This is a genomic window from Verrucomicrobiia bacterium (assembly GCA_035629175.1).
GTDB lineage: Bacteria > Verrucomicrobiota > Verrucomicrobiia > Limisphaerales > DASXHY01 > DASXHY01.
Window position 1 is genome coordinate 1 of record DASPIL010000029.1, and the last position, 57671, is coordinate 57671.

The following is a 57671-nucleotide window of genomic DNA, read 5'->3' on the forward strand; positions in this document are numbered from 1 at the left end:
CAACTTCGTTTCTTGCAGCGTCAGTTCGAGAGACTTTGATTTCTTGTTCTTCATCCCCACCGTAAATAGCGATGTGGCTAAATTTGTACATTTTATTCTTCAACAATTCCTCCTTTTTCTCACCCACTTTTAATCCCACCCCGTGCGCTACGATTGCACTTTTACGCCTTGTTAAGCGGCCTGAACAGTGTAAAGTGCATGCGATTTGACGAAGCCGTTCCGGGCTGCTTTTGCAGAGTCCCTTCTGGTTCGGCTGAATCACCCATGACATATCCCCGAAAAGCGAATCCACGCCTCGAGCAGCGCCTGCGCGAAATGGACCGGATCAACAGTGCGCAAACGCTGATTGAGCGGTTCCCCCAACTAAAATCCCTGAACGTCGTCCTCGGCTATTTTGACGAGCAACGAATGTCGCATGCTGGTGAACTGCGTTACAGGGCCAATGTGCAACACGCCAAATGCGTGCTGACTTTCAGTTGCCCCAACACAAGTTGCACGGGCGGCGGCTTCGACCTGAGCGAGGTGCTCGTCGCAGCCGTGGCCAAAAAATCCAAAACGGCGCAGGGTGAATTGCGATGCCAGGGAACGCGGACAACCGCCAACAAATTTGAGAGTCCCTGCAAGCACCTGCTTCACTACAAGCTCAGCCTTGCGTATTCGCCATCCAAGGGAAAGGGCGCAAGGGCCGCCAAAGCAGCGCCAAAAGCAAAAGTCGAAGCAGGAAAATCCGCGGCGGCATAACGCGAGGACGAGTCAGGCACCCCGTCGATCCATCCCGCTCAAGGGGCTTGCGGCGGGTGAAGTATTCTCCGCACCCGCTGGAATCGTTTTAGCCGCAGACACTCACCGAGTCATTCGTCCCCCTCGGGCTCTTCGTCATTTTCGGGCGGCGGCGGCATTGAAGCGTCGCGGGCCGGCGGCTTCGCACGTTTGTTCCGGGGCAGCGGACTGAGCAATACCGTCAGGTCTCTTTCGCCCATCATTTTAGGAGGCGTATCGGGGAGCGCGTAGGCGGCAAGGTCCTTCACAAACCGGTTTACCAGCGCAAATCCCAGGTCCTTGTGGGCGTTCTGCCGCCCGCGAAAGCGCATCTTGATTCGCACCTTCATGTCGTCGCAGAGAAATTCAATCGCATGCTGGAGCTTGACGCCAAGGTCGTGCGAATCAATGGCAGGGGAAATCTGAAGCTCCTTCATCCGGCCGCCAGTCTGTTTGGACTCCTTGTTCCGTTTCGATTCCTCGTACTGAAACTTTCCATATTCCACAATCCGGCAGACGGGCGGATTGGCCGTTGGCGCGATCTCGATGAGGTCGAGCCCCTTGGAGCGCGCGAGCTGCAGCGCGTCGTTGAGAGTCATGACTCCGAGCTGCTGTTTCTGGTCGTCGATGACGCGGACTTCTCGCGCGCGGATTTTTCCGTTACGCCTGTGCAGGGGTTCGCGCGAATGAAATGATCGTGGAGAGAACGGACGGCTCAATGAATTCCTTTGGTTGGGGTTGGGCTGTACAGAGAAGCGCCGAAGCGGCGGAATCTGCCTTCATTGTTTGCAACGAAGGCGGGCCGTGCTCCGGCAGAAAAGAATGGGGCCCGGCAGAGCCGGGCCCCGATGCAGAGTGTCTTATTAATAACGGGAACGTGAGCCGGAACCGCCGCCACCGCCGAACGAGCGGCGTCCGCCGCCGTTGGAGGATTCTTCACGGGGACGTGCTTCATTGACCGTTAACGCACGGCCGTCGAGCGACTTGCCATTCATTTCAGCAATCGCGGCTTCCGCTTCCTGAGGTGAGCTCATAGTGACGAATGCAAAACCGCGAGGGCGGCCGCTGACGCGGTCGGTCATCAGGTTGGCTTCGGTGACCGTTCCAAACGCGGCAAAAGCGTCCTGCAGGTCGTTTTCAGTGGTGTTGAAGGAAAGATTTCCAACAAACAATTTGGTACTCATGTGATGTTTCGCTGTCCTGATAGTTGTTTTCCAGACTGTACCCCGTTTGCCGGGTTTAAAATCATCACTGAACCAAGTTCACCTGAGGATTCCCCATATCTCGAAGCTTCAAGCATTCGAACAGATGCGGCACTATCCACCCTTTCACCGGAATAGCAACTGTTATTTGATGTATCGAAAACGCAGCGCAGGTCGCCGCACCTGCCTGGTGCATCGCCGCGCTTCCAAGCCGGCTGGCCGTGAATCGCGCCGAGGGAAAGGAAACCTCTCCAACTTCCCCAGCCGCTGCTACGAAGGACGGGCCATATAGCAGACTCGGAGGTCTGGGCTGCGATACGGGTCTGCGCCGCGGGCAAAGGCTGGGCAGCCCTCGGCGGAAAAACTAGGGCATTGCCTACTCGAAAGACGCCTATAGGCACCTACGATTCGGAGGTGTGAACATTGAGCCACAACCGCCAGCACCTCGTTCCGGTGTTTATCTTTCCATTGGCATCATCGCCTGGAACGAGGAGAAAGCCATCCGCACGCTGCTCAATTCCGTCTTTCAGCAAAGCCTCCTGTCGGAACTTGCCCGCCGAAATCTCTGTTGCGAAATCATCGTCGTCGCCAACGCTTGCACGGACCGCACGGTGAGCGTCGCCGACGAAATCCTGTCGCGACAAATGCGGGAGGATCTGGATGGGCGCGCTTTGATCGGCCGCGTCACGCATCTCGCCGAACGGGGCAAGATCAACGCCTGGAACCAGTTCGTGCACCAATTATCCGAACGCGAGGCCAAGTTCCTCGTCCTCATGGATGCCGATATCGTCCTGCACAATCGCGACGCGCTCTGGAACCTCGTGCAGACATTGGAGGCCAGTCCTGAGGCGCGCGTGGCCGTGGATGTTCCGCGCAAGGATCTCGAATTCAAACGCCGCAAAACCATTCGCGATCGGATGTCGCTCGCTGTTTCGAGGCTCACGCAGTCATCGACAGCCCAGCTCTGTGCGCAGTTGTACTGCATCCGCGCTGAGACGGCCCGCAACATCTACCTGCCGCGCGACCTGAGCGCGTGCGACGACGGTTTTATCAAGTCGCTCGTGTGCACCGATTTTCTGGCGCACGGCGTGTGGCCGATGCGCATCGAGGTCGCGCGCAACGCGTCACACACATTCGAGGCATACACATCGTTGAAGAGCGTTTTCAAGAACCAGAAACGGCAGGCGATCGGGCAGACCATCGTTCACCTGTTGATTGATGATTACATCAAGCACATGCCGGCGTGGGAGCGGGCGCGGCTGGCGGAAACGCTGCGACGCAAGGATGAGGAAAACCCGGACTGGCTGAAACGGCTGGTGCGCGAGCACCTCCGACGCAAGCGGTTCTTCTGGCGCCTTTACCCTGGGCTGGTGAGTTACCGTTTCCGCAACCTGCGCAAGCTCTCCTGGCGGCATCGGCTGTTCTGTCTTCCGGCGGTTCTTGGCGGAACGGTGCTTTCGCTCGCCGCAAGTCTTGCCGCGTACCGCTTCCTCAAGGCCGGTTTCACGGAATATTGGCCGCGCGCTGACCGTGGCGCAGGGCCGATCGATCTCGCGGGGCACGCCATGTCGCCCCTGTCACGCGCCAAAACGCGTTGAGCCTGGACTTCTGACGTTCTCATGGAAACGAAGCAACTGATCGCAGCCGCATACCTCGTCATCGCCGCCATGGGCGGAATCACGGTGACCTGCCTTTCCAAGCGCGCGCGCGACGGGTTCTTCTTTCTGCTCGTGACAATGGCCGCGCTCACGGAGCGCTGGGATGTAAATTTTGTGAGCCGCGAATGGTATCGGGGCACCACGATGGGGTTCGAATTCTCGCTTGTCGACGTCATCGCGCTGAGCCTGCTCGTCAGCGCCATTCTGGTTCCTCGCGCGGGCGAGAAACGGTTCTATTGGCCGCCTGCGCTCGGATGGATGCTGTTATTCTTCTTCTTCGCGGTGCTCTGCGTTGCGGTCGCGACGCCAAAGTTGTTCGGCTATTTCGCTCTCGTAAAGATGCTGCGCGGCCTCATTGTATTTTTAGCGGTTGCGCTGTATGTGCGCGGCGAGCGCGAACTGCGAATATTCTTGTGGGCGCTTGGCGCGATTGTGTGTTTCGAGGCGCTGCAAGCCATAGAACAGCGCTATCGCTACGGCATTCATCGCGTCTTTGGCGATCTCAACGCTCCCAACAGCCTTTCGATGTACATGTGCACGACTGCGCCCCTGTTTGTGGCGGCGTTCAACTCCAGGCTGCCACGCTCGTTGAAAGTGATGAGCGCGGCGACCATCGCGCTGGCCGGTGTCGCAGTGCTGCTGACGATTTCGCGTACAGGCATCGTGACCATTGGGTTGATCATGCTGGGAACGGTGGCCCTCACCATGGACCTGAAATTCACCGGCCGAAAGGTGCTCATCGCAACGGCATGCTGCCTGGCAGTTGCAGGAGCATTGGCGAAATCCTGGGAATCACTCACGTCGCGTTTCAAGGAGGCGACGCTGGAGGAGGAGTATGAGAACAAGCGCTCGCAAGGGCGCGGATACTACATTCGTCTTGCGGCGGCGATGGCCGACGAACAATGGCTCGGGGTCGGTCCGAACAACTGGTCGTTCTGGGTCAGCAACAAATACGGCCCGCGCATGGGATTCAAATTCGCGCCGTATCCCAGCGAGCACAAGGAGCCGCGCTTCGAAGTGTCGGCAGACGCGAACGTGGATGATCCACAGGCGGCGCCTGCCCACAGCCTGCTTGCGCTGACGGCGGGCGAGATGGGATTGGGAGGGTTGGTGTTAATGCTTCTGTTGTGGATGCGATGGGGACTCATGGGGCTGAGTTTCCTCCTGCCGCGAAATCCCGATCCGATGCGAACGATCGGAATCGGCATCTTCTTCGGACTCGTTGGAAATTTCCTTCAAGGCCTGACTGAATGGGTGTGGCATCAGACCGCCATTTTCTTCACGTTCAACATTCTCCTCGGGGTGCTCTCCAGCCTGTATTACCTGAAGCGAAAGGCAAGGCGAGAAGCCCGCCGCGCGCAACAATTGGAGGACGAATGGGAGGACGAAGCCGAACCTGGCCAGGAATGCGTTCAGGAGGAGGAAGCTCAATATGCGCGTACTGCATCTGCTTAGGAAATACGACCCCGATCAATGGGGCGGCACCGAGACGGCCATTCAACGATTGTTCCACGGCCTTCGCGAGCATGGAGTCGAATCCGTGGTCTTCTGTCCCGCGCTGGATCATGAGCCGGCACACGATCCATTGCAGGCTGAAGGTTGCCGCATCGAACGCTTTCGCGCGTTTGTGCCCATCCTTGGAATTTCCGAGCAACGCAAACGCCAGTTGATCTCGGTTGGCGGAAACCTGATGTCCTTCGACCTGTTCTCCGCATTGAAACGCGAACCCGGCGTCTCAGTGATGCACACGCACACACTGGGACGAATGGGTGCCATTGCCAAAACGGTTGCGCGCAGGCGTGGAATTCCCTTCGTTGTAACAATCCACGGGGGCGTCCTCGACCTTCCCGCGCACATCAAATCCGATTTCAACAAGCGCGTAGGCGGATTTGAATGGGGGCGCTTCTTTGGCCTGCTGTTCCAATCGCACCGGCTCTTTCCCGAAGCCGATGCAATCATCACGTGCAATGGAAACGAAGCGCGTCTTCTGCGCGAAAAGTATCCGGGAAAGCGCGTCGTGGTGCAGCCGCATGGGGTTCCGATTGAAATCTACCAGCAGGATCATCGGGAGGCCGCGCTCAAGGCGTTCCCGCAAATTCGCGGACGCGAAGTGCTGCTGTGCGTGGGGAGAATCGATTCCATCAAGAACCAGCAATGGCTCGTGAATCAGGCGCCACGCTTCCTCAGGAAGCATCGCAACGCGCTGCTGGTGCTCGCGGGCGCATGCACGGACGAAGTGTATGGGAAGGAGCTGAAGCGCTCGATTGAGCAATTCGGTCTGGGCGACCGCATCCTGTTGACCGGCGGCCTGCCTCCATGCGACCCGCGCCTGCTCGGCCTCTTGCAGCAGGCGGAAGTGTTGATCGTGCCGTCGCAGTCGGAAACGTTTGGCCTTGTGATTCTTGAAGCGTGGGCAACGGGCACAATGGTCCTTTCGACCCCAACGTCAGGAGCGACGACCCTGATACGTCACGGCGAGAATGGATGGTTGTTCCATCTCGACAAGCCCGAGGGTTTTCATGAAGCGCTGGATCACGCGCTCATCAATACCGACCTGGCGCGGCGGGTGGTTCGGCGCGGCTGCGACGACGTCAACCTGAACTACAACGTCACTGCCCTAGCAGGCCGTATGCAGCAGCTTTACCAGGAATTGATCGAGGAAAAAAATGCGTTACGTCATTCTTCGCGACGACGATACCAGCGCGCTGACGCCCGTTGATTGCCTGGAGCGGCTGTATCGGCCGTTCCTCGATCGCGGCCTGCCTGTAAATCTCGCCACGATCCCAAACGTGGCGACGAACACGCGTCTTCCTGACGGACGCCTTGAAGGTTTTCTCGTTGCGCGGAACGGCACAACGCAGGAGACGGTCCCGCTGGCTGAGAATGCGGAGCTCATTGCCTATCTCAAGTCCAACATGGGATACGAAGTGGTTCAGCACGGCTATCGCCATGATTACTTTGAATTCGATCGGCTGGGCACCGACGACGTCGTGCGGCGGCTGGAGCAGGGGATTCGCTGCCTGAACGACGCTGGCTTTGAACAGGCGAAAACATTTGTCGCGCCCTACGATAAATTTTCGCGCGACAGCCTGCGTGAAGTGGCGCGGCGCTTTCCCGTCCTCTCAACAGGATGGTTTGAACTGCGGCGGCTTCCGCGCACCTGGTGGCCGCAATACCTGATCAAAAAGGCGACGGGCTCCCCGCATTGGAAGGTTCGCAACACAGCGCTGCTGTCTCATCCCGGCTGCCTGTTGTCGTATCAGCGCGACTTCAAGAACATGCTGGCGTCAGTGGCTGAAGCCGTTGAAAGCCGCCGCCTGACAGTGCTCGTCACGCATTGGTGGGAATATTTCCGCGACGGCAAACCCGATTACGAATTCATCAGCTTCCTGCATCAAACCGCGGAGTATCTTGCTTCGAAGCCCGACATTCGCGTGATCCGGTTTTCCGAGCTGGCGCGCGGAAACGTGGCGTTGAATTGAACCGCGCGGACTTCGGCCTACGCCAAAAGTTCCTGGATTTCATCCCAGCTCAACGAAGCTGAAAACTCATCCTCGCCACCCAGCGTTGCTTTGATCACTTCGCGCTTTCGGTTTTGCAAATGAACAATTTTTTCCTCGACCGTGTCGCGTGCGATCAGCTTGTAACTCGTCACCACCCGCGTCTGGCCAATGCGATGCGCGCGATCTGTCGCCTGGTCCTCGACCGCCGGATTCCACCACGGGTCGAAGTGAATCACCGTGTCCGCGCCCGTCAGGTTCAAGCCGACGCCGCCGGCCTTGAGGCTGATGAGAAACACCGGGATTTTTGAATCCTTTTGAAAACGATCCACGACAGCGCCCCGATCGATCGTTGAGCCATCGAGATAACAGAACTCAACCCCTTCCTCAGCAAGCCGCTCCTTCAGCAACGCTAGCATGCTGACGAACTGGCTGAACACGAGAACACGGTGACCGCCATCGACAACTTCCTGCAGCAGTTCGCTGAACAGCTCCAGCTTGCCTGACGCGTTCTTCGGATCGACGTCTTCGAGCTTGAGCAAACGCAGATCGCAGCAAACCTGGCGCAGGCGGAGCAGTGCGTTCAGGACGATCATGCGGCTGCGAGCAACGCCATCCTTGCCGGCCGCGTCGAGAACCTCGCGCCGCGTGGAGTCGAGCAACTGCTGGTACACGGCCCGTTGATCGCGGGTGAGTTCGCAAAACGAAACTTGTTCGAGCTTGGCCGGGAGTTCGGCGACAACATCCTTCTTGAGACGGCGCAACAGGAATGGCCGCAACCTTCGGCCAAGCCGCGCCTGCGCTTCCGCACTTTTTTCACGCGCAATGGGAACTTCGTAGCGATCACGAAAATCGCGCGCTGTCCCAAGATAGCCAGGCATGAGGAAGTCGAAGATCGACCAAAGATCCGCCACTGAATTTTCAAGGGGCGTTCCCGTGAGAACCAGCCGATGTTGCGAGCGCACCGCTTTCACAGCCTGCGCGTTCTGTGTCTCCCGATTCTTGATGTGTTGCGCTTCATCGAGAACAACAGTGTCGAATTCCAATTCGCGGTAGCGTTCGGCGTCGCGTCGAATCAACGCGTAACTCGTGATGACGATGTCATGCTGCGCGGCGTGCGCGAAATGGCGATGGCGGTCAGGCCCGTGCAGCGCGAGCACCTTGAGATCGGGTGTGAAGCGTGCGGCCTCGGCCAGCCAGTTGAACACAAGGCTGGTGGGACACACGATCAGGTGCGGACGTCTGGCTTCCGCGGCGTTCGCAATGTTCAACGTCCTAAGAAAAGCGAGCGCTTGAAGCGTTTTGCCGAGCCCCATTTCATCCGCCAGAATCCCGCCAAATCCGTTCTCACGCAGGAAGTGCAACCAGGCCACCCCGTGTTTCTGGTAAGGACGGAGAATGTCCTCGAGGGTGCCGAGCGGAGGACACTCCAGCTTCGCGTCCCCCGACTGCTTTGCAGCGCGGTCGCGCCATCCCGCGGGCGCCTGGAACTTCCAATCGGCGTGCTGGCGCAGGGTCGATTCCAAGAACCCTGCCTGCGTGTTGTTGATGCGATACCCCTGGGCGTGCTGCTGCGGCGCGCAATCCAGCAGCACCTCCTGCAATTCCTCCACGGCTCCCGTGTCGATCACCGCCATCTTTCCGTTCTTCAAGCGCGTGTGGCTCTGGCCCGACAGCAGCAGGCGTTGCACATCCGCGGCAGAAAAGCGTTCGCCGCCGCTCGATTCGAAGACCACGCCGAGATCGAACCATTGAACTCCCGACGACGTGACTTGAAACTGCGGTTCAATGCGTTCGATGTTCTGCTGCGTGCTGCGTTCAAGGCGTTCTTCGAGCGTCACGGTCCATTCCTTTTGCAGTCGCGGATATTCCCTTGCAAAAAAATTCAAAACAGCGTTCTGCCCGTTCAGCTGCATCCGGCCCTGGGTGTCGGGCGCTGAAAAACCGTGCCGCTGCAAACGCCCGATGGCTGCGCGTTCTCCCGAAACATCGCGCGTCCAGTAACGCGTGGGGGATTCCGGGTCGGGCATCCAGACACCTTCATCGCCGGCGGTCACGCCGAGTGTCATGATCCGTGATCCGTATCGGCATTGCAGCAACGCGCTGAGTTGCGCAAGACCGCCCTTCAGCTCGAGCAGGAAGCGCGGCGGATGCGGTTCGAGTGCAAAATCCTCGAGCTTGAAATTGGCTGCGGCCCCGGCCTTTTCCAGTTGCGGCCAATGCTGGTTGAGAAATTGCGGGATCTGCGCGCGCGAGATACGAACAGGCTGGGTGAGCGCCTTTTGGAGAAGCGGAGGAAGCATCAGTGGCTGAAAGGTTCCACGGTTCCATACCCAGCTGCCAACGCTCACAAATGCGTTGCCGCTGCCCAACGGCGCGATCTCAATCTCACCATTCGCCTCGAGAGTTGCCTTGAACGGGAAAGCCACGGGTTTGTTGATGATCCTGACAGGCGTAGCCTTGCCTAACGTGATGTTCGGATGATCGAGCATCGCAGGCAGGATCGATGCAAAATGGTCGGTTCCAACCTGCAAGAATCCCGGCGCTTCGCCGTTTGTGAGTTGCTCCAGCGCTCCGAGCAACCCGGCGTCCTTTTCGCCGAAGGCGTAACCATTCGACTTCGGCAACGCATTCAAAGGCACGCGGCGTCCATTCCAGCGTGCTTCAACAGACAGCATGATTTTGCCACGCTCGAGTGCCTGTTCCAGGTTGGGCGGCAGAACGACAAATAATTCGACAGAGTCACCATCGGCATCGCGCCGCAAGGCAGGGGGGCGTGATGCGGCGGATGGAGTGGCAGCCGGCGATGGCCGCGTGCCACTGTTTTGCTTTGGGGCCGCGGGCGCGGGCTGGTCGCCGCGGATAAAATGCAAGCCGACGGCGACGCTGTGGGCGCAGATTTTTCCCCATTCGCGCGAATCGCGGCACGTGCAAAGGTTTTCGATGTCGACGGAGTTCTTAATGACCATCGAGGCCCGAAACGAATTGCCGCTGCTTTGGACGACGCCGCGCAGCAGGGGAGGAGCCCAGAATGAACTCAGCACCTGGCCCTGCTCGAGGTACGCGCGTGCTTGTTTCATTGCCTCCCAACCCGCCGCCTGGCTCAGGAGCGCTTCAGTCAAATCCACGGACATCGGCGTAATATGGGGGCTGTCGGCGTGGGGATCAAAATAATCTCAATGTGCCCCTTGCAGACCTGTTTGCATGGGGTATTCTACCCAGAATTTTGAACTCAAAGACCAGGATTTTCAGTTGAACAGCAGAGACTTTTCCCGACGCCGTTTCCTTTCCGTCAGTTCGCTCAGTTTGTGCGGAGTGTGGGCTGGAGCTTCAGACATTCTCCCCGCGCGCCTGCTTCGTGGATTTATCGAGGAGATGCAGCGAACGCTCGCCAATCCCAAAGGAACTCCGCGTCCCGACTTGTGGAACCCCAACACAATCACCGCGGCGTGGCTGGGTCACGCGAGTGTCTTGATCAATTTCTACGGCGTCACCATTCTCACCGATCCCGTCCTCTTTAACCGCATTGGCGCCGATACTCCGTTTGGAACCGTCGGCCCGAAGCGCCTCATCCAACCTGCTCTGACGGCGAAGCAGTTGCCGCATGTTGATGTTGTCCTGTTGTCCCACGCGCATATGGATCACCTCGATCCCGCCACGCTGCGCTGCCTGCCGTCGACCACGAAAGCGGTGACGGGCCATTCCACTGCCGATTTGTTGCGGGACATGAAGTTCAAGCAGCCAACGGAACTTTCCTGGGGACAGAAAACACGTGTGACGACCGCGAATGGCGACGTGGAGATTGAGGCGTTTGAAGTGAATCATTGGGGATCGCGCTGGAAGTATGACAAGGCCCGCGGCTACAACGGCTACATCATTTCACGCGAGGGAAAGAAGATCATTTTCGGCGGTGACACGGCATGGTGCGATTCGTTCGCGTCGTTAAGGAGCAAGGGTCCGTTCGAATGCGCGATCATGCCGATCGGTGCTTACGATCCATGGATTTTTGCGCATTGCTCGCCCGAGCAGGCGGTCAAGATGGCGGATCAGGCGGGAGCAAATTATTTCCTGCCGATGCATTTCAACACGTTTGCGTTCGGGCGTGAAGGAACTGTTGAACCGATCGAACGCATGCAGGCCGCGATTTCCGCTGATCGGATCGGCTGGCAGACTGTGGGTGAGACCTTTGCCCTGGACGGCAATCGTCGAGCGGCGACGTTAGCCGCAGCTTGATTCCAATCTCCCTCCTTAGCTGTTCCCTTCTCCCCTCGCCTGCGACGCAGGAGCGGGAGAGGGGCTGGGGAGAGGGTGCACTGATCCAGTCCCACGCAGCTCGAGTCTGTTGAGCCGCACGCCTCCTCTCCCCAACCCTCTCCTCCACTCCGAGTGGAAGAGAGGGAGCATTGCCTTTCCAACAACCTCGCACGACCAAAAAACCTTCTCCCCCCGCCTGCGACGCACTGAGCTTTACCCATTTCTTTTTTGCTGCAGGACGAAGGTGTAGTGCGGACAGGTGGGAGGAACGGGGAGCATCGGTCATGGGGAAGACCAGGAGCAGCCGCACGCTTGCGGAATGCTCATCATCGGACCGGCAAAAAAGTCTCTCCCGATGCTCTGCAGTCGCCGTTGCAGCCGCTGATCGCCCAATGCTTGGCACTCAAATTCCTCCTCGGCCCAGTCGGCCGGCGGCGCCTTGGGCTCCACCTGCGGCGCAGGCTTGCTAGCTAAACGCCGCCTCGCCGGCTCCGCGCACAGTCTCTGGCGGAAATCCTTTTCCAGGGGATATACAAACGTGGCGTTTTGGGAAACGGACGAAAAGAAGGTGGAATACTTTAATGATGGCGCCAGTTATCCGCGCGAAGCAGTGAGCGCCCGGCACGAACAAGGCGCAATTAACGCCGCGTTCCACAGTTCGGTCAGCTTTACGCGAATCGATTACTGGTATTTGGCCGTGGCGGAGACCAATCGGAATCGGCTCTGGTGTTACGCGGGAAGTCCGGATGGTCGCTGACCTTAATGGATGTGTTGCTTGGGAGACTCTTGAAAGAGCAGCAGCTCCGATCCGCATAGGACTGTTTTTGTCTCACCCATGAGCTACGATGTCAGGATGAGTTCCAGCCAGCTCTGGTTGTTTCCGCATCCGCGCCCCCTGGTCGAGCGGTTTGGCAAAGATTTTTTTTGCCAGATTCCCCGCTCGCCAGGCGTTTACTTTTTCTGCGGCCCGGGCGAAGGGGTGTTGTATGTGGGCAAGGCCAGAAACCTTCGCAAGCGCCTGGGCACGTACCGTGTCGCCAATCCCGAACGCCTGCCCCGCCGCATCATTCGCCTGCTGCATCGCGTGACGCGCATCGAATGGGACGAATGCCCCTCGGAATTCGCCGCCAGTTGCCGCGAGGAATTGTTGATCGCAGTGCTTCAGCCGCGGTTCAACAAGGCTGGAGTGGTCTGGCCAAGCAAATCTCCCTCCTCTCCCCAGCCCTCTCCTCCGCTGGGAGCGGAAGAGAGGGGGAAATGGCGGGATACCGCCCTGTGAATAACTCCGGGGTGAAACCCATTGCCTGAGCCCTTTCCCCGATTACATTGATCATCCGCATGTCCACTGCCCGTGTCATCCAGTTGCGCCAGCTTCTCAGAGAGAAGATTCCTCAAGCGCGCCTCGGCCTGGATGAACTCACCGCCCGCCCCCTGAATTCCTGGGCGACTGGCATTGCCCAATTGGATGATTCCCTGCATGGCGGCCTTCCCCGCGGCGCGCTCACGGAAATCATCGCTCCCCAGCGCAGTTCCGGCAGCGCCCTGTTGCGCAATGCCCTCGTCGCTCGCGCCGCTGCCGAGCGGCAGATCGTGGCGTATATCGACGGCCACGATTCGCTCGACGTCACTGCGCTCGAACCTGCAGTTGTGGAACGTCTGCTGTGGGTGCGATGCCGCACGGCGGAGGAGGCATTGAAAGCGGGCGACCTGATCCTGCGCGATCGCAATGTCCCGCTCGTGATCCTCGATTTGGTTTCGAACCCCACCATGGAACTGCGGCGCATCGGGGCCACCACGTGGTTTCGATTTCAGCGGATTCTCGAAATGGGCTCGACGGTTTGCGTGGTGCTGACTCCAGAGCCGCGGGTGAGCCCGGCCCAGGCGCGCATTACCATTCGCCCCCAACGACGCAATCTCGCCGCTCTTGATCGCGAATCCGTGGAACTCATTTCTGAATTGAAATTGGAAGTTTCCGACGCGCGCCGGCTTCAGGAAACGAACGAGCAACTGCAAAGCCTCGCGTGAACCTTGGACACTTTCGCGGCCATTTTCGTCCCTGACTTCGCCCTGCAAGCCGTATTGCGGCAGGAAGCGGAGTCGTGTTCAAAGTCCATCGCGCTCGTCGATCCAAGCCTGCCCAAGCCAAACATCATCCAGCTCACCAGCCCCGCGCGCGCGCAGGGTGTGATCGAAGGATTAACCGCCAGCCAGGCAATGGCGCGCAGCGCTGAACTGCGGATCCTGTCGCGTTCGCTGGCGCAGGAACAGGCGGCGATGGATATCCTGCTTCAAACGGCCTATGCCTTTTCGCCCAGCATCGAAAACAGCGCTCCTGGCGTCTGCACTCTGGAATTGAAGGGGCTTGGATTAGACGGCGAAAGCGCACTTCAGGATTGGGCTGCGCAGATTGTGGCCGCGCTCGAAACGCTGAGTTTGCGCGTTCGCATTGGCGTGGCGTCGACGCCATCGCTCGCGTTGCTTGCCGCCAAGGCCGCGCGCCCGACGTTGATTGTTCGCGATGTGGATGCGTTTGTATCCGCGCTGCCTGTCGACGTGCTGGAACCTTCGCCGTCCATTCTCGATATTTTGGAGCGATGGGGTGTTCAGACCATTGGCGAATTGCTCAACCTCGGCCGAACTGAACTCGCGGATCGTCTGGGTCCTGAAATCGTGTCATTGCTGCGCCGCCTCTCGCCGCACGCCAGCCGCCCCCTCAAGCTCGTCGCGCCTAGGCAGACGTTTGCGGAACAGGTTGAATTTGAAGTGGAGATTGAAACCGCCGAGCCGCTGCTGTTTGTGCTGCGGCGTTTTGTTGAACAACTGGCGCGGCGCCTCGACGTGATTCATCTCGTCGTCGCGCAGTTGCATCTGCAACTGAAACTCGGATCAGGCGCTGTTTACGAACATCACTTTCGCATTCCCGCGCCAACCGCTGACGTCAACACGCTCTTTCGCACACTGCAAACGCACCTGGAATCGGTTCGCACCGAAACGGCAATCGTCGGTTTGACACTGGAAGCCACACCTTGCCTGCCGCAGACGCATCAGTTTGGTCTGTTTGAAACGACGCTCAGGGACCCCAATCAATTCGCCGAAACGCTGGCGTGTCTCACCGCGTTGTGCGGATCGGATCGCGTCGGAACTCCGGTCGTGGCAAGCACGCATCGGCCCGACGTGTTCTCGCTGCGATCTCCGCAATTCGACGCGCAGGCTTCCGGCGCCGCCCACGTTGACGCAGCGATTGGACTGGCTTTGCGCCGTTTTCGTCCGGCAATTCCCGCGACGGTGGAATTTCGCGGGGAACGCCCGGCGCTGCTCCGCAGTTCGTCGGTCAATGGGGCCGTGGTGGAAGTGCGCGGGCCTTACCGCAGTTCGGGCGACTGGTGGGATCGGCAGGTTTGGACGCGGGAGGAATGGGATGTGCAAACTGCGGATGGAACGCTGTGCCGGATTTTCAGGACGGGAACCGAATGCTTTGTGGAGGGCGTCTATGACTGAGGCGCAACGTCTGAAGGGCAGGGGGCACGGCGGGTATGTGGAACTCCACGCACGCAGCGCGTTCAGTTTTTTGCGCGGCGCTTCCACTCCCGAACAGCTCGCCGAGAAAGCCGCTGCGCTGGGATTGCCCGCGGTGGCGTTATGCGATCGCAATGGCGTCTATGGCGCGCCGCGGCTCTTTGGCCGTGCGCAGGAAACCGGCGTAAAGGCCATTGTAGGCGCCGAGATCGTGATGGAAGACCAGACCGTTCTGCCTGTATTGGTGGAATCACGCGTCGGTTACCAGAACCTCTGCCAGCTGCTCACGCGTGCGCATCTGCGCAGCGAAAAAGGCAAAGCCACTGTGGGCTGGGATGAATTGCCGGAATTTGCAAAAGGGTTGGTGGCGTTGACGGGCGATGAGGAAGGGCCGCTGCTGAAGGATTTGGCGAAGACTGCTTCCCTGGAAAGCGGCAACGGCACGCGGCTTCTGCAACGCGGCGGAACATCGCCCATCGCATTTGGAAGTTCACGCCGCCCCGCCGCAAAGGGTGGACAAGTGCGCGCGCTGGAAAGGCTCCTGCACATTTTCGGACGCGATCATCTGTTCGTCGAGGTTCAACGCCATCACCTGCGCGGCGAGGATCGAACGCATCGCGATCTTGTCGAATTGGCGGAGCAATCTCACCTGCCGCTGCTGGCGACGAACGGCGTGTTGTATGCATCTGAAATGGAACGTCCGATCCTCGATGTCTTCACCTGCATCCGAAATCACACGCACCTGGATGCTGCTGGGAAGCTCCTGGCGCAGAACAGCGAGCGTTATCTGAAGACGTCCGCGCAGATGAGCGAGTTGTTCTTCGATTGCCCGGAAGCGATCGAAAATACGGTGCGGCTTGCCCAGCGTCTGGAGTTTTCGATGGAAAACCTGGGATACGAATTTCCCGAGTATCCCGTGCCGCCCGGCCATTCCATGGATACGTTCCTGCGTGAACAGGCTTACGCGGGCGCCAGGCAGCGCTATGGGTACGTGCCCGAGAAAGTCCGGCTGCAGCTTGAAAAGGAATTGCCGCTGATCGCAAAGCTCAAGGTCTCAGGATATTTCCTCATCGTCTGGGACATCGTCCAGTTCTGCCGCCAGCAGAACATCATGGCGCAGGGCCGCGGCAGCGCTGCCAACAGCACGGTATGCTTTTGCCTGGGCATCACTGCTGTCGATCCGTTGCGCTTCAACACGCTGTTTGAACGCTTCCTCACCGAAGGACGCAAGAGTTCCTGGCCTGACATCGACATCGACCTGCCCAGCGGCGGTCGCCGTGAGCGCGTGATCCAGGAAATCTACCAGCGTTACGGACGCCACGGCGCTGCAATGACTGCGAACGTCATCACGTTCCGCGGACGCAGCGCATCGCGGGAAGTGGGCAAGGCGTTGAACCTTGCGGGCGATGTGTTGAATCGCTTCTCGAACCTGTACGCGAATGGAGATTTCCCGCACACGCTCGACCTCGCGGCTCAAATGGAAAAGGCCGGCCTGCCGAAGGAACATCCACGCGCGCCTGCCTTTGCCGTGTTGTGCAGCGCGATTCGCGGATTGCCGCGGCATCTCGGGCAACATTCGGGTGGCATGATCATTTGCCAGGGAAAACTGGATTCCGTGATGCCGCTCGAGAATGCATCGATGCCTGGCCGCGTCGTGGCGCAATGGGACAAGGACGATTGCGAAGACTTGGGCATCATCAAGGTGGACTTCCTCGGCCTCGGCATGATGTCGGTGCTGCAGGACACAGTGGAGTTGACGGGCCGATTGGGACGTCCAGTCGACCTGGCGCACCTGCCGCAGGATGACGCGAAAACGTTTGAAATGATGCAGGCTGCGGACACGGTTGGCGTATTCCAGATTGAGAGCCGCGCGCAGATGGCGACGCTGCCGCGCATGAAGCCGAAATGTTTTTATGATGTCGTGATCGAAGTCGCGATCATCCGTCCCGGCCCGATCCAGGGGCATCTGATGCATCCCTACCTGGAGCGCCGCGCGGGCAAGCAGCCTGTGCGCTATTATCACGACAGCGTGAAGCCGGTCCTTGAGCGCACGCTGGGCGTGCCATTGTTCCAGGAACAGATGCTGGAGATCGCGATGGTAATGGCGAATTTTTCGGGCGCGGAAGCGGAGGAATTGCGGCGCGCACTGAGTTTTCATCGTTCGCAGGAACGCATGCAGAAGGTGGAGAAGAAACTGCGCGCTGCCCTGGAACGCAATGGCCATGGGCCTGAAGTCGTGGAGCAGATCATCCAGGCGATTGGCTCGTTCGCGTTGTACGGCTTTCCTGAATCACACGCGATCAGCTTCGCGCACCTGGCTTATGCCTCGGCTTATTTGAAGGCCCATCGCGCACCCGAGTTTTACGCGAGCCTCTTGAACAACCAGCCGATGGGTTTTTATTCTTCGGCGTCGCTGGTGAAGGATGGCCAGCGCCATGGCGTGAAGTTTCTGCCCGTGTGCGTCAGGGAGTCGGACTGGGATTGCGCGATTGAATCGGCGCACGTAGCGCAGGCTTCCAGGCCCGCAGGAGCGTTGAGTTCTGGAGCTGCACGAGAATCCCTTCATGTGCGCCTCGGCCTGCGGGTGATTCGCGGGCTCAGCCGCACGAGCGCGGAACAGCTTCTTGCCGAGCAACGCCGGGAGCCGTTCACTTCGATTGACGATTGCAAGCGGCGCGTGCGGTTGAACAGGGATGAATGGCGCGTGCTCGCGGAAGTGGGCGCGTTCAACTGCTTTGCCGCGCATCGGCGCGACGCGCTGTGGCTGGTGGAGAAGGAATGGCGGCAGGGGGATTTATTCGAATACAGCGAACTGGCCCGCGCAGGAAAAGCTTCTGAATCCACTCCCGCCGATTCGGAATTGCGCGAGGCGCCTTTGGATGCGCGCACCGCGTCGCCATTGCCCGCGATGAATTATGCGGAACGCATTCGCGCTGATTACCGCGCGATGCAGCTTACGACTGGGAAGCACCCGATGGCTTTGTTGCGATCCCAATTGAAGGACGTCTGGCGCGCCGCGGATTTGCCAAAGGCGGAAAGCGGCAGTTGGATTCGAATTGCAGGCAATGTGATCTGCCGCCAGCGTCCCGGCACCGCGAAGGGATTTGTCTTTATCAGCCTGGAAGACGAGACCGGCATCAGCAACGCCATCGTGACGCCGCCGATGTTTGAGGCGAACAGGTTGTTGATCACGGAGGAATCATTCCTTGTGATCGAAGGCACGCTGCAGAACGTGGACAACGTCATTCACGTGAAGGCTGCCCGGATTGAGCGCTTGAAGGCAGATCCGCGAGTGGCCACCGCCTCCTACGATTTCCACTGAACTCCGCTACGTTGCTGAACGAATCACCTCAGCCACCTTCTTGAGATCTTCAACGAACCGCCGCATTTCAGCGTGGCGCGTTTCGGGATCGGGCGCGCGCAGGATGGACGAAGGATGAACGGTGGCGACGGTGTGTTGCGCAAGCGGTGATTCCATAAATTGCCCGCGCTGCTGGCTGACACGAAAGTCCTTTCCCAGCAACGCCTGGGCAGCTGTCGCTCCAAGGCAAACCAGCACGTCCGGTTTTAGCACGGCAAGTTCCGCCTCCAGCCACGGACGGCACGCGGCAATCTCGCGTCCGTTTGGTTTCTTGTGAATGCGGCGCTTGCCCTTTGGTTCCCACTTGAAGTGCTTCACCGTGTTTGTGACGTAAACCTGGTCTCGCTGAATTCCCGCCTCGGCCAGCGCTTGATCCAGCAGCCGGCCCGCGGGTCCAACGAATGGCTTGCCCGCAAGGTCTTCATCGTTCCCGGGCTGTTCCCCCACGAACACCACCCGTGCACCGCGCGCGCCTTCTCCGAACACCGTTTGCGTCCCCGTTTTCCACAGCGGACAGGCCCGGCAATCGCGTGCGGCCGCCTGGAGTTTGGAAATGGTGGGCCGCGGCGGAACCAGCGGCGCTGCGGTTCCGGCTTGTTCCTCACCATCGCCAGCACGCGGCTTTGACGGAGCAAACCGGCTGCGTTTCACCCGCTTTTCAATCAGGCGCTGTTCCATGACGCATTTTATCACGGGCAGATCAGCCCCGCGCCTGGGGTGATCTAAGCCACCGTCGGGGAATCACGCATTGGCAATCCGCAGCGGGGGACGGACATTGTCGCATGCCGAAAGACATTCGATTTGGCGAGCTCGTAAAATCAGCAGGAAAGCCGGAGGTGATCACGTTGTGGTCCGATCCAAAGCAGGATCGCGGATTCATGAAAGCTGTGAAGGAAAACCGTGTGCTGACGCTGATCCAGGCGCCGGCCAGCAAACGGAAGGATTTTGGAAGGATCGGCTTTCACCAGGAAGCGTTCGCCTCCTACCTCGTTTTTCCGAAGCCGCTGCCGAAAGAGACCAAGCCGCGCGTGATTGGAATCAAGTACGACCTCATGGAACAACCCCGCGTTGCCGATCCAGTCGACCTCACCGATCCTTCGCCCAAGCCTGAGAAAAAGACTGTCAGAAAACGAAAGGCGTTCGAGATTCTGCTTCGGCGGCAGGCAACGTTTGAGACAACGGTGACGATCGATGACGCGCCGACAGTTGCCGCCGCGCGCAAGAAAGCGGTGCAGGAAATGGCCGCCGCGCCCTTTGATCTCACCAAGGCAGTGATGAAGAACGAAGTCCTGGACGTGCGTCAGAAGGAAGTCTAGAACCTGATCTCGGCCGATGCGCCATGCGCATCGAGTCCTTCCATCTCTGCGAACTTCCGCACGCCGCGCAGTGCTCGTTTCAATCCCGGCCGGCTGTATTCGACGACGCTCGTGCGGCGTTGGAACTGGTCAACGGTCAGACCCGCAAACGAAGCGCCTGCGCCGTCCGTGGGCAGCACGTGACTTGGCCCGGCGATGTAATCGCCCAGCACAGTCGGTGACCACGGGCCGAGAAAAATCGCTCCCGCGGTGACGATCCCGTCCGACACCCTGCGCGCATTCTTCGTCACAATTTCGCAATGTTCCGGCGCAATGCGATTCGTGAGTGCAACGGCGTCATCGATGGTGCGCACCTGGATCAGCCATGCGTAATCGTTCAGTACGCGCTGGATGAACTCGCGGCGCTGCAATTTCGGCAACTGTTTCGCCATTTCCTTTTCCACCGCTTTCAGGAGTGTTCCTGACGTCGTCACCAGCCAGACGTGTTCGCGGCCGGAACCATGTTCGGCTTGCGCAAGGAGATCGGCTGCCACGGACTTTGGATTCGCAGAATCGTCGGCGAGTACAAGGACGTCGCTCGGCCCGGCAAGCAGGTCGATGGCGACGCGGCCGAACAACAACCGCTTCGCCATGCTGACATAGGCGTTGCCGGGGCCGAAAATCTTTTGAACCTTGGGAATGATTGCGGTGCCATAAGCCATGGCGGCAATCGCTTGCGCGCCGCCAACTCGAAAGATTTGCGTGGCCCCCGCCGCGCGGGCTGTGAAGAGGAGCGCGCTATTGATCGATCCGTCCTTGCCGCATGGCGTGCACACCACGATCTCGGGGCAGCCTGCAGCCTTCGCGAGCGTGATCGTCATGATCGCGGTTGAAACCAGCGGCGCGGTCCCGCCAGGGATGTAAATGCCGACGCGCTGAAAGGGATCGAATTTTTCTCCGACCAGGGCTCGATGCAAATTATGCGCCTGCCAGTTTTTGCGACGTGATTTGCGCGCAAACATGCGCACGTTTGCTTCGGCTTCGGTCACCGCGGCGCGAAGCCCTTCATCCGCTTTCAGCGACGCCGTCATGAGTTCCGCGTGCGTTACGGCCAGTTGATCTGCCGTAAGCCGGGCGCCGTCGAAGCGTTCGGTCAACTCAAGCACTGCGGCATCGCCCCGTTCCTGAACGGCCTGAAGGATGGCCAGCGTGCGCTGCTCAATTTCGGGATCGAACAAGCTCGATTTCGCGGTCAGTTGCTCAATCTGGCGGTCGAAGTCGCTGTCATTGTGACGAATCACTTTCATGCTCCGGCAGGCTAGGGGATGGGGAATGAAGGGCAAAGCGCAAAGCGTAATGCAGCGTTTTTGGTCCCCCTCTCTTCCACTCGGAGTGGAGGCAGGGCGGGCAGAGGAGGAGCGTTGCAACTTGGAAACTGCACCCCCCTCTCCCCAACCCGCTCCCGCTCCTGCGTCGCAGGCGAGGGGAGAAAACAGCAGGTTCGGAGATCTGCGCTACGTTGCGCCGACTGAACGTAGCGCAGACTTCCAAGTCTGCTGTATCGCAGGCTTCCCAACCTGCTCGGCGTTACTACGCCCACCCGACTGGAAGTCCGCGACACGGCAGATCGTATTTGGATGGAACTTCACGCATCGAAGCGCGATTTCCACGCGCTCGGAAAGCGTTTCCAACGGTCGCACTTCAAAAACTTCAGCAAAATGGAGGTTTTCAACGGTTGGCCCGCGCGCTGCTAAATGGAACTCGTCCGTGCGGTGCGCTGAAACGAGAAGACGTTGAGGTGAATATGAATGAGCACGACGAAACCAGCCGGGATTCAGCAGAACAGTTTTGTGAGTGCGGCGCGTTCGTGTCTCGGGAAGTTTCGCAGGTCACCGCAGGTTCAGCTCAGTGGTTCAAACGGGTGCTCGCCTGCAATCCGTTTTATCTCGTCAGCGCGGCGCTGCTGCTGTTCGGCGTTTACAAGGTCTCGACAGATCCGCAGCTGGCAGCGCGCGAGTTCAGCCAGTTGCAATTCAATTTTGGTTCGCTGCAGTTCTACGAGCTGTTGCTGGTGGGCACGGCAATTTTCCTGGCCCGGCGGAAAGTCTGGTACGATTCGACGCTGCTGGTAACGCTCGAGAACCTTTTGTTGCTGGTGCCATTTATTTTAATCAGCCATGCAGCGCTGATGGATTCAAGGACGGTGGGGTGGATGTCGGTACTGGGAGTTGGGTTGGTGTTGATGCGGTTCGGCGCGCTGCGGCGGTGGTTTGGGCAACTGAACCTCCCGCCGCGCGCGCTGATTGCCGGCGGACTGATCCTCACAGTGAACGTCATTTGGCTTTGGGTGTATCGCGATCTGCAGGAGGAGCGGACGCCGGTCTGGGGACCTGCCCACGAGATGCACGAGTGGAGTTGGCTGTTGATTTTGCCAGCGCTGTTGATGTTAGGGGGTGTCCTTCCAATCGCCAAGGAGGTGGGAAGAAGTTTGCTGCCGCAACACCGCTGGCTTCCCTTCGGCTTCTTTGGGCTGTGGATCGCGGGTACGGCTGTGCATCTCTACAGCCTGACCTACATGTATGATTTTGTTTTGCGCCGGGAATTGCTCGCCCCATCGCTTTGTGTTCTGGCCTGGCTGGCAGCCTGGCGCACTTCAGATTTCCTGAAGCATCTCCATCAGGGCGTGTCGCGCACGCTGCTGACGCTGCCACTGATCGCGGCGCTTGTCGCGGGCGGGGGAGACGTCGAAGTGCTGATGGTCCTGGCCGGTGCGAATGCGGTTGTCTATGCGGCGTTCTGGATGCGCCGTGACGCACGGTTTGTCAGGCATTTGCTGTTCGCGTCGCTTGTCATGTTGGGGGCGTGCCTGCCATCGAATTCATTCGGCACGCTGCCGCGGTTTGATCGGCCAATGCTGCTTTCACTGGCAGTCGGATGTTACCTGGTGTTGTGGACGGCGTTGTCGCGACAGCCGAAGGCCGGAGTGCTCGGCGCGCTGCTGTGTGCCATCAGTGCAATGTTTTGTGGTCGCGATGTGGCGGGAATCCAGCACGTGGCGTTGCAGCTGGCTCTTGTCTTTCTGCTCGTTCATAGCGTCCGATGGGACGACATGTTGCACGACGGTGCGCGTGCGGTGCGGACGGTTGCGGCGATTCTCTGGGTGGCGCATGCGTTGGTTTGGGTGCATGCGGGTGCATCGGGCTGGATGACTTGCACTTTTTCAATTGTGGTTGTTATTGCGTGCGCTGTGGTTCGAATTTTCCGGGGCCGGTGGGAGTTCCAAATTCTGCTTACGAGTGCAGTCCTGGTTGGGCTCGCCGGTCCCGGTCATGTGTTGGTTGGGGTGATGCGGTCAGCTCCCGGGGGTATGTTGGCCATCCTCGGGAGCTTTCTGCTCTTCGCCATCGGCACCGGTGCCGCGCTCATCAAACATCGCTGGCATGAATCGCAAGAGAAGGGTTCCTAGCCCGCGGAGCGCGATCAGATGAAACTCACATTAGGACGCCACCGTCGCGGATAACTCAAGGAGCGTTGACCTGAAATTCGTATCGGCCTGAACCGATTTCGCACACAACCCGGGAACCCTCCTGTCGCGCCGCAGCGTTCAACGGCCGTCCTCCTTCTGTCACAGAATTAATCGCGGTCGCAGGAATGAATACGCGAGCGGTTGTATTCGGAGGAATCTCCACCTTCAACGCGAATCGTCCGTCCTTGCGGGTCCAATGACTTTCTATAGGTCCGCGGATCGAATTGTACCTCGCCCGCGCCCAGGTCATGCCGCCAACAGGTTGCGGACGGATGATGATCTTCTTGAAGCCGGGTCCGCTCGGATCGCAATCGATTCCGGCAAGGTCCTTGTAAAACCATTCCGTGATGTGGCCGAGCATGAAGTGGTTGTGCGACGTCGTCAGGTTGGCATCCCAGGCTTCAGTCAGGCTCGTTTCGCCCTTCTTCAGCATGTAACCGTAGCCGGGTTTGTCGTCCTGGTTGATCATGCGATATACCACGTCCGAACGGTCTGCCTTTGCCAATGCCTGGAGCAGGAAACGATACCCGATGTCGCCCGCTGTCATGAGGTGGTCGCGGGCCTCGAGGTCGCCAATCAAAGCGTTCAACACTGCGTCGTGCGATGGCGGTTCAGCGATTCCAAAAACAAGCGGCAGGGCGTTCGCGCATTGGGAACCCGTGGCGTAAGTGGAATTTTCCGTATTGAAGAAGGTTGAATTGTAACTGGCGCGGATCTCTCCAGCGCGTTTGCGAAAATGCGCGGCGTCTTCGGCGTTGCCCAGCAGCGTCGCGATCTTCGCCAGCAATTCTGCGTCGTGGAACAGGAACGCTGTCGCTGTCACGGGCGGGGGAGTGTGCTGCGGAGCGCCGGATTTTTTCGGTCCCAGGTCAAACCAATCGCCCAGTCCCTGCGCGAGGATGTTGTTGGTGGCAAGGCTCTCCAGGTACGCGAAGTAACGCTTCATGTCAGCGTAATGCGTGCGCAGAAGATGAACGTCGCCGCAAAACTGGTATTGCTGCCAGGGCACGATGATGAACGCGCTGCCCCATTCGGCGGCGCTGCGGAAGGCTCCCTTGAATTCCGTGAACTCAGGCGCAATGTTCGGCACGAGCCCGTTTTCCAGTTGCGCGTCCGCCATGTCATTCATCCCTTTCGTGAACATGCGCGCCATGTCGAATTCGTAACGAATGGCGGGACCGTTCAGGTGATACTGCTCGAGCCAGCCGAGCTTCTCGCGATGCGGACAGTCGGTCAGGACGGAAACCATGTTCGCTCTCTGCGCCCATCTCACAAGATCCCGAATGCGGTTGAGCAGGGGATTGGAGCATTCGAATTCTCCAGTGGCCGCCGCATCTGCATGAATGACGACTCCTTCGAGGGACTCGATTTGCGGAAGGGAAGACGCTGCGGTTGGCGCGGTGAGCGTGGCCTCGAGATATCTGCAACCCACATAATAGAACTGCGGGAACCATTCCTCCGGATCGTCCGTGGACTTTGTGTATTGCCACCACGACAACCCTCGGTTGGTGCTGCCCATCGTGGATCGCAGGATCGAGCCATCGGGATTTACGACTTCGGCGGGGATGAGCCGCACGGTGCTGCCCGCAGGACCGCTGACGCGAATGCGTGGCATGTAGGACGTGTTCTGGCCGAGATCGTAAACGATTTTGCTCGGCGCCAGCTTGGTTTCTCCAATCGGCCTGCGGACCTCGATTTCACGGATGGGTTCGACGGAGGCGCTGTGCCCCCGCAATTTTCCGCCGGGACGCACAACGTGAACTGAAGGTGTCCAGCCGCGATCGTCGAAACCAGGCTTGTCCCAGCCAGCAGGAATTAGTCGCGCGTCATAGTCTTCGCCTCCAAAAATGCTCGAATATGTAATGGGTCCCGGATGCGTGCGCCAGGTTGGATCCGTTGCAAAGGTTTCGTGTGTGCCGTCCGCGTATTCGATTTCCAATTGCGCGATGGCGCGCAGCGGGCCGAACGAGCCCGTGAACTTCGCGAAACGGTTGCGGCGTTGCACGTGATACATGCCGTTCCCAAGCGTGATGCCAAGCGCGTTGGTTCCGGGTCGGAGCAGCGGGGTGATGTCGCGCGTGTCGTAAAGGATGGTGTCGTTGTAATCGGTCCAACCCGGCGAGAGCAACTCGTCGCCAACCTTCCGGCCGTTCAGGTTCAATTCGTAATGACCAAGTCCGGAGACGTGAATAATCGCGCGTTTGATTCCTGGCTTGGCGCGGATTTCCTTGCGCAGCAGGAGCGCTTCGGAAGTGGCAGGCGCACAGATCCATCGTGCCTTCCAGCCAAGGGGCGGATCATCCTGTCCCGCGGTTTGCCCGGCGGGGCCAAAGAGACCCATGGTCCAGCGCTGCGCGGGGGCCCACGCGGAAGGGGTGCCGTTGGCAGCCCAAACCCGCACGGTCCAGAATACGTCCTGTGACGGTTTCAAATCCCTGCCGCGATACTCAATATGCAGGGATTGGTCGGACTGCACCTTGCCGCTGTTCCACAAATCGGCCTCTGCCTCGTTCAACAGGTTCGTGGTGGTCGCAGCCAGGATTTGGTAGCCAGTCTGAAGCTGCGCTCGTTCCACACTCTCAAGTCTCCAGGAAAGGCGCGGTTGGCGAGTGTCGATGCCAAGTGGGTTTGTGGAGTATTCGCACTGCAGGTGGACTGGAATCAGCGCGGCAGTGCAGGGGAATGTGAGTAGGAGGCAAAACAGCGCCAGTAGCGCCCGTTTCGGAAACTGTCCTGCCCTCCGCAGTGGGCTGCCACGGAGGACGGGCTGTATCGCCGGCTTCCCAGGGGGAAGGGCGATGTCGGCGGGCGCAGGTTTGGAAACCTGCGATACAGCAGACTTGGAAGTCTGCGCCACGGGAGCGGCAGATTCCGATGCCTGCGCGGCAAACGGTTGTTCCTCGATAATCATTCTTTCAGCAATTCCCGGAACTGCGGTTGCAGGCCTGCGTTGCGTTTCACGTTTTCCGACACCATCGGCCCATTGTTGTCCCAGACGTTGCCCGGCCCGTTCGCGTTTTTCAGGAAGCGTTCCTCGGGACACCAATTGTCACGGACCGTGATGTGCGATGAACCTTCGTCTAGATACAGATAGAACCAATGGGAAGGGTCAGAGACGTAGGGGCTCATGGTGATGCTGTGAACGTGATTGCTTGCGATCAACGTTCCAGGTTGCGGCGACAACGTGTAAATGCCCGCGGTGTCACACATGCGCGTCGCGACCTTGTGAATGTGATTTGCGACAATCCGGTTGTCGCGCATGACGTTCGGAGCCTTGTTCCAGCCCCATCCCATGCTGATGCCCGTGTAGGACGTGTTGCTGATGTCGTTGTGTTCGACGGAAATCTCACGGCCGAAACCAACCGCAATTCCGACGCAACCCCAGTCTTCGTTTGCGGTGTCAGTCAGGACGTTGTTGGCAACGCGGTGGCGTGTCGCTATTTCCCGTTCGTCGGTTGGATTAAAGGGGCGATGCGTTTCGAAGCCTGGATCGGCGAACTCCCCCAGTTGAATGCCATTGCCGCCAATGTCGCGGAACACGTTGCCTTCGATGATCCCGTCGTGCGTTCCGTCATGCACATCAAGCCCGGACATCGCGAGATGTTCGAATCGGCAGCGTTCCAGGTGAAAGTGGCTGGCGTTTCTAACAGAGACCGCGCCAGGCGGCCGTCCGAGCCAGCCCTGGTTGTCGAGACCAGCCGAATGATCGCGCGTTCCCTTGGGCGAAAGTTTGTAGGCGTCGAGAAGATACATTCCGGCCTGCAGCGGGACGTGACCCTGCAGCGACGGGCGCATCCAGGTGGTGTGTGCGAAGCGCATCCCCCGGAAATGGATGTGCGACGCGGGATGATCGCGAGTTCCCTCGGCTTGGACCAGGGTTTCAAGCACGGGCGCAATGATCTCTGCTGTCTCAAGGTTTTCGCCCGAACGTGGCCAATAGCAGATCTGTCCTCCCGGATATTCCTGGAACCATTCGCCGGGTTCGTCGAGGAACTCGATCGCGTTCGCAAGGAAGAACGGCGCGCCGTTCGTGCCCATGACGGGTTGCGGCCACGGATGCTCGCACTGCAATGCGGATTCAGGTTGATGAAATCGAAGCCTGGCTGCATTGCCGGGATGCTCGATTTGCGATACACGGCAAATCGCAATTTCCCACTGCTGATGAAAAATAATTTCTAGGGGTCCCAGCGGATCCTGAATGCCAAGCAACGACGCGGCGGGGATTTGGGCGAAGCAGTTCGTGCGATCCCAGACAATCATGCGATGCAATTCGTTGCCGTTCGGATTGCGCGCGCGGACGGCCTTGCGGTCGTTGATCCACAATTGCCGAAACTCGACGATCCGTCCGCCAGTTCGCGGTGCGGGTGCAACCCACACATGTTCCCGTGCTGAAGCGGGGACTTGTTGCAGGCCTGTGCCTTTTCGCCAGCCGCGAACTGCAATGCCACCGCTCAACGTTGGCGCTGCGCCTGGCGCTGCTTCGATGACAGTCGGACTTTGCGCGGTTCCAGAATCTTCAGAACGAAAGAGCAGGGGAGCGGTGAGGCGATACGTGCCGCTTTCAACAAAAATGCGAATGCCGCTGTTGATCGAAGGATGGTTCAGGCGGCGCAAATCGCGGGCCTTGCGCTGCGCGATGTGCAATGAAGCCAAGGGCTGGTCACGTGTGCCGATATTTGTGTCGGACCCGTTTGGCGAAACCCAGAGTTCAGCGCGAGCCGGTTCCTGTGCGTATGCAGAAAACGCACAGCAGAGGGCGCACAGCACGATGTGGAGCGCGACTCTGCGCAGCGCAGACATCCTAGTCTCGTGGACAGGTTTCCTTGCCTGCTTCTGCGTTCCACGCTCGGCCGGTTTGGAATCCGGCGATACAGCCCGTCCTCGGTAGCAGCCTGCTGCGGAGGGCGGGACAGGTTCGGGAACCTGCGCTACGATGTGAAATACGTTCACGTGGCGAGACCTTCAATCTTCAGCACGTGCGCATGCTGGCTCGGCGGATCTTCAGGCAGCTGAACCACAAGGCCTTTCGCGTTGTGTTCCCATTTGGGGTTTCCCTCTGCGCCCAACAGGCGAATGGATTGAATCTTTCCCTCAACAAAGGGTTTGCCCATCCCAAGCTGCGAGACGGTGATTTCCTTCCCAGGCCAGCTCATGAAGAATGCATAAAGCGTCGAACCCTTCGTGGTGAAGCGTGTGACGCCGCCGCCGAAATCCTTGAGGCTCGCTTCGTTGTATTTGACACCGGGAACTTCTTTGACGAGTCCGCCTTCACCAAACGTTTTCCATGGACGCGTGTCGTAGATCGCTTCGCTGTTGACTGCCATCCACTGCGTGATTTCGTCCAGAATCTGGAGTTCCTTGGCGTCGAGTGCGCCGCTGTTAGGCAAGGGAAAGTTCAAGAGCAGATTGCCATTTCGGCTGACAACATCGACAAGCATGTCGATCACGCGCTTGGGTGTCTTGTAAGTTGCTTCCTTGTCGTAATGCCATTTCCCGACGCACGTGCAGAGCTGCCACGGTTTGGGCCAGATTCCTTCAACAACGCCGCGTTCCTTGTCGAACACGCACAGGCCTTCAGCAGAATCCTCCTCGCGCTTGCTGGTGATTACGGCTTCGACGCGGCCGTCGTGGTTGCGCGCACTTTGATTGTAAAGATGCGCCACCAGATCCAGGCCCCATTTGCCGAACGGGATTTGCCCGTCGGTGTAAACAATGTCTGGCTGGCTCTGGTCAATCAGATCCGAGATGCGATTGAACCATTCTTGTTTCCACTTGTCGGGAATTCCTTCCTCATCCCAGGGAAGCTGCCGGTAGATGGTTGGGCAATCGCCATAAAGATCGTGATACTCAGGATTGATCCCGTCGTAGGGCACGCCGGCAAAAGGACCTTCCTTGTCCGCGCTGCGTGAAACAGACATCCATTTGTAGGCCATCCAGAGGTGGTCGCTGACACCGAAGCGGAGCCCGTGGCGGAGGGCGGCTTTGCGGAATTCCGCGACCACATCACGCTTGATGCCCATATTGACCGCGTTCCAGCGCGTGTGTTTTGAGTTCCACATGTCGAAGTTGTCGACATGGGCGCCCATGCTCATGAAATAGCGCGCCCCTGCTTTTTTGTAGAGGCCGACGAGCCGTTCGGGATCGAAGCCGGCTCCTTTCCAGGTGGGAATGATGTCTTTGTAGCCGGTCCTGGACGGATGGCCGTAGGTTGTTACGTGGTAACGGTTCTGGCGCGAGCCTTCGATATAGAGGTTACGGGCATACCAATCCCCGTATTCGGCCGCGGACTGCGGACCCCAATGCGCCCAGATGCCAAACTTTGCATTCGGAAACCAGTCGGGGATGCGGTAGGTTGAAAGCGATTCCCGGGTCCCGCTGAATGGACGGGCTTGTGGCTCAGGCAATGTATTGGCCAGCATTCGCGGGACGCAGAAGGCGGGCGCGGCTGCTGCGAGCAGCTTGATTGCGCGGCGCCGCGAAATGGGTTTTGAAACCGGTACGGCCTGAAGTTGTGGCTGCATTTTTTTCATGGGTGACAATGCAATCAGGCGCGGCAGTTCGGTGCGTGGTTACAGTTGTCTCGGTGCTGAACGATATATAGCGGGGCGACGCCGGCACGCGCAGCAGAAAATTGTGATTGGCACTTTTTGTAAACGTTTTGACATTTTTGGGATTACAGAATTCGGCATGATGCAGTATCAATGCTACGTTCCTCAAAACGCTTAACATGAGAATGTCGGCAGCAGAAAAAGAGCTGAGTGTGCCCGGCGGTTTCCAAGTGGCAACGTGGACTGGTGTGAAGCGGATTTGATACTTTCGAAGATCTCAAAATGGACACGTTCGATTTCACCCCCGCCCGGAAAAAAACCCTGCAACCGGGATTCACCCTCATCGAATTGCTGGTGGTCATTGCCATCATCGCCATTCTTGCGGCGATGCTCCTGCCGGCGCTCAGCAAGGCCAAGCAGAAGGCGCAGGCGATTTCGTGCCTGAACAACACCAAGCAGTTGACGTTGGGATGGTTAATGTTTCCGCTCGACAACAATGACAAGCTGCCCAATGAGCGGCCGGTCGCTGGGTTGATGGATTGGACGATGAACCCGGACAATACCAATGCCTTCCTCCTCGTTTCCGAAGATCAGTCTCCCCTGGCCAAATACGTGAAGAGCGCCCGAGTCTGGAAGTGTCCCGCGGACAGTACTCCCGCGCCGAATGGAGAGCGCGTTCGCAGTCTGGCCATGAACGGCGCGATGCATGGCAGCGGAGTGACTGTTCCACCAAGTCCGGATTCCTCATGGCCGCTCGGCCGCAGGTACCAGTCACTGGTATCCAAGACAACGCATATCCGCTCGCCTGTTGATGTTTTTGTGGCTGTCGACGAGCATCCCGACAGCATCAACGATTCAATGTTCATGTTCGATCCAGGCAAACTTCCCGGTCTCGCCACATGGCGCGATTTGCCAGCCAGCTATCATGGCGGGCCCAACGGGTCTGCAGGTTTTTCTTTCGCTGACGGTCACTCAGAGATTCATCGATGGATGGTGGGCTCAACCAAACAGCCTATCAGGCGACAACTCAAACCTTGGGGCACGTCTTTGGGCTCGGGAGAGGAGAACGCCGATTTGCTGTGGATGAGCGACCGTATGCCATGGAATTGATCGCGATTCGACGCTGACTCTTTAAGCCCGGCCATCCACCTGCTAGGTGCGCCGGGTTTGTTTGCTAACCCAACACAAAGCAGACCGACAACTATGAAACCCAATCCAACTTCGGGTCCATCTCGTGGCACGTCGTGCCATGCTCCTCGCGCAACTCTCGGCCGTATTTTGTGCGCGACGGCAGTCGCCGTTTCTTCTCTTGCGCTGTCGCCGTTTAACGCAGCGGCCCAGGACAATCAGGTCTGGCCTTCGCTGGTCCGAATGACCGTTCCTGCCGGGCAAAGCGGAACGATGACGAATTTGATCTGGGCCCAAACCACCGGGTCCGTGACGGTTGCCGTCGGAACATTGCCTGCCGGTGTAACGAGCGCCACGATTGTTGGGCCGTCCACAATCAATGGTCCCGTCGGATCCGCGACGCTCGTGGTGAATTATAACGGCAGCGTTCCGCAATCGGGTGTGAACGCAATCGAGATTTTAGCCTCAGGTTCGCTTACCTACCGGCTGCCGATCCCGATTCATTCCGCGAAGATCTGGAATGGAAACACAAACAATACAATCTGGACGACCGCGGCGAACTGGTCAGGCAGCTCTCTGCCAACCCCAAACGATGTCGTCGTGTTCCCGAGTTCGGGTGCGAGTGACCACGGAACGAATTATTTTACGAACGTGCTGGTGTCGAGCAGCCAGGAGGTCGCAGGGATGCGCTTCACCCATGGCGCCGAGGAAAACGACCAGGCGTATGGCATGGAAATCGTATCGGGTGCCACGCTCGCTGTCACGGGCACGGCAGGTTTTTCCCTTCTTCAGGACTCGATCAACCGCGCGGGAGCAATCGAGGTTTTCTATTCGGGCGGAGGCGCGCTGGTCGTCAGCAACGCACAGGCTACTGTCTCGCTCCTGAAGGAAGCCGGCCAGAACTCCACCCTCAACATGAGCCGGCTGAACACGTTTGTTGCAGATGTGAACCGCATTGGATTGGGTGATTATCGCCTCTATCCGTATTACACGAACAACGGCTACTCGTCGCGTGGCGGCACGGCCACAAATTCGCGGCCTTCACGTTTTATTCCGCAGGTCACACTCGCCTTGACCAACTATCTCCGGGCGACACACGTTGACGCCAATAACTACAACGACCCCGTGGTACGCGATTACGCATTGGCCATTAGCAACAGCGAAGAACAGGGGCTCGGCAGCGGCAGCCAGTTCAGTTTCATCCTGGGACGAACCAACGTGTTTTTGATGGACAGCATTGTCTTCGGCCATTCTGTGGCGAAGGCGGAAAGCGACACGCGCGTCATTTTCAACTCAAATACCAACATCATTCCGGCGGGAAGCTCGCCCGTCGCGTACTTCCGAAATGCCGATGGCGTGAGCCGCATGTCTGTTGTCGCGTTCGGCGACAACTCTGGAAACAGCGGCGCAGGGTCTGGAAGCAAAGTGAATGTGAATTTCAACGCGGGAAGAGTGGATATGCTCGTGGATAGGTTGTATCTCGGCCGTGATCGCCTGGAGTCGCAGGACAATGATACAAGCCAGGCTGAGTTGCGAATGGCGGATGGCGTCATCGATGCGAACATCGCCTACATCTCGGCCCAGGAACTCGGGAACAACATCATCCCTGTGGACGAACAGGGCAACGATGCGAGCGGTGAAGTCTACGGAACTCTCGTGGTCAGCACCAATGGCGTGTTCCGTGTCAATGATACCCTGCACCTTGGCTACACAACAGCCGACGCAGGCGACAAGCGGGCAGCCGAGACAGGCAACGGTTCGATCGAGATCAACAACGGAGGACTGGTAATCGCCAGCAACATTTTCATCGGGGGAGTGACGAAGGTTTCGGGCAACAATCGTATTTCAATCACAGGCGGAGGCGAGTTGCGGGTGTTCAGTGAAATTGGCCAGCCAGACAAGTGGTTGAACACTCTTTCGATGTCCGATTCCAAGCTCACGCTCTTGCTCGATGGCTCGAAGACCACTCCCTATATTTATGCAACCAATGTCGTCACCGCGGGTAATGGAAACACGATCAACATTGCCTCGGTGATTAACGTAAACACCTTTCCATTGCAGGTGCCCATCATCCAGTACACCTCAGCTTCGCCGAATTTCGGTGTGACGATGCCGCCAGGCGTCTTTGGTTACGTGGTGAATAATACTGCGAACAGCACGATTGACATCGTAATTCTGAACACGGCGCCCGTTAACCTCGTTTGGAACGGCTCGCCCGGAACAGACTGGACTACGACCTCATCCAACTGGAAAGGTGGGGGAATCTTTGCCAATGGTGACGCTGCGACGTTCGACGACACTGCAGCGAACTCTAGCGTAACCCTGCCAGGCCAGGTGTTTGTCGGCGGTGTTGGCGTGCTCGTTACCAACAACACCCTGTCCTACTCGTTCAACGGCGCTGGCATGATCGGCGGCACTGCCCCCATGAACAAATGGGGCACGGGCTCGCTCGCGATTAACGCATTGAGCGAACTGCCTTTGACAGTTCATGAGGGAACCGTGACCGGCAGTGGAGCAATCGGTTCCACTGTCGTGAGCAGCAACGCGGTGCTGAACTTCTCGGGTAGCATTACACGGCTCGTGTCACCCGGAATATCGACGCTTCAAGCTGGCGCTACCGTCGCGAACGGCGTGACTGTGAACGGCGGATCATTGACGACATCCGGTTCAATCACCGGCACCGTCCAGGCCGCGAATGCCCAAATGACCGTAAACCAGGGTGGTGTGATCGTGACACGCGTTCCAAGCACTTCAACGATTCAAGGAACCAACACCACGGTGACGCTCAACGGCCGCTGGAACAACGGCATCATTGGCGGACCCAATGGTACTTATCGAATCGACCTCCTCGGCCGCATGAACGGCATCGGTGGCATCTTCACTGGCACAGCGGATATCAACCACACTGCTGGCGCAGCCCCCGCCTACTGGTCGCGGCTGGTAATCGGTTCCGGAGGAATTCTTTCTCCCGGTACCCCAGGGACAATCGCTGCGTTCACGAATCAATCGCAACTGGATTTCACGCCGGGTTCCGTAATTGAAATCGACGTCAATATGGATTCCGCCCCTGGCTCGAATCCTTTTGGCAATGCTCCGACGCTTTCCACAACGGCCAAGAGCTCTGATGTGATCTACACTTCACGCTGGTCCACCCGGACTGGAACGCTTCGCATGAATCGCCTTGGCAACACACCCTGGACGAACGGCACGGTGATCAAGATTCTCAGCAAACCTTTCGAACAGTTCGGCGGCGGATTCCGAAATCGTCCGTTCGACAACACGGAAACACAGCTTCCTGTGATGGATCCTGCCTCGCCCGGATTGGGACTCGTCTGGGATCGCAGTGACTTTGCGACGAACGGCATCATCCGTATCTCCGCAACGGCGACTAATCCAATCCCGCTGTCAGTGATTCCATTCGACGGCACGAACGTCACATTCAATTGGCCGAGCAGCCACATTGGCTGGGAGTTGCTGACGCAAACCCGCGCGCTCACAAACGGTTTGAGCATGGCTCGCACGAATTGGAGCGTCGTCGCCGGGTCGATCTTCACCAACTCAATCACGATCACCAACTGGATCAATCGTGACAATGGCGCTGTGTTCTATCGCCTTGGGCATCCGCAGTTTTAGTTGACTGTCCTGTTGTTGTGCCGGTGCGGCGCGTTGCCGCACCGGCGCTTTCATGTTCGCTGATCAGACCGAAATCGTTATGGCTTCAATGTTTTCTCAATGCGCAGCCGCTTTGTTCGTCGTTTCAAGCATCGGTTCCGGAGTCGCCAACCTCCATGCTGCGCCGGCAGCCGCGCCTGAAGGCGGGCGACGTCAACTCGCATTTCCTACTGCAGAAGGCTACGGGCGTTTTGCAGTCGGCGGCAGGGGGGGCAGGGTGATCAAGGTGACGAACCTGAACGACAGCGGGCCCGGCTCGCTGCGCGCGGCAGTTGAGGAAGAGGGCCCCCGCACGGTGGTGTTCGATGTTTCGGGGCTCATCACGCTGGATTCCCGGTTGATCATTCGAAAAACCAACTCATACCTGACGATCGCAGGCCAAACTGCGCCAGGCAAAGGCATCTGCATCCGCAATTACAACATGGGCATGCTGGGGGCGAGCAACGTGATCATTCGGTACGTTAGGGTTCGCCCGGGCAACACGTCGGGCCAGACTCTCGATGGCATGGGCATGGCCAGCAGCGATGATTGCATCATTGATCATTGCTCCATCAGCTGGACCCTGGACGAGTCGTTCAGCTCGCGTGGCGCCAAAAACATTACGCTTCAACGCACGCTCATCTCTGAGGCTCTCAACGAAGCGGGGCACAAGAAGTATCCGCCAGGCACCCAGCACGGTTATGCCGCAAGCATCGGCGGCGACATCGGAAGCTTTCATCACAACCTGCTGGCGCATTGCGCCGGTCGGAATTGGAGTCTGGCCGGCGGCCTCGCCAAACCCGATAATACGTATGCTGGCCGTCTCGATATCCGAAACAATGTTGTTTACAACTGGAAGAACCGCGCAACCGACGGCGGCGCGCATGAGGTGAACTTCGTGAACAACTTCTACAAACCCGGCCCGGCCACACAGCGGTTTCATGCGTTGAATGCGCAATACGGCGGCTTCAAGGGATCACAACGTTATTACGTTGCCGGAAACGTCATGCCCGGACATTTCGGAGTCGACGAGCAGGAAAAAGGACGTATCGCAACGACCGAGCGCGGAGGCACGGTTCCCACAGAATACAGCCCGTGGTCCGACCGTCCGTTTTTTCAGCCTCATGTCACGACCCGTTCTGCCGATGAAGCCTTCACCAACGTCCTCGCAAATGTCGGATGCAATTTTCCTGCGCTGGATGAGCACGATCGGCGGGTGATTGCGGAAGTGCGGGACGGGACAGCGAAATTCAAGGGCAGCAAGACCGGTTTGCCTGGGTTGCCGGACTCCCAGGAAGACGTGGGCGGATGGGAAAATTATCCGGAAGTTTCACGGCCGGCAGGATGGGATACGGATAATGACGGCATGCCGAACGCATGGGAATCGGCCCGGGGATTGAACGCGGCCGACGCAGCTGACGGCAATGCGGATCGAAATGGCGACGGCTATACGAACCTCGAGGAATATCTCGGGTCGCTGGTGGGTGAATTTTAGCATTTGGCCCGCATGAACTGTTGTTGTCGTGAATAGTCCGGACGCCCGGCTGTATCAAATTTAGCAAATTTTTCGTCACAATCCGAATAGCATAACAATTGATGTGAACACGATGCGGCGCTTATAAAAGAATCCAGACATTTTCCAGAATCCAGAAACTCCCATAACCCCTAACCGAAAAGACGTATGACTAACCCGACAAAACTAGCGACAGTGCTTGCCCTGGCCCTGGGTGGAACGGCTCTCCAGGCGCAATCATTCACCTACATTGATCTTCAAGACGGCTTGAACTTTCCTGGTGCAGCCACAGCCGTGGACGCGACCACCGATAGCGACGCGACATGGGGATTGGGAGACGACGGCGCTGCCTACGGATGGCGCTACCGCACAACTGGGCCGGGAGTTCCCGCCTACAACGGCACCGCATACACGGGCAGGTATCCGAATCAGGGCGCCGGCGCACCCGATCCTGGCCTGTATATGCCACTCTCCGGTCTGTTGCCGAACACGGAATATTTCGTCCGGGTTTACGCGATCTACGCGCAGAACAGCACGAACGCTGTCGTATCCTCCCGTCAAAAAGCCGGTGCTGAGTTCAGCGTCGATGGCGGAACAACGTGGTCTATTGTCGACAACCTGGGAGGCGCAACGTTGAATTGGGTGGACAACTCCACAGCATTGGGCGCTCCGCGCGACGGCACGGCGGGTGACACTCGGGCTTGGGCATTGCTTCCCTTCATGCTGGAAACCGATGCTTTGGGCAATGGCCGCCTCGATGTCCGCCTTCCGCAGTTCCTGACCGGCGGCCTGGGACAGGATCGCTTCAGCTTCGACGGAATCGCGATTGCCGTGCCCGAACCCACGAGCTTCGCTTTGATCGGCCTCGGCGCCGCCGCCATGCTGATCTCCCGCCGCCGTCATTGATTGTTTGTTGGGTTAGTGATTGTGCAAGCCGCCCCGGATCCGGGGCGGCTTCGTTTTAAGGGCCGGCGCGCAATGCAGCGGGCCGGGATATGGATGTTCAATACTGATGTCAGCCTTGCCCGTCATTGATATCTGTGTGCTGCTGGCTTACCTCGTGGGCGTGGTCGCTCTCGGCCTTTGGTTTGGACGGAAAGGCCTGAGCTCGGAACAGTTCATGGCAGCGGGCCGCCGCATCCCGGCTTGGGCCGTCGGTTTGTCAATTTTCGGAACCTACGTCAGCAGCATCAGCTTTCTCGCGCTTCCAGGAAAAGCCTTCGCCACAAACTGGAACGCCTTCGTGTTCAGTCTCTCGATTCCTGTAACGACGTGGTTCGCGGTAAAATACTTCGTTCCGTTCTACCGTCGATCGGGTGAAGTCTCGGCTTATCAGCATCTCGAGAAGCGCTTCGGGCCGTGGGCAAGAACCTACGCTGTGGTCTGCTACCTCCTGACCCAACTCGCCCGGATGGGAACGATACTTTATCTGCTCGCCCTTGCCCTGGCGCCGCTCACCGGCTGGAGCATTCCCACGATCATCCTTGGCGCGGGACTGCTCGTGATTGTTTACACGCTTGTCGGGGGCATGGAGGCAGTGATTTGGACCGACGTCGTCCAAAGCATCATCTTCATTGGCGGTGCATTTGCCTGCGTGGCTATTCTGCTGTTTGGAATGCCTCAGGGCCCGGCGCAACTCTTCGAGATCGCTTCGGAGCACAACAAGTTCAGCCTCGGCAGTTTCGATCCGGACTTCTCCACGATGACGTTCTGGGTGGTGCTGTTGAATGGCATCTTCATCAACCTGCAGAACTTCGGCATCGACCAAAGTTATGTGCAACGCTATCAGACCGCGAAGACAGACGAGGCTGCAGCCCGCAGCGTCTGGCTGGGCGCACTCCTCTATTTGCCGATATCCGCCGTATTTTTTTTCATTGGAACCGGATTGTTCGCATTCTACAGCGCCCGACCTGAATTGCTCCCCGCGTCGGTGGATGCGCTCAACAAACCCGATTCCGTCTTTCCACATTTCATTGTCGCGCAACTTCCAGTCGGGGTGACGGGTCTCGTAATCGCCAGCATCTTCGCCGCGGCTCAATCGACGGTTTCAAGTTCGGTCAATTGTTCTGCAACGTTGATCCTCTGCGACGTTTACCAACGCTATTTTCGACCTGCTGCCAGCGAATGGGAGTCGATGCGCGTCCTCCACGTGGCGACATTGGTGTTCGGTGTCGCAGGCATCGGAATGGCGCTCGCAATGATGCAAATTAAAAACGCATTGGATGCATGGTGGGGGCTCGCCAGCATCTTCAGCGGCGGCATGCTGGGTTTGTTCCTGTTGGGACTGCTCGCAACACGAGCAGGGAATAGGGCCGCTGCGGTCGGCGTCGTCAGCGGCGTGGTTGTCATTGCGTGGATGACTTTCTCCCCGCGATGGACGGGTTGGGGATCGTCGTATCGAAGCCCATTCCACACGTTGCTGGTAGTCGTAATTAGCACGCTGACGATTCTGCTGGTGGGCTGGATTGCCAGCATGTTCATGCGAAGGCGCCAATTGCAATTACCCGTTGAAACCCGGACGCCGCCTGGCGAGTCTGTCGAAAGGAAGCATTGAAATTTTCAGGAATCATACCGCCGATGGTGACGCCGCTGCTGGGCCGCGATGAACTGGATCGCGCCGGATTGGAGCGGTTGATCGAACGCATGGTGAACGCAGGGGTGAACGGTTTGTTCATTCTGGGCACGACGGGCGAGGGGCCCGGCCTGAGCTACAAGCTGCGCCGCGAGGTGATTGAACGCACTTGCAGGCAGGTGAACGGACGCATCCCTGTGTTGGTGGGCATTACAGACACGGCTTTTGTAGAATCGGTGAGTGTCGCGAAGGTGGCGGCTGATGCGGGTGCTGAAGCCCTCGTCGCGGCGCCGCCGTATTACATGCCGGAGGGGCAGCCGGAACTGCAGGAATATCTGAGTCATCTTCTCGATGAACTGCCGCTACCGCTCTTCATTTACAACATGCCGGCGCTGACCAAAGTGCCATTCGAGGTGGAAACGGTCCGCTGGGCAGTCGATCAGCCCAGGATCATCGGCTTGAAGGACAGTTCCGCCAACATGATCTATTTTCATCGTGCACTGGAATTGGCACGTGTCCGTGCTGGCTGGCCGGTTTTGATTGGACCCGAGGAGATGCTGTTTGATGCCATTCTCGCCGGCGGTCACGGTGGCGTCAGCGGTGGTGCGAATTTATTTCCACGGCTTTACGTTAAACTGGTGGAGGCGGCGCGGGCTGGGGACCTCCCTCGCGCGCTCCAATTGCATCAGGCGGTGCTGCGCGTCAGCGGATCCCTGTACCGCATCGGCAGGCATCCGTCATCAATCATCAAAGGGATCAAGTGCGCTCTCGCGTGTGTGGGCGTGTGTGAAGATTTCCTGGCCGAGCCGTTTCACCGATTTCGCAGCGAAGAGCGGATGCTGGTCGATATTCGCGTGAAAGAACTTCAGGCGGAACTTGAGGGAATGGGATTGGCGTGATGGGAAATGCGATTGCGAAACGCAGCGCCGGTTTCCAAACCGGCAAGGCGCTGACCGCGCCAGCGGGTAGCGAAACCTGTCCACCCACCGCAGTACTGCTACGGAGGATGGGCGATACAGCAGACTCGGATGTCTGCGCCACGATTCGCCGCTTCCTCGCTATCTCGATTCTCGTCCCGTTTCTCCTGATCTCATTCACGGCTGCCGCGCAACCGTCCGCTATCCTCCAGCCTGCCGCCTTCTCCCATCACGTGGAACGGTTCAATGCGATGGAAGACGAGAACGTTACGAACCTCATCTCCAATGCCGAATCCTCGCAGTGGCTGCAGGCGAACATCCCGTTCTTTGAATGTCCCGATCGCGAGGTCGAAGAGATCTATTACTTCCGATGGTGGTCGTTTCGCAAACACCTGAAGCAAACGCCAAAAGGATTCGTGTTCACCGAATTCCTGACGCCTGTCAGCCACGCCGGGGAATTCAACACGATCAGCTGCGCCGCCTCATTTCACGTCGCCGAATCGCGATGGCTGGCGGATCAGCGCTTCGTTGAGAACTACATTCACTTCTGGATGCGGGGGAACGACGGCAAACCTGCGCCTCATTTTCATCGATTCAGCAGCTGGTTTGCGGAAACGGTTTATGAAAGGTTCCTCGCCGACGGCGACAGGCAGTTCCTGATCGATTTGCTTCCCGATTTGGTTGGGGATTATCGCGCATGGGAGCAGGAGCGGCAATTGACCAATGGAATGTTCTGGCAGTTCGATGTTCGCGACGGAATGGAGGAATCAATCAGCGGCGGGCGGCGCGTTCAAAACGTTCGGCCAACCATCAACAGCTACATGGCGGCGAACGCGCGGGCAATCTCGAGGATCGCGCAGTTGGCAAATGAACCCCGAATTGCAACTGAGTTCGAATCGAAGTCTGAACGCCTGCGTGCGCAGATTCTCGAGACGCTCTGGAATCCCGATTCTGAATTCTTCGAAGTGCGCCGCCCCGACGGCAACCTGGCAGAAGTCCGTGAAGCCATTGGTTTCATTCCATGGATGTTCAACCTTGTCCCGCCCGAGGCGCGTTTCTCCGCAGCATGGCGGCAATTGATGGACGTCCAGGGTTTTCGAGCGCCCGCGGGGATCACCACGGCCGAGCGCCGCCATCCTGAATTCCGATCACACGGAATCTGGACGTGCGAATGGGACGGGGCGGTCTGGCCGTTTGCCACATCGCAGACGCTCTACGCGCTTGCGAATTTCTTGCGGAGCGAAGCAGCTGCCGCGACGAAACTTTCCACCGCAATCTACTTCGATCAGTTCGTAACTTATGTGCGAAGCCAATACGCGAACGGCAAACCGTTCATCGGCGAGTATCACGATGAAGTCACGGGCGGGTGGATCAACGGACGGAACGGCAGAAGCCGGTACTACAATCATTCGACGTTCGCGGACCTGTTGATAACCGGATTGGCGGGCATTCGCCCGCGGGCCGACAACATCGTGGAAGTGCATCCGCTGCTGCCGGAAGGAACGTGGGATTGGTTCTGCCTCGATCGCGTGCCATATCACGGTTCCGTGCTGACGATTGTTTGGGACAAGGATGGATCACGTTACGGGCGCGGTCCCGGCCTGCGTATCCTCGCAAATGGAACCGAGATTGCGAGGGGCAGCGCCCTGCAGCCGCTGACGGGGAGGTTGCCGTGAAAAACAATTGCATCGCGTTGCTTGCGTTTTGGTTTGCTGCCGCCTCGGTCTGCGCCGCCCCATTGCCTCCCATCATTTCGATGGGAACGAACGGGTTGCTGCGATACCACGATGACTCCGAAGGTGACCGCATTCCCGATTTCTCATCTTGCGGATATCGCGGAGGCGAGGCGGCAATTCCCGCAGCGACGGTTGTGATATTCGTCGACGCCCGCGGAGGCGACAGCACCGAGCGGATCCAGCGCGCGTTGAACCATGTGGCGACTTTGCCGCCAAACAGTGATGGATTACGCGGCGCTGTCCTGCTGTCCCGCGGCCGCCACGAAGTGTTCGGCAGTCTCGTGATCAGCAATTCAGGAGTGGTGCTTCGCGGTTCTGGAATTGGATCGGACGGGACGCAGCTCGTTGCCGCTGGAAATGACCGGCGCACGCTTGTTCGTGCTGCGGGGCGCGGTGACATCGTGCTGAAAAGCAACGCCAGCTGGCGCGTTGTGAATCCTTACGTCCCTGTTGGTGCGACAACGATTGAACTCGCAGGCAGCTCCGGCTTGAAAGCGGGTGATTCCGTGCGAGTGATCCGCCAGGGTACGGAAGCGTGGATTCATGAACTCGGCGCGCGGGAATTTGGCGGCGGCGTCGGCGGCGGATGGAGGCCGGGAACGCGAGACATAGCCTGGGATAGGGTTATCCAGTCGGTTCAGGCAAACACGATTTCCCTGGACGCGCCCATTACCACGGCCATTTCAAATGGGAACGCCACAATCCTGGCGGTCGAAACGTGGGCGGGCCGGGTGGAGCGAATCGGAATCGAGAATCTTGCGCTGGAATCCAGCTGGAATCGAGGCAATGCGAAAGATGAGGATCATTCCTGGTGCGCGATCACGATGGATAACGTGCGCGACGCGTGGGTGCGTCAGGTGACGTTCAAACATTTCGCAGGCTCGGCTGTGGCGGTTCACGAAACCGCCAGTCGCGTGACGGTTCAGGATTGCGTCTCGACTGAACCTGTTTCTGAGGACGGCGGATATCGGCGCAACACGTTCTTCACAATGGGCCAGCAGACATTGTTTCTGCGTTGTTATGCCGAGGACGGCAGGCACGATTTTTCAGCCGGCCATTGCGCTGCGGGTCCGAACGCATTCGTCCAATGCGATGCAAAACTTCCGTCGCAGGACAGCGGCCCGATTCAGAGTTGGGCGAGCGGCGTTCTCTACGACAATGTCAACATTGACGGCAATGCGATCACCCTTGGATTCCGTCCCGGCAACAACGCGGGAATCGGCTGGGCGGCTGCAAATTGCGTTCTCTGGAATTGCAGCGCGTCGGTGATCCGTGTGTGGAATCCTCCAGGCGCGCAGAACTGGTCGTTTGGATCGTGGGCTGGATTTGAAGGCGACGGCATCTGGCGCAGCTCGAACGACTTTATGGAGCCCGGCAGCCTGTTCGCCGCGCAGGTGCGAGAGCGGTGGGGCGGAGCAGCGATGGACCGTTTGCAACTGATGCCGCGTCCGCGCGAGGAATCGAGCAATCCACCGCTGAATCGTGCGCAGGAACTCGCCGCCGCGGCGCATCAACCGCCGCCGCATCTCAAGGACTACATTCTTGATGCATCGCACCGCGATCCACTTCCAGCCGAAGCCACGAACGCACGACGACTTGAAGACATCGAAAACAACAGTCCGGAAACAGGAGATGCAACTCATAAATCATCCATCATCAATCATAAATTAACCCTCACCAACGGCTGGCTGACCCTGAACGGCCGGCTCCTCATCGGCGGCATTCAAAACGTCACCTGGTGGCGCGGGAGTATTCGTCCGTCTGAAGCGGCGCAATTCGGAGTGAACGTGACGCGCTTTGTTCCAGGACGACCGGGCGCCGGGTTGACGGATGACCTGCAGGAGGTGTCGGACGTCATGCACGCGGGCGGCCGCGTGGCCCTGGACCATAATTACGGCCTTTGGTATGACCGTCGGCGTGACGATCACGAGCGCGTTCGCAGGATGAGTGGCGATGTGCTGCCGCCGTTTTACGAGCAACCGTTTGCACGAAGCGGGCAGGGGATCGGGTGGGATGGTTTGAGCCGTTACGACCTGACGAAATTCAATCCGTGGTATTGGAAGCGGCTGCGGGAATTTGCCAGCCTGGGCGAGCAACGCGGACAGGTGTTGTTCCATCAGAATTATTTTCAGCACAATATCCTCGAAGCCGGCGCGCACTGGGCCGACTTTCCGTGGCGTTCGGCAAACAACATCAACGACACGGGCTTCCCCGAGCCGCCGCCGTACGCGGGCGACAAACGGATCTTCCAGGCGGAACTGTTCTATGATGTGAGCCATCCCGTCCGGCGCGAACTGCACCGAGGTTACATTCGTCAATGTCTCGAGAACTTCACGAATTGCGCGAACGTAATCCACTTCACCAGCGCGGAGTTCACGGGGCCTTTGCACTTTATGCAGTTCTGGCTCGACACCATTGGCGAGTGGACGCGCGACGCAGCGCGGGCTTCGAAGCCTGCCGCGCCCCTGATCGCGCTGAGCGCCACCAAGGATGTCCAGGACTCGATACTGTCGGATCCAAAGCGTCGCGAAATCGTGGACGTGATTGATTTCCGCTACTGGTGGCGAACAGAGAACGGCGAGTTTGCGCCCCCCGGCGGGAAGAACCTGGCGCCGCGGCAGTTCGAGCGCCAATCGCGCGCAGGACGGCCGAACGAAACGTCGCTTGCAGGAATGGCAGCGGAGTATCGTGCGAAGTTCCCGGCCAAACCCGTTATCTGCAACTTTGATATCGCAGCCTGGGCGTGGCTTTGCGCCGGCGGATCACTGCCGCGCCTGCCACGAGACACCGCGCCCGAATTGCTGGACGCGATCCCATCAATGGCGCCCGCGCCGGATTTGTCGCGCCCTGGTGTGTTTGTATTGCGCGAGGAAGGCCGGCGACTGTTAGTATATGCGATGAATCACGACGTCCTGAATCTGGAGAATGTTGGCGGCAAGTACCGCATGCATTCGATTGACCCGCGGACAGGGGTCGTCACTCGTGGCGACGTCGTAACGATCGATGACCCGATCCGCGTTTCGACTCCGCTAACGTGGCTTGTGAAGGAAGAGCAATGAACTGTAAATCAACCGAAACGGTAGCGCAGGTTTCCAAACCTGCCCTGCCCTCCGCAGTAGGCTGCTACCGAGGACGGGCTGTATCGCCGGCTTCTGAGCCGGCAGAACGTGAACCGCGCGAGCAGGCAAGGAAACCTGTCCACCCTTCGCAATATTGCTACGGGAGACAGGCGATACAGCAAACTCGGAGGCCTGTGCTACGAAATGCGCTCGCAAGCGCAATTGCGCTCCTCCTTTTCGTTGCACTCGGCGCATCCGCGGCGCCCCACGTCAACATCACCATTCCCACCAACGCGAGTCCCCGCGTTGTCTTTGCCGCTGAACGCCTCGGTCTTGCTTTGCAAGCGGCGGGCCTCCAGGGAACGGTTGGCCAGGCGCCTTCCACAAACGGTCCGTCCATTCGTTTTCGACAACGGACCGACCTGCGGCAGGACCTTGGCCACGAAGGTTTCCGGCTCGAATCATCCAACAATATTTTGACGATCACTGCGGCTGCGGATTCGGGTCTGCTTTACGGAGCAGTCGATGCGGCCCGTCGCATTCGCGAAGAACGACGACTCCCGCAGTCGATCAACGTAGCCGACACACCTGCGATGGCCCTTCGCGGTGTCTGCGTTGCCATGCAGAAAACATCGATCCTGCCAGGCCGCCGTGTTTACGAATATCCTTACACGCCCGAGTTGTTCCCCTGGTTTTACGACAAACAGTTGTGGTCCGAGTATCTCGATGTCCTGGTCGAGAATCGCATGAACTCCCTCTACCTCTGGAACGGCCATCCGTTCGCGTCGCTCGTTCGATTAAAGGAATATCCCGAGGCCGTGGAAGTTCCCGATGATGTATTTGAAAAGAACGTTGAAATGTTCCGCTGGCTCACCACGGAATGCGACAAGCGCGGCATCTGGCTCGTGCAGATGTTCTACAACATCTTCCTGCCCAAACCGCTTGCCGAGAAGCACGGTGTTCCCACGCAGCTCTCCGCGCCAACGCCGCTTTCCTCCGATTACACACGCAAATCCATTGCCGAATTCGTGAAGCAGTATCCGAATGTGGGCTTGATGGTTTGCCTTGGGGAGGCGTTGCAGGGCACCACCAACCAGATCAGTTGGGCCACCAGCACGATTCTTCCCGGGGTTCTCGATGGCATGAAAGCCGCCGGTTTGAGGGAGCAGCCGCCCGTGGTGATTCGCACGCACGCGATGAATCCCGAGGCAATCATGCCGGCGTGTTTCGCGGTGTACACGAATCTGTTTACAGAAACCAAATACAATGGCGAATCGCTGACCACTTACGAGCCGCGTGGCAAGGCAGCGCAGACGCACCTGAATATGGCCGCGCTCGGGTCGCACATCGTCAACGTCCACATCCTTTCCAACCTGGAACCGTTCCGCTACGGCGCGCAGGAGTTCATTCGCAAATCGATCCTCGCGTCGCGCGATCGTTTCGGCGCCAGCGGATTGCACTTGTATCCGCTCGCCTACTGGAACTGGCCGAACAGTCCCGACGCCACCACGCCGCCGCTGAAGCAGTGGGATCGCGACTGGATGTGGTTCGAGGCCTGGGCGCGTTATGCGTGGAATCCCGATGTGAACCTGAACCAGGATCGCGCGTATTGGATTAGTCGGCTCACCGCATTCCTGGGCACGCGTCAGGCCGCTGAGAAGATGCTCGATGCTGTCAACGAAGCTGGCGAAGTTGCGCCGCAGCTGGTGCGTCGTTTCGGAATCACCGAAGGCAACCGCCAGACTTTGTCGCTCGGAATGACGCTGGATCAACTCGTCAATCCCAAGCGTTACAACGCGATCACTGAACTCTGGGAATCGCAGGCGCCGCCAGGAGAACGGCTCGACGAATTTGTCCGCAAGGAATGGAGCAAGGAAGCGCATATCGGAGAGACCCCTGTCAGCGTTATCGAGGCGGTTTTGAAGCACGCCAGCAACGCCGTTGTGTTCGCCGCTGCCGCAGCCCCGCACGTCACGGAGAACCAGGCGGAGTTCAAGCGCTGGCGCAACGACTTTGCATGCATTCTCGCGATGGCGCAGAACTACGAGCACAAAACAAAGGCGGCCGCGCACGTGTTGCGTTATGGATTCAGCAAGGACATGGCGGACATGAACGCGGCCGGGGAACACATGACGCGAAGTCTTGAACGTTTCAGGGAGCTGACGGCGCTGACCCGGAATACGTATCAATTCGCCAATTCGATGCAAACGGGTCATCGCAAGATTCCGTTCGGCGGTGCGGCGAATGGCGCTGGAACCAATTATCATTGGGTCCAGGTCTTGCCGTTGTACGAGAAGGAACTCGCCGATTTCCGCGTCGCGCTTGCGGAGCTCAAGGATCCGGCGCGCGCGACTTCCACCACCGCTGTCCAGCCGTGGCCGGCGGCGCCGTTCCGATTAATCAGCACGAACGCGGAAACGTACGAGGTAAAGGCCGGCGCGCGTCCGTTCGTGGATCGGCGGTACACCTTCATGTCTGTTGCGAGCGAATTGAACGGCTTGACGGGTATTCGCTTTTCGCACGAAGAGGCGAAGAATCATCGCCATGTGCCTATTGAGTTCGAGGTGACGCAACCCGTGCGAGTGTTGATCGGATATTTCCAGAATGAACGCGATCTCTGGCTGCAGGTGCCGAACCTGGACTTCGCGTCGCACGCGGACGAGCGAGGTGGCGTTGAACCGGTGTTGCGCAACGCGGGCGAGATCGAGGAATGCCCGGCATTCAATGTGCACGCCTTCCGCTACGAGCCCGGCCGTCACCAGCTGGAGCTGATTGGGAAGGGGAGTTTTATCGTGCTCGGAGTCGTGCCGCAATCAGCGACGCTGGAGAAGCGCGATGCCAAATTGGGGACGAAGTGAGATGAACGCGAATCTCCGCAGCGCAGGTTCCCAAACCTGTCCAGCCTCCGCAATATCGCGACGAAGGCGGGGCGATACAGCAGACTCGGAGGGGCGGGCTGCGTCGCCCCGTCTCCGCCGCCTGGTTCAATTACTTCTGTTCGTTGCGCTGTTCGTCCCATCCCGCGTCGCAGCGGCTGAAATTGGTGCGCGCCCGCATGCGGCCGTTCAACCGATCGCACCCGGCGAAGCACGCTGGACATCCGGCTTCTGGGCCGACCGCATCGAACTGTGCCGAACCTCAACCTTGCCCGCCCTTTGGCGAATCATGGAAGGCACGAACCACACGCATTTCCTGCAGAACTTCCGAATCGCTGTTGGCGATGCGGAAGGACGATATCGCGGCGCGACGTTCAACGACGGCGAAGTCTACAAGGTGCTCGAAGCGAGCATCGCGATGCTTTCGATGACGAATGATCCCACGCTGTCAGCACAGGTCGATTCGGCCATCGAGTTGATCGCACGCGCACAGCGGGACGATGGTTACCTGCATACGCAGGTGCTCGTGCGTCAGCGTAATGGCGATACCAATGCCGTTCCTTTTCAGAATCGGCATAACTTCGAGATGTACAACATGGGCCACTTGATGACGACCGCCGCGCTGCATCATCGGGTGACGGGCAAAACCAATTTGCTGTCGGTTGCACGCAAGGCTGCCAATTTCATGCAGCGCACGTTCAATGAAGCCTCACCCGAGGCGGCGCGCAGTTCCGTTTGCCCATCGCATTACATGGGCATCGTTGATCTGTATCGTGTCACGGGCGAGGCCGAGTACCTCTCCCTCGCACGAAGATTCTTTGCGTTGCGGAGCCAGATCACCGATGGTGGCGATGACAATCAGGATCGCATCCCATTCGAACAGCAAACCAACGCCGTAGGACACGCGGTGCGCGCAAATTATCTCTACGCAGGCGCCGCGGACCTGTTCATGGAATCGGGCGACAAGACTTTATGGAATCCGCTGGAACCCATCTGGTCGAACCTGGTGCAACAGAAGATGTACATCACGGGCGGGTGCGGTGCCCTGTACGATGGTGCCTCGCCTGACGCCTCGCGCGACCAGCGCTCAATCACGCGCACGCACCAGGCCTACGGACGAAATTATCAATTGCCGAACACGACGGCCCACAATGAAACGTGCGCCAATATCGGGAACGTGCTGTGGAACTGGCGCATGTTCCTCGCGACCGGCGAAGCGCGGTTCATCGACGTCGCCGAGCTCGCGATGCACAACAGTGTGCTGTCGGGAATGTCGCTGGATGGAACGAACTTTTTCTACGTGAATCCGCTCAGAACGACCGACCCGTTGCCCACGGAACTGCGATGGAAGCATCAGCGCGTGCCGTTTATCAGTTCATTTTGCTGCCCGCCCAACCTCGCGCGGACACTCGCTCACAGTCCCGAATTCGCGTACGCAAAATCCGATCGCACCGTCTGGATCAACCTGTATGGCGGAAGCCGGCTCAACACGGAGGTTCCGGGAATAGGCCGCGTGAAGCTGCTGCAGGAAACTGAGTTTCCTTGGAGCGGCCGCGTTCGTGTGCGTGTTGAGGAAAGCTCAGGCACTGAGTTTTCAATGAAGCTTCGAATCCCTGAATGGGCGGATGGTTTTACAGTTCGAGTGAACCAACAACCGGTGGGAACTTCGGAAACAACGGCGGGAACCTATGTTGAATTGAAGCGTGAGTGGAAGCCGGGCGATCTTGTGGACGTTGACCTGGAAATGCCGATCCGCTTGCTCGAAGCAAATCCGCTGGTGGAAGAAACCGTGGGACAGCTGGCATTCAAGCGCGGGCCGACTGTATATTGCGTCGAATCGACGGATCTCCCGGCAGGAGTGAAGCCCCACGATGTTGTGATCTCGCCCGCAACTGAGTTTCTTGCGCGACACGACACGCGGCTGTTGGGCGGCGTTGTGACGCTCGACGGCGTTGTTGGGATTCGCACGAATGCGCCGTGGGGGAAAGAGCTCTATCGCCAGGTTCAACCAGCGGCGGCGCGGCAGCAGCGTATTCGATTGGTGCCGTATTCAACGTGGCAGAATCGCGGCGCGTCGGAAATGTCCGTGTGGTTGCGAAGAGAGTAGCGCAGACTCCGAGTCTGCTGTATCACCCGTCCCGCGTAGCAGTTGCTGCGGAAGGTGGACAGGTTTCAAACCTGCATGCGCGGATTGCGCCCGGCCGGCTTGGAAACACGGCGATAGCCCGTCCTGCGTAGCAGCTACTGCGGAGCGCAGGACAGATTGGAAACGCGCCCTACAAAAGTCTTTTGAGTATTTGACCAGGCTATGAAACCTAAACTGATTGCGGCTTTTTTCTGCCTTCTTGGCTGGTGCTCGTTTTCGTCGTCCGCAGCCTCCACGAACGACACGGTTTACATGTTCACGTCGTTCCGCGAGAACGGGCAGGACGGGTTGCGATTCCTCTACAGCTTCGACGCGCTGCATTGGACGAACGTCCCCGGGACGTTCATGAAACCGAACGTGGGCGGAAAAATCCTCCGCGATCCCAGCATCGTTCGCGGACCCGACGGAACCTTCCACCTCGTTTGGACCACGGCGTGGCGCGGGGACAAGGGATTCGGCTACGCGAGTTCCACGAACCTCATCAACTGGTCGGAGCAGAAGTTTGTCGAGGCCATGAAGCACGAGCCCGACACGGCGAACGTCTGGGCGCCGGAATTGTTCTACGACGACGCCGCGCGGGAGTTTGTCATCTGCTGGGCGTCCACGATTCCCGGCCGCTTTCCCGATCACCTCGAGCCGAGGACGAACAATCATCGGATGTATTACACCACCACGACGGACTTCAAAACGTTCACCCCAACGAAGCTGTACCTGGATCCGGACTTCAGTGTCATCGACTGTCAGATCGTGAAACGCGATACGCACGATTTCGTTTTGTTGCTGAAGGACAACACACGTCCGCAGCGGGACATCCGGGTTGCATTTGGTGATGGGCCGCTCGGGCCGTGGCGCAATATTTCGCCGCCGTTCACGGAGAAGTTCACTGAAGGCCCGTGCGCGATGAAGGTAGGCGAGGAGTGGCTGATTTATTTTGATGTCTACCAACGCAATATTTACGGCGCGATGAAGACGCGCGATTTCAAGACGTTTACCGACATCACGAGCGAAGTTTCCTTTCCCGAACATCACAAGCACGGCACGGCATTTCGGGCACCTCGAGCGCTTCTAAACAATCTGCTGAAGCAGGCACGCGACGCTGGCAATCAGTGACGGCCCCTTCCAATCATGATCCTGCGACACATTGCAAACCTCTGGACATTCATGGGCCATCCCACCATGGCGAGCGAGTGGTCGCTGGATGAAAAGCTGCGGACGATCAAAGAAGCCGGGTTCGACGGCGTTTGCTGGGCGGGAAGTCCTGAACTGCGCGATGGCTGCCGTCGTTATGGCTTAATCTTTGTGGGCGGGATGGCATCGGGCAGCGCAGCAGATTTTCCGCGCCTGTTGCAGGAGCAGAAAGACTGCGGGGCCGTTCAGGTCAACGTGCAGCTTGCGTCTCCTGACACGCCCGCCCATGAAGCCCTGGAGCTCGCGCTCACATTGAATCGCGAAGCGAAGCGCGTTGGCATCATTGCCGCGATTGAAACGCATCGCGGCACCTGCACTGAAACTCCTGAAAAGCATTATGCATTGTGCGATGCGTATGAGAAAGCAACAGGCGGGTTGCTTTCGTGTTCGATCGATTTTTCCCACTTCGCCGTCGTGAAGCATTTGGTCCCGGGAAATTTCGTTTCACGCCTTCTCACCCGGTCCGATCTGGTTCAGCACGCGCAGCAGTTTCATTTCCGCCCGTTTAACGGTCATCATGGGCAAGTGCCGATTACGGACGCGAAGGGCAACCTCACGCAAGAGGTCAACGACTGGCTGCCGTTTGCTGAAGCGCTGATGCGGTGCTGGATGGAAGGCAATCGCGGTTCGGATCGTGAAATCTTCATCTGTCCTGAACTGGGCCCGCTCGAGGGAGGCTACTGTCTCTCGACCTTCCGAAATTCCTGGGAGGAAGCAAAGGTCCTGAGGATCGAAATTGAGCGGCTTTGGAACCGTGTGACGAAGTGAGGTGCGGGATTTTAATCACGGATGGACACGGATGAACACGGATTTGAAGAAAACTGTTGAAACGCTAAAAAGCTGAAACTTCCACCACGCCCGCGTGGATCACGCTGAAGCAGGCTGCGGCCTGCGCTCCCGTCCGACGTCTCTTTTCTTCGCGACCTTCGCGACCTTCGCGCGAGGCTAGTTTGCTTGACCACGGATTCGGAGGGCGGCCGAGTCCACGCGAACCACGGCTATTGAGCGAATTGGTTGATGATCACGGGAGCCACCGTGCGCGGCGGTTCGTAGAATTCCCTTCAGCGGTTACTCTGTGCGCCCGATACGATCGGGATCTCAGAACAACTCGCACATAATGAACAGAACGGGACTGCAATCGGGCCTTTCACCAGCATCGCTCTTAAGGCCAGCGTTCAAGCACTTTGCTGGACACAATTTTGTCAAAGTTCCGGCGGTTCTTCTCTGCCTGGTTCAAATCGCGGTCGCAATCGCGGCGCTTGAAATTCGAGGATTTGCCGCGCCGTCGAGCCCTCCCGACAAAACCTTTTCACCGCCACCCCAAATCTTCGTGCGGCCCGGCGGGATCAGCTATCGCTGGAAATTCGGAACCGGAACCACGCCCCTCGGCGGCTATCCTGGATCGTATCCCGTAACGTCGGTCGGAATCTACAACGTCCCCGCGTTCGGATGGGTCGTCACGCGCGGTTATTTTCAATACAGCGCGGACGGCGAGAACTGGACGACTTACACGATGGGCACTTCACCCTCGTACATCGCAAACCCGGCCAACTACTGGCGATTCGTCGATACCAGTCCCGCCGACACGACAAGCATGAACAACTTCGGCACGTCCTGGACCCTGCAGGGCCCGCCTTCTTCAGTGTCATCCGGCGGCAATGTTTATCCCGACAACGCGCCGACCAACATCATTTCCGACAACATCGCTGCAGTAATTCTCAACAACGCCGCCAGCGGCAGCGTCGTGGCGACGATGAAGCCCGGAGACACAGGCGATACTCGCGGCGGGTTTTGGGTCATTGAAGAACAGTCGGTGCCGAATTTGTTCACGATCTCGTTCGATCGCACCGCCAACAATTTTGCGCAGGTGAAGCTTGGGAGTGGAACGATTCCAGCCATCGGTCAGACAGCTTCGGTTACGCTGCGCTATCACGATGTTTATCAAACCGATTTCAACGGTGATCCCATTCCGGGCGAAGGTTTCAGCAAGGTGTTCACGTTCACGGTGGTTCCCGAATCGACGAAGGATCTGAACTTCACAGACGACATCGCGGTGAACACTTACACAACCAACACGCAAAGCGGCGCGTCCATCGCGACCCTTAGCGACGGCACCTTTGTCGTCGTCTGGCAATCCGCCGGGCAGAACGGGAAGCTTCTTGCGCCGTTCGTAAATCATGGTCTCTACGGTCAGCGCTATTCCAGCACAGGCGTTCGAATCGGGAATGAGTTCGTCATTGCCAGTTCCGATCCAGCGGCCGACGAGTCAACCCCTGTGGTCACGCCGCTGAATAATGGACGTTTCGCTGTGGCGTACCTCTACGCTGGCAGCGCCTACAATGTTCGATTTCGCATTGTCGAGGCGGATGGAAGCGTGGGACCCGAACTTTCCGCCAGCACATCCAGCGGGCAGCATTACTCGCCCGCAATCGCGACACTGAGCGATGGATCGATTGTCGTCGCATGGCTCCACGAAAGCTGGGAGGTGCGGTTGCGACGCTTCGCCGCGGCCGATGGCGCCCCGCTGTCAGGCGAGACTGTGATCGCAGCGGCTGGATCAGGCCCGGGCATCGCCGCACTCAGCAATGGAAGTTATGCTGTCACGTGGGCGGATCCCAATACTTACGAAATCGTGGCGCGGGTGGGGGCAAACGGCGCAGACCAAAGCACGGGAATCCTGTGGACCGGCTATAGTCCTCCGCGCGTCGCGTCGATCGCGAATGGATTCGTCGTCGCTTCCGAAGCGTGGGCAGATCCGAATTTTTCGCACATTGAGGCTGCGCGATTTAACAATACTGGCGCGTTGCAGGGGATCGCGTTTCGGGTCAACACGAACACAGCCACGCTGTATGCCGCATCGATTGCGGGACTCTCAGGCGGAGGCTTTGTGATCACCTGGACATCCGACGCGGACGACTTCGACCTGCGCGGGGTTTTTGGCCGCCGCTACACTGCGAATGGAACGCCCGTCGACGACGGCTGGTTCCAGGTAAACGAGCATCGATCCGGCGACCAGGCCATCACTTCAGTAACAGCACTTTCCAATGATCGATTCGCCGTCGCGTGGACAGATGTTGACGCCGGGCTCGATTCAAACGTTGAGGCCCGCGTTCTCCTTCCGTCCAACGCAGCTCCCAGCGTGGCGGCGAATTCAGGCACGATCACTGTGGGCGAGGGGAGCCTTGCTGGAAACAGCGGCACATTTGGCGATGCCGATGGAAACGCAACGGTGAATCTCTCGGCCTCGGTGGGATCGGTGATCGCCGATTCCGGCGCGGGCACGTGGGCGTGGACGTTGACCACACTGGATGGACCCGAGGATGCTGCGACGGTGACAATCACAGTCACCGACGGAATTGCAACCAACTCAACCTCCTTCACTCTGGCAGTAACCAACGTTGCTCCCGTGGTGGTTGGACGTGTCATCACGATCCTCGAAAATCAGGTAACCAACATTCTGCTTGAAGCGAGCGATCCTGGAACGGATGCCGTCGACTGGGTCATCGTGGCAAATCCAACCAACGGAACGCTCTCAGGCATTGCGCCGAATCTTGTTTATACGCCCAGTACGAACACACATGGAACGGACACGTTCGCAGTAAATGCCGTGGACTCCGATGGTGCGGAGAGTGACACGGCGTGGTTCAGCATCAACATTCTTGACGTGAACCAGCCGCCGATTGCTGGGGCGGACAGCATCGCCAGGCCAAATACAACACGCGTTGCGAAAACTGCAAAGGCGCTCTTGCTGGGCAATGACAGCGATCCAGATTCGGATCCGCTGACGATAGCATCGGTTGCGCAGCCGATGCCTCCAGGCGCGACGGTCGCTTTCGCTGGAAACTTTGTTGTCTACACAGCACCGGCCACGAACGCAGGCAACGGCAGTTTCGTTTACGTTTTGAGCGACGGGCCAGGAGGGCATCTGGTCACTAACACCGTGCAGGTTTTGGAAATCGCAGGAAGCCCGGCCGTTTCAGCACCGAACGTCGCCGCTATCACGGCCGCGGGGAGCGATTACGTTCTGAAGTTCATCGGGGTTCCAGCAAATGCGTATCGTGTTCAGTACACGACAACGCAAATCGCGCCCTACGTGTGGAACGAGTTCAATCCTCTCGCAGTCCACATTGCGCCGACAAATGGCGTGTTCGAACACATTGACGTCAATCCGCCCGATTCAATGCGCCTGTACCGCGCCGTTCCGCATCCGTGATCCACTCTCTTCATCGAACTTTTACATGAAACCCGTATTACATGTTGCCATCGCAATGGCCGCTTCTGCCGGCATTGCCTCCGCTGAACTCATCACTGAACCCACCCGTGTATTCGACGTCGATTTGACGATCGGGGATCCACAGGATCCGCCGATGGTATTTCTGCAAACGATTGGCGATTCGCCGATTCTTTCGATCACGCGCGTGGAGATTGGATTGCATCTCGTTGGCACGTCGCCGGATAATGGATTCGCGAGTGACATGTTTGTGTCGCTCAACGCGGATTTCGGGCCCACGAGCATTCTGTTGAACCGCGTGGGGATGAGCAGTGGCGATCCGATCGGATTTTTTTACGACGGCTGGAACGTGACGTTTCGCGACGGCGCGCCCGCCGGAGACATTCACGTGTGGGACCAGGGAACGGGAGTTTTGACAGGCACTTACGAACCCGACGGCCGCACGCTGCCGTTTGACACGGAAAGATTGAGTCTTCTGGAAGTGTTTAACGGACGTCCTGCAAACGGGGAGTGGCGACTGGCGGTTGGCGACCTTTCAGAAGGCGCCGAAATGAAACTTGTCTCGTGGTCACTGACATTCTCGGGAGAAACAGTAATCCCCGAGCCTTCGAGCCATGCGCTGTTGGGCCTGGGCATCGCCGCGTTAGCACTTCGCCGTCGAAGCGCAAAGAGTTAGCGACCATCGCGCTGCGCGGTCTCCCGGCTGTGTAGCGCAACGGCATTCAGGGGCGTCTCGCCGCTAAGGAAAATTCCAACGGCCGCAGCAATTGATTCCTTTGCTAAGCGGCGTCGAGTGCTCCTGCTGCGTAGGTGATATCTGCGTTATCGGCAACTCCACAACCGCGTCTCAACAGAGCGACAACAGCTTCTCCGGTGTGACTGTCATCAGGGAAGACGCCAAATGTCAGCACCCAGCTACCCTGAATCTCCTCGTCTTGAAACGGCGGGAAACCAAACTCGCCTGCAACTTTCCGAACCGCCGGTTCGTCGTTAACCCCGAGATGCCTCACGCGGAGGCCGCGAAGGTCGCGAAGAAACAAGACATTTAACAGAAAAATGCAGAGAAAACGGAGAGGGGAGCTCATCAAAAGCAGGAGAACCACGAATCACACGAAACACACGAAATGGGATCGGAGTTTCCCTTTGCATCCTGTGTTTCTCACTTCCCTGTTCGCGACAATTCGAGAAATTCGCGTAAACCCGTTTTCCCCGTTTCAGCCTTTCAGCTTTTAGCATCTCAGCCGTGTCGATCCGGTTACGCCAGTAAAGAGTGGCAAGTCTGTCATTGGTCGCTTGAGGGTTGGGACAAAAGTCGGGATGCGCTCGCTTCACTGATTTTGGTTATCGAAATGAGGGCTTCCAGTTCCCCAATCGCGACCTCGGTTCGCGGGCGAGTAGCCGGGGCATCAAGTAACTTCTGAGAGAAGCCGAGTTTCGGGGCTTGATGAACGAATTTCCAAAGATCACCCTGGAATCTCTCGCGCGGCGACAACCTTTTCTCCAATTCCGCTAGAACCAGCTTTTGCGCCTTACCGACGCAGAACGGCCATTTGAGAACCTCGACAAGTTCGTTGGTGCTGAGCACCAAGCAGACATTCCTCACTGTATTCCTTGTTTCATCACCGAAGTCGCCCTCTTGGGAAACCATGATCGGATACAGAAAAATGGACGATAGAGCGATAAGTCGAGTCTCTTTGGTTTTGGCGGGGGGAATCTGCGCAGCCAGGGTGGCCAGAGCGCTACCCGAGACCGAAAGAGCAAGTGAACCCGTCCTATTGGCGTGGGCGTTTTGCAACCCCTTGGCCACAGCCAAGGCGCCGCGTGCGACCAGTACTGCGGCGTCGTTGGTTTTCATCCGAAGGGTGAGCGCTGCCAGGGTGTCGGCCAAAGCGGCGCTCCGAAAGGAGTTCCTCTCGTGCAGCTCCTCCAAAAATGCGTCCGGTGTGTTTTCTAACTCCATGACAAGCCTGCCAGCCAAAATCCCGGCATCGTCCGAGTTCAATGTTCGGGATAGGGCTGACACCGCGTGGCTCAAGCTTGATCGGCGATCGAAATCTGTTTCGGCTATAAGCGCCTCGAGTAAACTTTCAACCAGAGAAGCAGTGCTGTCCCCCTGCAAGCTGGGTGCCAGTGCAGACAGCGCCGAGGCAGACATCCTTACGTCGTCAGGATCACTCTCAGGTGCAAGCATTACTCCAACAAGAACCGAAACCGATTGCGACAAGCGCGTGGAATCTTTCTCGAGCGTGTCGTCCAATGCCGTGGCCGGGCTTTCACTAAGAGACCCTGCACCGGCAGGAGTGGGTTGCGCGCCTAGAAGTCGCAGAGAAGCGGCCAAGACCGACCGTCGCCTTTTAGAACCCTGTTGCGAAGAATCCTGCTTCGCCAGTGCATTCGCCAGCAAAGGAGCCAGCGCGGCAGCTTCAGTGGGAGCCAATCTTGCGGCAACGCCTTCCAACGCAAATTGCAACTCTCGTAGTTGAGCGTCATCGCTGAGTGGATTCACGATCGACTTGACCAGTTCCCTGGCGGTTAAAGCAGCATCGGCCGGGTCCAAATGCAGAGCGAGTTTCGAAAACGCCTCTGCCGCCCTATCGAGGCGATCACTTTCGTCTTCATGAGTGTCGTTTAGTATTCTGACCAATGCGAACGCAGCACGTGCTGCAAACGGTGCGACATCGTCGGGGCTCATCGTTGCAGCCAGCGGAGCCAAGGCAAAACCCTCCCTGCCCGAATTCACGCCAGGCTTAGCTTCCAGTGCAGCCAGCAGCCGCTGGGATGCTTTAATCGCGCGCGAGTCGAAATGCTCCCTTACCGGTGTGTTGAGTCCTATCGCCGCGTGGAGGCCGAGCGCGTCGTTGTCGGTTGCGCGAAATGTGGATGCGTCGGTCTCAAGCCAGCTGGTAATGATTTGCTTTCGAACCCCATGTTTGGCAGGTGGCAGTTGGGCGAGTTCCCAGACGGCCTCGATTTCCTCCCGCGACGGCCCGACGCCAGACGGCGGGCCAATCACGTGAAAGTACTTTTCTGTCAAG

At 58.4% G+C, this 57671-nt stretch carries 37 protein-coding genes (1 of these 37 running past the window's edge); 27 read left to right on the top strand and 10 right to left on the bottom strand.

The window, feature by feature from the left end; genetic code table 11:
- Positions 1 to 264 precede the first annotated feature (264 nt).
- Positions 265 to 741 carry a hypothetical protein gene (locus VEH04_04550; GenBank protein HYG22031.1) on the top strand — a complete coding sequence of 159 codons (477 nt, stop codon included), beginning with the start codon at positions 265 to 267 and terminating at the stop codon, positions 739 to 741.
- A 110-nt stretch (positions 742 to 851) separates the two neighbouring features.
- On the opposite strand, the gene infC is transcribed toward VEH04_04550, so the two are convergent.
- Together infC and VEH04_04560 are read right to left on the bottom strand one after the other, a co-directional pair.
- Positions 852 to 1478: a translation initiation factor IF-3 gene (infC, locus tag VEH04_04555; GenBank protein ID HYG22032.1), complete on the bottom strand. Its 627-nt coding sequence runs from the start codon at positions 1476 to 1478 to the stop codon at positions 852 to 854.
- Positions 1479 to 1622: 144 nt separating this feature from the next.
- Positions 1623 to 1943, bottom strand: coding sequence for an RNA-binding protein (locus VEH04_04560; GenBank protein HYG22033.1), 321 nt, complete (start codon positions 1941 to 1943; stop codon positions 1623 to 1625).
- Positions 1944 to 2377: 434 nt separating this feature from the next.
- Between VEH04_04560 and VEH04_04565 the strand changes: the two genes are divergently transcribed.
- The 4 genes from VEH04_04565 to VEH04_04580 are packed head-to-tail and all read left to right on the top strand — an operon-like array spanning position 2378 to position 7101.
- Positions 2378 to 3559: a glycosyltransferase family 2 protein gene (locus VEH04_04565; GenBank protein ID HYG22034.1), complete on the top strand. Its 1182-nt coding sequence runs from the start codon at positions 2378 to 2380 to the stop codon at positions 3557 to 3559.
- A gap of 21 nt (positions 3560 to 3580) precedes the next feature.
- Complete coding sequence (locus VEH04_04570) at positions 3581 to 5074, top strand: O-antigen ligase family protein (GenBank protein ID HYG22035.1); 1494 nt, start codon at positions 3581 to 3583, stop codon at positions 5072 to 5074.
- Complete coding sequence (locus VEH04_04575) at positions 5052 to 6338, top strand: glycosyltransferase family 4 protein (protein HYG22036.1); 1287 nt, start codon at positions 5052 to 5054, stop codon at positions 6336 to 6338. The genes VEH04_04570 and VEH04_04575 overlap by 23 nt, the downstream gene beginning before the upstream one ends.
- Positions 6286 to 7101: a DUF2334 domain-containing protein gene (locus VEH04_04580; protein HYG22037.1), complete on the top strand. Its 816-nt coding sequence runs from the start codon at positions 6286 to 6288 to the stop codon at positions 7099 to 7101. Before VEH04_04575 ends, VEH04_04580 begins: the two co-directional genes overlap by 53 nt.
- 17 nt (positions 7102 to 7118) lie before the next feature.
- Here VEH04_04580 and VEH04_04585 read toward each other — a convergent pair whose 3' ends face one another.
- Positions 7119 to 10253, bottom strand: a complete 3135-nt coding sequence (locus tag VEH04_04585) for an SNF2-related protein (protein ID HYG22038.1) — start codon at positions 10251 to 10253, stop codon at positions 7119 to 7121.
- 70 nt (positions 10254 to 10323) lie between these two features.
- Here VEH04_04585 and VEH04_04590 point away from each other — a divergent pair, with 70 nt between their 5' ends.
- The 6 genes from VEH04_04590 to VEH04_04615 all read left to right on the top strand — a co-directional run bounded on the left by VEH04_04590 (position 10324) and on the right by VEH04_04615 (position 18211).
- Positions 10324 to 11352, top strand: coding sequence for an MBL fold metallo-hydrolase (locus tag VEH04_04590; GenBank protein ID HYG22039.1), 1029 nt, complete (start codon positions 10324 to 10326; stop codon positions 11350 to 11352).
- A 559-nt stretch (positions 11353 to 11911) separates the two neighbouring features.
- The gene (locus VEH04_04595) at positions 11912 to 12130 is read left to right on the top strand and encodes a hypothetical protein (GenBank protein HYG22040.1); all 219 of its coding nucleotides are present in this window, start codon (positions 11912 to 11914) and stop codon (positions 12128 to 12130) included.
- Between the two features lie 78 nt (positions 12131 to 12208).
- Positions 12209 to 12652, top strand: coding sequence for a nucleotide excision repair endonuclease (locus tag VEH04_04600; protein ID HYG22041.1), 444 nt, complete (start codon positions 12209 to 12211; stop codon positions 12650 to 12652).
- 59 nt (positions 12653 to 12711) lie between these two features.
- Positions 12712 to 13398 (top strand): hypothetical protein, encoded by a 687-nt coding sequence (locus VEH04_04605; GenBank protein ID HYG22042.1) that lies wholly within the window; start codon positions 12712 to 12714, stop codon positions 13396 to 13398.
- Between the two features lie 3 nt (positions 13399 to 13401).
- Positions 13402 to 14871, top strand: a complete 1470-nt coding sequence (locus tag VEH04_04610) for a DNA polymerase Y family protein (GenBank protein HYG22043.1) — start codon at positions 13402 to 13404, stop codon at positions 14869 to 14871.
- Positions 14864 to 18211, top strand: a complete 3348-nt coding sequence (locus VEH04_04615; GenBank protein HYG22044.1) for an error-prone DNA polymerase — start codon at positions 14864 to 14866, stop codon at positions 18209 to 18211. The genes VEH04_04610 and VEH04_04615 overlap by 8 nt, the downstream gene beginning before the upstream one ends.
- A 6-nt stretch (positions 18212 to 18217) precedes the next feature.
- Here VEH04_04615 and VEH04_04620 read toward each other — a convergent pair whose 3' ends face one another.
- Positions 18218 to 18928 (bottom strand): UdgX family uracil-DNA binding protein, encoded by a 711-nt coding sequence (locus VEH04_04620; GenBank protein HYG22045.1) that lies wholly within the window; start codon positions 18926 to 18928, stop codon positions 18218 to 18220.
- Positions 18929 to 19032: 104 nt separating this feature from the next.
- Here VEH04_04620 and VEH04_04625 point away from each other — a divergent pair, with 104 nt between their 5' ends.
- Positions 19033 to 19566, top strand: coding sequence for a hypothetical protein (locus tag VEH04_04625; protein HYG22046.1), 534 nt, complete (start codon positions 19033 to 19035; stop codon positions 19564 to 19566).
- On the opposite strand, the gene hisD is transcribed toward VEH04_04625, so the two are convergent.
- Entirely contained in the window at positions 19563 to 20852 is a 1290-nt protein-coding gene (gene hisD, locus VEH04_04630; GenBank protein HYG22047.1) for a histidinol dehydrogenase, read from the bottom strand. The two genes, VEH04_04625 and hisD, sit on opposite strands and share 4 nt — an antisense overlap.
- Positions 20853 to 21349: 497 nt before the next feature.
- On the opposite strand from hisD, the gene VEH04_04635 reads away from it, so the two are divergent.
- Complete coding sequence (locus tag VEH04_04635; protein HYG22048.1) at positions 21350 to 23011, top strand: hypothetical protein; 1662 nt, start codon at positions 21350 to 21352, stop codon at positions 23009 to 23011.
- 55 nt (positions 23012 to 23066) lie between these two features.
- On the opposite strand, the gene VEH04_04640 is transcribed toward VEH04_04635, so the two are convergent.
- The 3 genes from VEH04_04640 to VEH04_04650 all read right to left on the bottom strand — a co-directional run bounded on the left by VEH04_04640 (position 23067) and on the right by VEH04_04650 (position 29601).
- Positions 23067 to 25646, bottom strand: a complete 2580-nt coding sequence (locus VEH04_04640; protein HYG22049.1) for a family 78 glycoside hydrolase catalytic domain — start codon at positions 25644 to 25646, stop codon at positions 23067 to 23069.
- Positions 25647 to 25978: 332 nt separating this feature from the next.
- Complete coding sequence (locus VEH04_04645; GenBank protein ID HYG22050.1) at positions 25979 to 27724, bottom strand: hypothetical protein; 1746 nt, start codon at positions 27722 to 27724, stop codon at positions 25979 to 25981.
- A 293-nt stretch (positions 27725 to 28017) separates the two neighbouring features.
- The gene (locus tag VEH04_04650; GenBank protein HYG22051.1) at positions 28018 to 29601 is read right to left on the bottom strand and encodes an alpha-L-fucosidase; all 1584 of its coding nucleotides are present in this window, start codon (positions 29599 to 29601) and stop codon (positions 28018 to 28020) included.
- 300 nt (positions 29602 to 29901) lie between these two features.
- On the opposite strand from VEH04_04650, the gene VEH04_04655 reads away from it, so the two are divergent.
- The 14 genes from VEH04_04655 to VEH04_04720 all read left to right on the top strand — a co-directional run bounded on the left by VEH04_04655 (position 29902) and on the right by VEH04_04720 (position 55312).
- A complete protein-coding gene (locus VEH04_04655) occupies positions 29902 to 30729 on the top strand; it encodes a prepilin-type N-terminal cleavage/methylation domain-containing protein (protein ID HYG22052.1) in 828 nt (275 codons plus the stop codon).
- A 93-nt stretch (positions 30730 to 30822) separates the two neighbouring features.
- Positions 30823 to 34380 carry a hypothetical protein gene (locus tag VEH04_04660; protein HYG22053.1) on the top strand — a complete coding sequence of 1186 codons (3558 nt, stop codon included), beginning with the start codon at positions 30823 to 30825 and terminating at the stop codon, positions 34378 to 34380.
- Between the two features lie 79 nt (positions 34381 to 34459).
- Positions 34460 to 35893, top strand: a complete 1434-nt coding sequence (locus tag VEH04_04665) for a hypothetical protein (protein HYG22054.1) — start codon at positions 34460 to 34462, stop codon at positions 35891 to 35893.
- Between the two features lie 186 nt (positions 35894 to 36079).
- Entirely contained in the window at positions 36080 to 36817 is a 738-nt protein-coding gene (locus VEH04_04670; protein HYG22055.1) for a PEP-CTERM sorting domain-containing protein, read from the top strand.
- Positions 36818 to 36923: 106 nt separating this feature from the next.
- Complete coding sequence (locus VEH04_04675; protein ID HYG22056.1) at positions 36924 to 38465, top strand: sodium:solute symporter; 1542 nt, start codon at positions 36924 to 36926, stop codon at positions 38463 to 38465.
- On the top strand, positions 38462 to 39382 hold the full coding sequence (locus tag VEH04_04680) for a dihydrodipicolinate synthase family protein (GenBank protein HYG22057.1): 921 nt from the start codon (positions 38462 to 38464) through the stop codon (positions 39380 to 39382). Before VEH04_04675 ends, VEH04_04680 begins: the two co-directional genes overlap by 4 nt.
- Before the next feature lie 107 nt (positions 39383 to 39489).
- On the top strand, positions 39490 to 41076 hold the full coding sequence (locus VEH04_04685; protein HYG22058.1) for a glycosyl hydrolase family 65 protein: 1587 nt from the start codon (positions 39490 to 39492) through the stop codon (positions 41074 to 41076).
- Positions 41073 to 44195, top strand: coding sequence for a DUF6298 domain-containing protein (locus tag VEH04_04690; protein HYG22059.1), 3123 nt, complete (start codon positions 41073 to 41075; stop codon positions 44193 to 44195). Before VEH04_04685 ends, VEH04_04690 begins: the two co-directional genes overlap by 4 nt.
- 194 nt (positions 44196 to 44389) lie before the next feature.
- Positions 44390 to 47053, top strand: coding sequence for a hypothetical protein (locus tag VEH04_04695; GenBank protein ID HYG22060.1), 2664 nt, complete (start codon positions 44390 to 44392; stop codon positions 47051 to 47053).
- 1 nt (position 47054) lies between these two features.
- On the top strand, positions 47055 to 49178 hold the full coding sequence (locus VEH04_04700) for a glycoside hydrolase family 127 protein (GenBank protein ID HYG22061.1): 2124 nt from the start codon (positions 47055 to 47057) through the stop codon (positions 49176 to 49178).
- Positions 49179 to 49379: 201 nt separating this feature from the next.
- Positions 49380 to 50327 carry a glycoside hydrolase family 43 protein gene (locus VEH04_04705; GenBank protein ID HYG22062.1) on the top strand — a complete coding sequence of 316 codons (948 nt, stop codon included), beginning with the start codon at positions 49380 to 49382 and terminating at the stop codon, positions 50325 to 50327.
- A 15-nt stretch (positions 50328 to 50342) separates the two neighbouring features.
- The gene (locus tag VEH04_04710) at positions 50343 to 51173 is read left to right on the top strand and encodes a xylose isomerase (GenBank protein ID HYG22063.1); all 831 of its coding nucleotides are present in this window, start codon (positions 50343 to 50345) and stop codon (positions 51171 to 51173) included.
- Between the two features lie 349 nt (positions 51174 to 51522).
- Positions 51523 to 54618, top strand: a complete 3096-nt coding sequence (locus VEH04_04715) for an Ig-like domain-containing protein (GenBank protein ID HYG22064.1) — start codon at positions 51523 to 51525, stop codon at positions 54616 to 54618.
- 25 nt (positions 54619 to 54643) lie between these two features.
- Positions 54644 to 55312 carry a PEP-CTERM sorting domain-containing protein gene (locus tag VEH04_04720; protein ID HYG22065.1) on the top strand — a complete coding sequence of 223 codons (669 nt, stop codon included), beginning with the start codon at positions 54644 to 54646 and terminating at the stop codon, positions 55310 to 55312.
- Between the two features lie 103 nt (positions 55313 to 55415).
- Here VEH04_04720 and VEH04_04725 read toward each other — a convergent pair whose 3' ends face one another.
- Both VEH04_04725 and VEH04_04730 read right to left on the bottom strand, forming a co-directional pair.
- On the bottom strand, positions 55416 to 55721 hold the full coding sequence (locus VEH04_04725; protein ID HYG22066.1) for a hypothetical protein: 306 nt from the start codon (positions 55719 to 55721) through the stop codon (positions 55416 to 55418).
- A 197-nt stretch (positions 55722 to 55918) separates the two neighbouring features.
- Positions 55919 to 57671: the 3' portion of a hypothetical protein gene (locus VEH04_04730; GenBank protein ID HYG22067.1), read on the bottom strand. The gene runs 797 nt beyond the window's last position; the window shows 1753 of its 2550 coding nt (coding positions 798-2550); the start codon falls outside the window, past its right edge; the stop codon is at positions 55919 to 55921.

Bases quoted from the DNA above. Each gene is read 5' to 3' on its own strand.
- VEH04_04550 (HYG22031.1), top strand. From the start codon at position 265: ATGACATATCCCCGAAAAGCGAATCCACGCCTCGAGCAGCGCCTGCGC.
- VEH04_04560 (HYG22033.1), bottom strand. From the start codon at position 1,943: ATGAGTACCAAATTGTTTGTTGGAAATCTTTCCTTCAACACCACTGAA.
- VEH04_04570 (HYG22035.1), top strand. From the start codon at position 3,581: ATGGAAACGAAGCAACTGATCGCAGCCGCATACCTCGTCATCGCCGCC.
- VEH04_04575 (HYG22036.1), top strand. From the start codon at position 5,052: ATGCGCGTACTGCATCTGCTTAGGAAATACGACCCCGATCAATGGGGC.
- VEH04_04580 (HYG22037.1), top strand. From the start codon at position 6,286: ATGCGTTACGTCATTCTTCGCGACGACGATACCAGCGCGCTGACGCCC.
- VEH04_04585 (HYG22038.1), bottom strand. From the start codon at position 10,253: ATGTCCGTGGATTTGACTGAAGCGCTCCTGAGCCAGGCGGCGGGTTGG.
- VEH04_04590 (HYG22039.1), top strand. From the start codon at position 10,324: ATGGGGTATTCTACCCAGAATTTTGAACTCAAAGACCAGGATTTTCAG.
- VEH04_04600 (HYG22041.1), top strand. From the start codon at position 12,209: ATGAGCTACGATGTCAGGATGAGTTCCAGCCAGCTCTGGTTGTTTCCG.
- VEH04_04605 (HYG22042.1), top strand. From the start codon at position 12,712: ATGTCCACTGCCCGTGTCATCCAGTTGCGCCAGCTTCTCAGAGAGAAG.
- VEH04_04615 (HYG22044.1), top strand. From the start codon at position 14,864: ATGACTGAGGCGCAACGTCTGAAGGGCAGGGGGCACGGCGGGTATGTG.
- VEH04_04620 (HYG22045.1), bottom strand. From the start codon at position 18,928: ATGGAACAGCGCCTGATTGAAAAGCGGGTGAAACGCAGCCGGTTTGCT.
- VEH04_04625 (HYG22046.1), top strand. From the start codon at position 19,033: ATGCCGAAAGACATTCGATTTGGCGAGCTCGTAAAATCAGCAGGAAAG.
- hisD (HYG22047.1), bottom strand. From the start codon at position 20,852: ATGAAAGTGATTCGTCACAATGACAGCGACTTCGACCGCCAGATTGAG.
- VEH04_04635 (HYG22048.1), top strand. From the start codon at position 21,350: ATGAATGAGCACGACGAAACCAGCCGGGATTCAGCAGAACAGTTTTGT.
- VEH04_04650 (HYG22051.1), bottom strand. From the start codon at position 29,601: ATGAAAAAAATGCAGCCACAACTTCAGGCCGTACCGGTTTCAAAACCC.
- VEH04_04655 (HYG22052.1), top strand. From the start codon at position 29,902: ATGGACACGTTCGATTTCACCCCCGCCCGGAAAAAAACCCTGCAACCG.
- VEH04_04660 (HYG22053.1), top strand. From the start codon at position 30,823: ATGAAACCCAATCCAACTTCGGGTCCATCTCGTGGCACGTCGTGCCAT.
- VEH04_04665 (HYG22054.1), top strand. From the start codon at position 34,460: ATGGCTTCAATGTTTTCTCAATGCGCAGCCGCTTTGTTCGTCGTTTCA.
- VEH04_04670 (HYG22055.1), top strand. From the start codon at position 36,080: ATGACTAACCCGACAAAACTAGCGACAGTGCTTGCCCTGGCCCTGGGT.
- VEH04_04675 (HYG22056.1), top strand. From the start codon at position 36,924: ATGTCAGCCTTGCCCGTCATTGATATCTGTGTGCTGCTGGCTTACCTC.
- VEH04_04685 (HYG22058.1), top strand. From the start codon at position 39,490: ATGGGCGATACAGCAGACTCGGATGTCTGCGCCACGATTCGCCGCTTC.
- VEH04_04700 (HYG22061.1), top strand. From the start codon at position 47,055: ATGAACGCGAATCTCCGCAGCGCAGGTTCCCAAACCTGTCCAGCCTCC.
- VEH04_04705 (HYG22062.1), top strand. From the start codon at position 49,380: ATGAAACCTAAACTGATTGCGGCTTTTTTCTGCCTTCTTGGCTGGTGC.
- VEH04_04710 (HYG22063.1), top strand. From the start codon at position 50,343: ATGATCCTGCGACACATTGCAAACCTCTGGACATTCATGGGCCATCCC.
- VEH04_04715 (HYG22064.1), top strand. From the start codon at position 51,523: ATGAACAGAACGGGACTGCAATCGGGCCTTTCACCAGCATCGCTCTTA.
- VEH04_04720 (HYG22065.1), top strand. From the start codon at position 54,644: ATGAAACCCGTATTACATGTTGCCATCGCAATGGCCGCTTCTGCCGGC.
- VEH04_04725 (HYG22066.1), bottom strand. From the start codon at position 55,721: ATGAGCTCCCCTCTCCGTTTTCTCTGCATTTTTCTGTTAAATGTCTTG.